Source organism: Algoriphagus vanfongensis DSM 17529 (genome assembly GCF_000429465.1).
Taxonomy (GTDB): Bacteria; Bacteroidota; Bacteroidia; order Cytophagales; family Cyclobacteriaceae; genus Algoriphagus; species Algoriphagus vanfongensis.
Genome location: NZ_AUBX01000009.1, coordinates 749,241 through 806,911 on the forward strand (window position 1 = coordinate 749,241; position 57,671 = coordinate 806,911).

Consider the following 57,671-nt stretch of genomic DNA (forward strand, 5'->3'; position numbering starts at 1 on the left):
CGTGCAAGCAGACTCGGTCCAGGAAGTATTCATGGGAAATGTAATTTCCGCAAACTTGGGTCAAGCTCCTGCAAGACAAGCAGCTATCGGAGCTGGAGTTGGCTATCAGGTTCCTTGCACTACAATCAATAAAGTATGTGCTTCTGGAATGAAAGCGGTCATGTTTGGGGCCCAATCCATCATGCTGGGGATCAATGACGTAGTGGTAGCAGGAGGAATGGAAAGTATGTCCAATGTCCCCTTTTATGTCCCCAAAGCTAGGTTTGGATACAAATACGGCAATGCAGAATTCGTAGACGGCCTCGTCAAAGACGGTCTTTTTGAAGTCTATTATAAGTTCCCAATGGGAAACTGTGCAGACAATACGGCTAAGGAAATGAAGATTTCTAGGGAAGATCAAGATGCCTACGCTATCCAGTCTTACCAACGCGCTGCTGATGCCTGGGCCAAGGGAAATTTCAAAGAAGAAGTGATTCCTGTAGAAATGAAAGGTCGCAAAGGAGAAACGATTGTGATCGACGAGGATGAAGAATATAAGAATGTAATGTTTGAAAAAATCCCTTCACTTCGTCCTGTTTTTGATAAGGAAGGTACCGTGACAGCAGCCAATGCATCTACTATGAATGACGGAGCATCCGCTTTGGTGTTGGTCAGTAAAGAAAAAATGGAAGAGTTGGGATTAAAACCCTTAGCCAAAATTAGAGGTTTTGCAGATGCTGCGACCGATCCACTTTGGTTTACCACCGCTCCTGCCCTAGCTATTCCCAAAGCCATCAAACATGCAGGAATTAGCGCCTCTGATGTTGATTTTTACGAGATTAATGAAGCCTTCTCTGCCGTAGCATTGGCCAATCAGAAAGAACTGAATCTAGATCCGCAAAAGCTGAATGTCTATGGAGGAGCTGTCTCTCTAGGCCATCCACTCGGAGCTTCTGGAGCCAGAATTATCGCCACACTCAATTCCGTGCTCCATCAGGAAGCCGGTTCCATAGGGGTAGCAGGCATCTGTAATGGAGGTGGCGGCGCCTCAGCTATAGTTTTGGAGAAAATGTAATTTCAAAATCTCGTTCGTTAGCAATTTGCTTCCTAATTCTTCTATGACAAAAACTCTTCTTTTAGCTTTTTCTCTCCTAGTCTGCCTAGAGTCCTATGCGCAAGATACAATCAGGACCTACTATGATGAGGACGAAACCATGCTCAAGGAAACCTACGTCCGGATCAATGGTCTGGCTCAAGGAACTGTCAAACGATTCGATGAAGAAGGCAATCTAGTTCAAGTCGGCACTTTGAAAGATGATCAAAGGGAAGGCTTTTTCTATGACCTTTCTCCTATCAATGGCGACACGTTGAAGTTCACCCAATTTGTCAACAATAAAAGAACTGGTCCAAGCAAAAGCTTTTTTGAAAACGGGCAAGTTCAGCAAGAGCTGACCTATGAAAATGATCAGATCCAAGGGGAAGTCATAAGCTACAATCCCGATGGCTCAGTGATGGACAGGACGATGTTCAAAGACAACAAGCCAGATGGAATGAGCGAACGTTTTTTCCCGAACGGCCAGTTGATGCTAAAAGCTTCCTATTCGCAAGGGGTTTTGGATGGATCTCGTGCCGAATACTTCGATAATGGAAATCCACGCAGAATTAGCCAATACAAGAATGGAGAGTTGGATGGAAGAGAAACAGTCTATTTCGAAAATGGGCAGATAGAAGCTGAGATGGATTACAAAAAGGGAGAACTCCACGGAGTCTACCATCTCAACTATCCCAATGGAGCCAAACATCGAAGAAGTACCTATAAAAATGGCCTATTGGAAGGAGAAATTTTGCTTTACTATCAGGGTGGAGCACTTCGCGAAAAAGGCCTTTTCAAAAAAGGAATAGCGCAGGTCCCATACGAAATCTATTATGAATCCGGTAAGATAAAAACCAAGACAATAATAGGTCCGGCTTCTTTGCCTCTGCAAGAAAGCCACTATTATGAAAATGGACAGCTTCAATCTAAGATCCCTTATCACAACGGACAGAAAGAAGGAGAAGTCAGGACATACCGAGAAGATGGGACTCTAGCAGAGATAAGTCAATTTACCGCGGGTAAACTAGACGGAAAAAGAGAGTATTACGATGAGTCCGGACAACTGACCCAAACAGAATATTACTCCAAAGGGAAGTTAATCGACAAATAATCCACTTTTGGAAAGCAATAAGGAAAAGCTTTTTCTATTTTTGCCAAAAATCAAGAGCATGAGTCAAGCGATCAAAGAAACACACTTTCAGTTCCCCGAGCAGCAGGGATTCTACAAAGGAAAGGTTCGAGATGTATATATTTTTGAAAAAGAGCTGGTAGTAGTCGCGTCCGACAGAATATCCGCTTTTGATGTCGTCCTCCCTCGGGCGATTCCTTTCAAAGGACAAGTACTGAATCAGATCGCCGCCAAATTTCTAAAGGCTACTTCAGACATCGTTCCCAACTGGGTCAGCGCCACTCCCGATCCCAATGTAACGATCGGAAAAAGGTGTGAACCATTCAAAGTAGAAATGGTGATTCGAGGCTATATGTCAGGACATGCCGCCCGTGAATACAAAGCCGGAAAGAGATTGCTTTGTGGAGTAGAAATGCCGGAAGGAATGAAAGAAAATGATGCTTTCCCTACGCCGATCATCACTCCGACCACTAAGGCAATGGACGGTGCACACGATGAGGACATTTCTAAGGAAGATATATTGGCCAAAGGAATCGTGAGTCCTGAAGACTATGCAGTGCTAGAAAAATATACACGAGCGCTATTCCAGAGAGGTCAGGAAATGGCGCAAGAAATGGGATTGATTCTGGTGGACACCAAGTATGAATTTGGTAAATTTGGGGACGAAATCTATCTGATAGACGAGATCCATACACCAGACTCATCAAGGTATTTCTACGCAGAAGGATATGAAGAAAATCAAGCCCAAGAATTGCCGCAAAAACAACTCTCTAAGGAATTTGTAAGGCAGTGGTTGATCTCCAACGGTTTTCAGGGAAAAGAAGGACAGGTAGTGCCTGAAATGACAGATGAAATTGTAGAAAGTATCTCAGATCGCTATATTGAGCTCTTCGAAAAAATCACCGGAGAAAAATTCCAAAAAGCAGCAACAGACCAATTGGAAAATAGAATCGAACAGGCTGTTCTTTCTTACCTTTCCAAAAATTAATACAGACTATGAAATACAGTATCGATAAAAAAGAACAATACGTCATATTTACTCCAATGGAGGATAAACTGGACTCACTTTTGGCTCCAGTATTGAAATCAGAACTTTTGACTGTTCACGCTGAAGGCTACGAAAACCTTGTTTTGGATATGAGTCAGGTGAAATACGTTGACTCTTCAGGCTTGAGCGCCCTATTGGTAGGTGATCGAGAATTCGGCAAAAATGGCGGGATCTTTTTGATCTCAGGCGTGCAGGACCACGTGATGAAACTCTTGAAAATCTCCATGCTGGACAAGAAACTCAACTTGGTCAGTTCTCTGGAGGAAGCTTCTGAAGCTATCTTCATCCATGCCATCGAAAACGGAGCTGAAGAAGAGGAAGAAGATTGATCAGAGATTTTGAAGTAACCATACTCGGCAACACCTCTTCCATCCCAGCGCATGGAAGGAATCATACTTCACAGGTGATCCGACTAGGTCAGAATTTGATACTTCTCGACTGTGGAGAAGGAACGCAGATCCAACTGCGCAGATTCAAGGTCAAAACTTCAAAAATCTCCCACATTTTCATATCACATTTACACGGGGACCATTACCTGGGACTGGTAGGATTGCTTTCAAGCTACAATCTGTCCCGGCGTAAAAGTCCCCTTTTTCTATTTGGGCCTCCGGGATTGGATGACATTATCACGACCCACTTCAGACATAGTCATACAGAACTCACCTATCCTATTCATTTTCAAGCCACTGCCCCCAATGGAATGAATCAATTGGTGGATCATGCTCACTTTAAAGTATTCAGTTTTCCATTGAGACATCGGCTTCCGACGACAGGCTTTTTGATTCGTGAAAAACCTGGGTATAGAAACCTGATTAAAGAAAAACTTCAACGACAAAAAGTACCCTTGGAAGCCATTCACTCACTGAGAAATGGAGTGGACTATGTCGGGGCTGATGGATCGTTTTATTCCGTTCGGGAGTATTGTCACCCTGCTTCGCATTTGAGGTCTTATGCGTATTGCTCGGATACTATCTATCATCCTGAGATAATCGATTACTTCAAGCGAGTTGATTTACTATACCATGAATCTACTTTTTTGGAAGCAGACAGTGCTCGGGCTGAAGTCACTTTTCACAGTACAGCCAAGCAAGCAGCGGAAATAGCCAAACTGGCTGGAGCCAAAAAGTTACTCTTGGGGCATTTTTCCTCCCGATATGGGAATTTGGGCCCCCTCTTGGAAGAGGCTCAAACCGTTTTCCCGGACAGCATTATCAGTGTGGAAGGCGAAACCTACCCCATTTAAAAGACTCATTCAGTAAGTCTTACATTCAGTAAGGATTGATTTCTTATTTCTTCACTAGGCCTAACCAAAATCGTATCTCCTGCTGCAATCTTTCCAAATATTTCTATTTGATCCAGACTTTTCTTTCCTAGAGAAATGTCAACCCAATCTGCTTTTCCTCCGGAATTTTTAATCACATAGGTACCTGTGGTAGAATATAATACCGAAGCTGCTGGAATCACCAAAGACTTTTCACCCGACTGAATAGGCAAAGTCACTTCGGCGACCATTCCTGGTAAAAACTCCCCATCGGGATTGGCTACGTCCATTTCAATGTATTCAGATCGAAGCCTTTCATCCAAAGCACCTGCTTTTCTGGATATCTTGGCTGCATATTCTTTTCCCGGAAGGGATTGAACTGTGAAAGAAACCAAGTCGTCATTTTTCAGATTGGCAGCGTAGAGTTCAGGAACTTTCACTACCAATCGAAGCAAACCCAATTCTTTTAAAGTGAAAATCGGAAACTCAGATCCTTTTCCGCTGGGACCGACATAGGCACCCAAGCTTACATTTCTTTCGGTAATCACTCCAGAAAAAGGGGCTCTGATCTCCAAATATCCTTTGGTATCCATGATTTCTTTGAATGCGGCCTTAGCAGATTCCCAGTTTGCCAAATCCGATTCTTGCTTGGCAAAAGCCATCTCCAGATCATTCTCGCTGACAGTCCCTGGGGTTTCACTGGTTCTTTTCAATCGATCATAGCTCGCCTTACTTGCCAAGTATATCGCTTCAAAGGACTTGAGCCGGGATTCAGCACCAGCTAATCGACTACTGATTTCAGGAGCCTCAAGAGTCGCCAACAATTCCCCTTTCTTAACTTGAGAACCCACATCCACCCGGAGATTCTCAACAAAGCTACTCACCTTTGCATAGAGGTCTACTTCCTGATACGCAATCAGCTCTCCCGGAATCCGAAAATCTGAAGCCAAAGATTCATTTCCGATAATCATCCCATCCAATGCAATCTCTTGGGATGTCGTTGCTTCCGAATGAACCTCCTCTGACTTGGATTCACATCCCCAGATCAAAGCTGCCAAGATGCTAGACATCCATAGTTTACTGGGAATGAACACCTTATTTTTTGAAATAATGGAAGTATAAATGGAAAACATAGCTTTCTGAAGTTTAAGAGTTAGCATGGGAATGAGGTACATAATGGATACTTTCTTCGTCCTCTGGGTCCAAGGACACACTCTGCGTGGTTGTTTTTTCCTGAGCCCATGAAAATGTCAAAGGAAGTATGAAAAGCGCTGCAATCGTGGAAGCTGCCAGTCCACCTACGACTGCCCTACCCAATGGGGAGGTTTGATCACCTGCCTCACCAAAACCGATCGCCATCGGAATCATGCCCACAATCATCGCCAAGGCGGTCATCACGATCGGTCTCATTCGCAAAGAAGCCGCCTCCTTGGCAGAAAGCAGGGCATTGCCATTTCTTATCCTGAGCTCTTCGGCATTGGTAATCAACAAGACCGCATTGGAAATCGACACCCCGACAGACATGATGATTCCCATGTAAGATTGGAGATTTAGCGTGGAGCCTACCGAAACCAAAAGCAAAAGAGATCCGAGCAAAACAGCCGGAACTGTCACCAGAACTACTCCTGATACCTTGAATGATTGAAAATTGGCAGCCAACATCAAGAAAATCACGATGATCGCTACCAATAGTCCACTTTCAAGACTTGCTAAGGTTTCGATCAAGGTAGAGCTCATCCCGATCAGATCCACACTCAAGCCTCTCGGCAACTCACCTAAATCAGCAATGGCCTTATCCACTTCTTTCGCAGCTGTCGCCAGATCGACACCATGGAGGTTGGCTGTGACCGTCAACATGGGCATAGTTCCCAAATTATTGATCTCACCCTCCGTAGTCCCTTCTTCAAACGTAGCGATATCGCTAAGAATCGGCCGGGCTTGATTTCTGACGAGCGGAATTTCTCCCAGCTCATGCAAATTATTCATTGTTCCCTCTGGCACCTGAATCTGTACACTGTAGGTATTCCCGATATTCTGATCAATCCAGACATTTTTTTCTACCAGTCTCGAGGATGAAATCGATGCGATCAAGGATCGGGAAATATTCTGAACGTCAATTCCCAAACGAGCCGCCTTTTGTCGATCAATTTTAATGTTGATGGTTGGGTAGTTCACCGATTGCCCCAATTGTACATCGCGGAGGATAGCTAATTCTTTCAGCCGGTCTATTAGTTTCTGGGCATATTCCCGATTGTTTTGTTTGTTTCTTCCTGATAGCCTCACCTCTATCGGAGTCGGCGAGCCCTGGCTCAAAATCTTATCCGTCAATTCAATCGGTTCGAAAGAAAGACGCATTTGCGGATTGATTTCCTTGGCTTTGTCACGAATTTGATCTTTGAGCGCATCCAAATCAAAATCCACCTCTCCTTCCATGGCCACCATCATGGCCGCTTCATGCGGGCCTTGCATCCAAAGAAATACCGGATTGATAGAATACGTCTGGGGATGCAAACCGATGTAAGTGGAAGAAATCACCTTCACATCCTCTCCCACCAATTCTTGGATGCCATCCAATAATTTGATGGTTTCCAGTTCTGTTTTTTCCATTCGGGTCCCATCTGGCAGCCTCATTCTCAACTGGAATTGACTCCCGTCTACTTTGGGCAAAACATCCCTTCCGATGCCCGCTACCAAAAGTCCTACCAAGAGAATACTTACAATCAAATAGATGCTGACGATCGGTTTTTTGTAGGGCATCATTTTGTCCAATGAAGACAAATAGCGTCGTCTTAAGCGTTCAAACAGATCAATTTTTCCATCCTGGTTGATATCATCACGAGTTGCCATTTCTTCTTTCTGATGCCAGGTTTCCTCTTCTTCCTCTTCCAAAGTCAACGCATCAGAAGAAATGCTTTTCTTCTTCTCCTCAGGATGAGAATGGGTTTTCATGATCCAGTTTGCCAATACCGGAACAAACGTCTGGGAAAGAAAATAAGAAGCTACCATACTAAATCCAATGGCTAATGCCAATGGCAAAAACAAGGATCCCGGAATCCCTCCCATGCTAAATGCAGGAGCAAAAACGGCCAAAATACAGAGTAGGATCAATAATTTGGGAAAGGCAATCTCTTTACAGGCATGCCAGATCGCTAGAGCTTTTGGCTTGCCCATATCAAAATGCTGATGGATATTTTCGATCGTCACCGTACTCTCATCCACCAAAATTCCAATCGCCAGTGCCAAACCACTTAATGTCATAATATTGATGGTCTGACCAAATAGATTGAGAAAAAGTATGGAAATAATAATGGAGGTAGGAATGGTCAAAATCACAATCAACGCTCCCCTTACATCCCCCAAGAATAGAAAAACCATCAATCCGGTAAGGATGGCGCCAATGATTCCTTCATGAACCAAACTTTCCACCGAATTCACCACGTATTGAGATTGATCAAATTCCAAAGTCAGTTTGACATCCTCGGGCAATTGTTCCTGGATTCCAGGAATATTTTTCTTCAGGTTTTGTACTACATCCCAAGTAGATGCATCTGCACTTTTTGCGATGTTCAGATAAGCCGACCTCCTGCCATTTACCAATGCATAGCCAGTGACGATATCTGCCCCATCCTCGATTTTGGCCACATCTTTCATATAGAGATTGTGTACATCTCCATCTTTGAAAAGTGGGATATTTTCAAAGTCTTCCACCTTTTCCAGAATAGTATTGGAGGGAGTAATGTAGTTTTTGTCTCCGATTCTGATGTTGCCAGACGGTGTCGTGATATTATTCACGCGCATAGCTTCTACCAGCTGATCAGGAGAAAGATTGTACTCCCGCAGCTTTTTGGGATCGACACTGATGACCACTGTCCGGCTACTTCCTCCATTGGGTGGAGAGGAAACCAAACCAGGAATAGAGGTAAAAGTCGATCGCACATAGATATTGGCGATATCCAGCAGCTCATTGTTTGTCCTTCGATCACTGCTCAAGACCAATTGAGCTACCGGTAAGGTCGAAGCATCAAACCTGATAATAAAAGGCGGGTTGGATCCCGGAGGAAAAGCCACCTGAATACGATTGGAAAATGCAGAGACCTCTGCTGCAGCTTGGGCCATATCTGTCCCCGGATAAAACTCAATTTTCATCAGCATCAGCCCCTGAATATTCTTTGTGCTGATTTGTTTGACTCCGTTGACAAACAGGAAAATATTCACATAAGGCTTGGCATAAAAAGCCTCCATCTGCTCCGGCATATAGCCACCATGAGGATGGGAAACATACAGAACAGGTAGATCTAATTGAGGGAAAATGTCAATTTTAATAGAATTGACAGCCTTAATCCCAAAGAACAGCAACCCCAAGACTATCACTAGTATGGTAATGGGCTTCCGTAATGCAAATCGTATTAATTCCATGAAAGGAGGTTAAAGTTCGTTTTCGAAAATTTCAAAATCACCAACAGCGGCTGATTGGTACAGCAGTGCCTGCCATACATTGTTTTGGGCTATCGCCTGATCGGTTTCCGCTCTGATCAATAAGTACAAGGCTTGGGTGACATTGACCAGATCAGACAGGCCGTTTTCATACATGACTAGTTGACGCTGATAAGCTTCAGTAGCAGCTTTCACCTGAATCGGCGCTTCCAGTGCGTTGGAAATAGCATTCTCCATTTTGGTTTTCGCCAGATTGGCATTTTGATTCAGTTCCAAAAAGGCCTGATCATATTCTTTTTGAAGCCCTAAAACCACCTCTTTTTGTGCAGCAGTTTGCTTGGATATCCGTAGCAAATCCGTCAGATTCCAGGTCAGCCCAAAGCCAAATAAATAATTGGAACGGGTGGGTTTGACACCCTGCAAGTAATCATGGGAATAATCCGTCGGGTCTTGGTTGAAATTGCTACCAAAACCTGAAGCTCTGGATTGAAAAACTCCCACTAGCGTCAAAGCCGGATATTTCAAAGTGCTGATATAGGCTCTTTGTTGCTCTCCTGTAGCGATTCTTTGCTGTCTCCAAGCCAAAGTAGGATGAGTAGCCAGCGTCTGTATAGGGTCAGCTGTCTTGGGGAAACCCGCAACAAATGTCGTGTCAGGAACAATAGCATTGAGAGAAGTCCCAGTAAGAATGGTCAACACATTTTGTGCTTCTTGCTCTCTATTTAATGAATTGGTCCAGGCAATTTTGGCATTGGATAGCTCTGCATCCGCCTGAGAGGAATCCGCTCCAGGGATCAGCCCATTTCTAGCCCTAGTCTTGACTATTTGTTGGAAAGTCTCAGCGCGTTCCAGATTTTTCTCAAATGAATCAGTCAACTGATGAGCCGCCAACAAATTCAAATAGGCACTGGCCACTTTCACTTTGTGTTGAAAAATCTCCTGCTGCAAATCCCCTTCACTTTCGATAGCTCGTGCATTTGCTACAGCTATATTTCGTCGACTTCGACCAAAAGCGAATACATCCCAATTGATATTGGCTAGATAAAGTGCCCCAAAAGCCGCCTCCCAAGTCTGGGTATCCCGTGGCAAACCGGAAGAAGCCGCATTCAACCCAAATCCATACATGGGACCGAGCTGCCCATTGACTGTACCATAAGTCTGCTGCGCTCCCAAATTGAAATTGGGCAGATAGTCCCTTCTAGCCTGATCTGAGAGTAATTGGAAGGATTTGGAGTAATGTTGCTTGGAGGTAATGGATCCATAGTTGGAAACCGCCAGACTTAAAGCCTCTTGCAAGGTCAAGGTCTCCTGAGCCTGGAGACTGTTGCTCAGCGAGCCAATGGCCATAAGCACTAAAAGAAGTTTTCGCATAAACCTAAACTGTAATTCAATTCATTTTTTTCGCCCGAACTTCCTCTTCAGAGAAATATTCAGCTAGAAAAAAGGCCAGTTTGGGTTGTGGGTAAGTTGTTAGAATGAACTATCACGATACTCTAGAGATACGCTACATTCTATTGCATAATACCGCTTTCCACGGATCCTTTTCTATGTATATACATAATAGTCGTATTCCTGTTATCAATGGAAAATGACTTACAGGAAAGAAAAAGTCACCATTGAGCTTGACCCTCTACCCGAAAAATCAGAAAACTTTGGCCCAATAACAGTGATTATAATTGCAAAAAATTGAGAAACCGAGAGCATTTCAGCTTTTATCGTCTATTTTCGAACTTATGAACCAAAGCCAGCAAGCCAAAAAAACCAACCTTTTTCTTGTATTAGGATCCATCTTTTTGACGAATGCCATCTTGGCAGAAATCATCGGGGTGAAAATCTTTTCTGCTGAAAAAACCTTGGGATTCGAACCAGCCAATATCAATATTCTGGGTGACTATGTTTTGGATTTCAACTTGACAGCGGGCGCAGTGATCTGGCCGATTGTGTTTATCACCACGGATATCATCAACGAATACTTTGGAAAAAAAGGAGTCCGAAAAATCAGTTTTATCACAGCTGGTCTAATCGCTTATGTGTTTCTAGTGATCGGAATCGTTACCGTTTTGACACCAGCCGATTTTTGGTTGGATGTCAATTCCCAAGGTCCTGATGGAGGTCCCTTTGATATCAGTTTTGCTTTTAATACCATCTTCAGACAAGGGTTGGGCATTATTATCGGTTCATTGACTGCCTTCCTTTTGGGGCAGCTGATCGACGTTTTTGTTTTTCAAAAGCTGAGATCCATCACAGGAGCCAAAATGATCTGGTTAAGAGCTACTGGTTCCACATTAGTTTCTCAGTTTATTGATTCATTTGTAGTCTTGGGAATCGCTTTTTATGTTTTTGGCAATTGGGATTTAAGCCAAATCATTGCAGTGGGTATTATTAATTACATCTACAAGTTTGCAGTCGCCATCTTGCTGACCCCTCTCTTATATGTAGGTCACAGTATCATTGATAACTATTTGGGAAAAGACCTGGCCGAGGAAATGATGAATGAAGCTTCGGAAAATGGAGCTTTTCAATGATTTTGAAAAGAGAGAATATAGATTAAAGAAAAAAAGTAAAGACAGGAAAATAGCAGATTCGTGATTTGGAGATGAGAGCTTATATCCCGGACTTGCTTCATCAAATCGGAGATATTACTGTCAAAACCTCGATTGTTCGACTTCAACCAAATATTTTTTTATCAAATAGCGGATTATTTAAAGATTATTCTAAAAACTTTTGAAGAGTATTTGGTTTCCAAATAAATTACTTCTACTTTTGCACCGTCAATAAGACGCAGAACATTTTTCTGAGCCGTGAAATCCTTTACTGTCGCTTGTCGTGGGATAACACTGGGGAGTACATGGCAAGAAAAGTAAGGAAACATCATGGAAAACAACATTAAATTCTCAGACCTGGGGATTTCTACAGAAATCTTGCAGGCCGTGGAAGAGATGGGCTTTACCCAACCTTCCCCAATCCAAGCTCAAGCTATTCCTTTCGTACTAGAAGGTAGAGATGTCATCGGACAAGCTCAGACCGGTACTGGAAAAACCGCAGCTTTTGCTATTCCGATCATCGAGCTAGTAGATCCTGACTTCAACAGACCTCAAGCGATCATCCTTTGCCCTACTCGTGAACTTGCCGTTCAGGTAGAAGGTGAAATCCAGAAATTAGCCAGATTCCACAAAAAGATCAATTCTGTAGCTATCTACGGTGGTGAGTCTATCGATAAGCAGATTCGCGTATTGAGAAAAGGCGTTCAGATTGTAGTGGGTACTCCAGGTCGTGTGCAAGATCACATCAACAGAGGTACATTGAAGCTGGAAGATGCTGGAATCATCGTATTGGATGAGGCGGACGAAATGCTAGACATGGGCTTTAGAGACGATATCGAAGCCATCTTGCAGGAAATGCCTGAAGAAAGACAAACTGTATTCTTCTCAGCGACTATGGCCAAGCCTATCATGGACTTGACCAGAAAATACCAAAATGATCCTCATATCATCAAGGTTGCTAAGAAAGAATTGACTGTAGATCGTATCGAGCAGGTATTCTACGAAGTGAAGCCTTCCTTGAAAATGGAATTGATGGCTCGCTTGATGACTGTCAATAATTACGCTCTTTCAGTTGTCTTCTGTAACACGAAGAGAATGACAGATGAGGCGACTGAAGCCTTGGGTTCTAGAGGAATCGTAGCTGAAGCACTTCACGGAGATCTATCTCAGGCTCAGAGAGATAAAGTAATGAACAAATTCCGTAAGGGACTTTGTACAGTATTGGTTGCTACTGACGTGGCAGCTAGAGGAATTGACGTAGACAACGTAGAGGCAGTATTCAATTTTGACCTTCCTCTAGATGAAGAATACTACGTTCACAGAATCGGTAGAACAGGTCGTGCGGGTAAGTCCGGAACTGCGATCAACTTTGTGACTGGTAGAAGAGATTTCATGAAAATCAGAGATCTTGAAAAGTACACCAAAGCTACCATCACCAAAATGGCTCCTCCTTCAGTTTCTGAACTGATCGATTTGAAAAAAGCACAATTGGTGAAAGATGTGAACAGACAATTGAGCAAAGAAGATGACAATCAGATCTTCGAAGAGACTGTAGGCCAAATGTTGGCTGAAGGTTTGACGATCGAGCAGGTTGCATTGGGACTACTCAAAATGACAATGGGTGAGGCTGTAAAAGAAATGAGAGATCAGGACTTTGGCTTGCCATCATTCAACGAAAGAAGAAGAGAAAGAGACGGAGGTCGTGGAGAGAGAGGCGGAAGATTCGAGAGAGGTGGAAGATCCGAAAGAGGTGGAAGATTTGAGAGAGGAGACAGACGTGAAGGTGGTAGAGGCGACAGAGATGGTGGAAGAAGACCTGAAAGAGGTCGTGACGCCAACATGGCTCGACTTTTCTTGAACTTGGGTAAGAAAGACAGAATCCGTCCAAATGATATCGTAGGAGCCATCGCAGGTGAAGCCGGAATCCCAGGCCGAAATATCGGTGGAATCGATATCTACGACAACTTCTCCTTTGTAGACGTGCCTAAAGGTGATGCCGATCACGTGATCAAAACCATGAAGCACAACACGATCAAAGGAAAGCCAGTCAATATGGAACTTTCAAAAGGTTAAGTTTTAGTTTATAGGTTAATTTGGTTATTAAAGGCACATTTCTTTCGGGAAATGTGCTTTTTTTGTGTATTCATATCTATGCAGCTCTTTTTTCAACAACATATTAGCCCTCCAACGATCACTTTGGAACCAGAGGAATCCAAGCATTTGACTCGAGTACTTCGAAAGCGTGAGGGTGACACGATTCACATCACAGATGGGGAAGGCAATCTATATGAATGTAAATTGACAGACGCCAATCCCAAGAAGTCCATTCTTCAAGTGGTCTCAAGTGAGCAAGTACCAACAGATGATTTCTTTATTCACTTGGCCATCGCTCCTACCAAAAGCCCGGATCGAATGGAATGGATGATTGAAAAAATCACAGAAATAGGGTTCCATGAGCTTACTTTGCTTTCGACCATGAATTCGGAAAGGAGCTATCTTAAGACCGAAAGACTTCAGAAAAAGATGATTTCGGCTTGCAAGCAAAGCTTAAAGTATCACACTCCAAAAATCAATGAAACAATTGATTTTGAGAAACTTATTTCAAGTTCAGAATTCTCTGATTTTCAAAAATTCATCGCCTACGTGGATGAAAACCATGATCACCATCTGATCGATCTGGCCAAACTCAAGGGCAAATATCTGATCTTGATAGGGCCAGAAGGAGACTTTGATCCAAAAGAGATTGAGATGTCCTTTGAAAAAGACTTTGCTCCAGTTTCCTTGGGAAAAAGCAGATTGAGGACCGAAACAGCAGGATTGGCAGCTGTGCAGATGCTTCAGATACTGAATCGATAATTTTTCCGTTTTTAATCCATACTGCTCAAGCTTTACTTTAGGAGAAAGCTATATTTTCATTAATTTAGAGTATTAACCGAATATCAAGTGCCGTACAAAGAGCGAGAAATAGAAAAGAAATACCACTCTATTGGGGAAGTTGCCCAGATGTTTAAAGTAGCGCCTTCTCTGATCAGATATTGGGAAGGAGAGTTTGACATCATCCGTCCCAAAAAGGACAAAAAAGGAAATCGACGGTACACGAAAGATGATATTCAAAAGATCAAGTATATTTTTCACCTGGTCAAAGAAAAAGGCTATACACTGGAAGGAGCCCGTGAAGTCATTGCTCAAGGCAAAGACAAAGGTTTTGACAAAGTAGAAGCTGTGCAGAAGCTCCAGGAAATCAAGGAATTTTTATTGAACCTGAGAGATGAATTCAAATCCAAATCCCAACCATGAGTCTTACCGCTATTATTTAGCCTTAGCATTGGCTCCCAAAGTGGGGCCTAGTATTTTTAAAGCTATCGTAGCCTATGCAGGTTCGCCTGAAGCTTTTTTTCAAATCAGTCAGGGAAAAGCTTCTAAAATCCCACGAATAGGCCCTCGCCTACTCGAAATCAGAAACTCGAGAGAATCACTTCTACGAGAAGCGGACAAACTACTGGATGCTGCTGACAAAAAAGAGTTTAAAATCCTTTCACTGCTCGATCCTGATTTTCCCCACAAACTCAAATCTCTGGAAGATGGCCCCATCCTGCTTTTCAAAAAAGGGAATGCTTCACTCAACCCATCCAGAAGTGTAGGTATCGTTGGTACCAGAAGCGCGACTAACTATGGAAAATCAGCTACCAAAAAACTGATATCGGACATTTCGTATTTTCAGCCAACTGTCATATCAGGCCTAGCATATGGTATTGACATCGAAGCACACCGGGCCAGTCTAGCAGAAAACCTACCCACAATCGGTGTCTTGGGTTCACCTATCGACTACATTTATCCTGCCACACATCGCAAGACAGCCGAGCAGATGATGGAATATGGGGCGATAGTTAGCGAGTATGCACCTGGATCAAAGATGGTTCCTGGTAATTTCCCTGCTCGAAATCGAATCATCGCAGGGCTATCGGATGCATTGGTAGTGGTCGAAGCTGCTGCCAAAGGAGGTGCATTGATCACTGCCGAGATAGCCTATAGCTACGACAGGGAAGTTTTTGCTGTACCAGGAAACCTCCAGTCTCCCTACAGTGAAGGGTGCAATCATCTTATCAGAAAGATGAAAGCAAATATCTATACAGGACCGGAAGACATCGCTGAGGCTCTTTATTGGGAAAAAGAGGGTGAAAAATCCCACCCAAAACCTCAACTGGACCTGTCCCTAAGAGATGAGGAAGAGAAACTGATACTAAATCTGCTTCTTGAAAAAAAGGAAATGGAAATCGATCAGATTTCTTATCAGACTGAAATTCCACTGGGTCTACTTTCTTCGAAACTTCTAGCGATGGAATTTGAAGGTATCATCAAGTCCTTGCCGGGAAAAAAGTATCGACTGTTGGTTTGAAAAAATTTTCAACTCTTCTTCAACTTCCGAATCAACTTAGGGTAATACCAAAGGTAAAAACCACTGAAGGCCAAGAAAAGTAATCCCAAAGCCGTCAGAGTGGAATAAGTCAACTTAGCTCCCTCCTCTCCTGTCCAATAAAAATCAATGATACTGCCATCGTGAACCTTCTCGATCCAGTCAGAATGTCGTGTGGAAACTGAAAGCACCTCCCCAGAATATCCATCGACCTGCACCTCGGTAAAATGCGTTTTAAAAGTCACTTTGGCAATGCCCTTATCAGGTCGGATATCCAAACGATCCACTTCCGGGTCTTCTCCGATTTTTCGCATTTCCTCCTCACCGATTCGGACCATTTCTGAAGGCAAAATCCAAGCCCCATTTTCAACCTTGGTTTTCAGAGTCGGAGGCAAAAGCTCAACTTTCTTTTTCCAAGCCAACAAAATGGAGGTGATCCCAATTACCAAAAAGAAAATAATCAATGGAACACCTATCCATTTATGGAAGCTTCTGTACAATCGCAAAGCCTTGACTTTTGGCTGAACTGTATGCTTCATAGCGGAGACTGAAATACGTAATCTGCCAACTTCACCGCTTCATACAGTTCCGCCTTATTCAACGCCAAATCACACCCCTCTGATTCCAAAGTGGCAATCATTACCTCGGTATCCATATTTCCTACCAATTCATCCTTGGCCATCGGGCATCCACCAAATCCCTTCAACGCTCCATCAAATCTCTTGCATCCTCCTTCCATAGCTGCCTTTACTTTTGCAGAAATACTCTCAGGTCTACTATGCAGATGTGCTCCAAATTCTATCTCAGGAAAAGCTTCTACTTGTACTGCAAACAAATCTTTAATCAACTTATTATCAGCTATTCCAATCGTATCACTTAAAGAAATTATTTTAATTTCTAAGTCATCCAATTTTTGAACAAACTCAGCAACCAACTCTGAAGAATAAGGATCGCCATAGGGATTGCCAAATCCCATACTCAGATAAACTACCAATTCTTTGCCTTTAGTTTGGCATAAGTTCTGAATCGCCTCAACTGTTTCCAACGCCTGAGAGATGCTGGCATTGGTATTTCGCTTCTGAAAAGTCTCTGAGATGGAGAGCGGAAAACCCAAATAATCAATCTCAGGAAAATGAAAAGCATCTTCGGCACCTCTTACATTTGCTACGATCGCTAAGAGTTTAGATTTGGATTTATGAAGATCCAGCAGACTCAATACTTCCGCCGTATCGCGCATCTGAGGGATGGCCTTGGGACTGACGAAACTTCCAAAGTCTACCGTATCAAAGCCCACTTCCAATAGCTGGTTGATGTAGGCCGCTTTGATGGCAGTATCTACAAAATCCGGGAGTCCCTGCATGGCATCTCGAGGACATTCGATCAATTTAATCATAGCCGAAGGTAGCGAGATCTCTGGTAAAAGCGGAACCGCTAGGATAATTTGAAGCGGATCGGTAATCTATAAAACGACTCTACAATTTCTCCATCTTCCATTGCAGGGACAAATCGATCAGGATATTTCTCCACCAATCGTAAGGCTTCTTGTTCTATGGAGGGGTGACACTCTCCTTTGTTCAGTATTTCCGGATACAAAAGATTACCTTCCACATCGACTGTACATATCACAATGACTGTACCTTCAGCTTTCGAATACCTAGCCGCTTGTGGATAGCTAAGATTTCTGATCATATATTGATTCCAAGCCTCCATTTCTCCTGGGCTGGCATCTCTACTTTCTGGTTTGACTATACTTTGCCCCTCTTTATCAAAATAGACCTCATTCACCAAATGCCCTTCACGATAAAATGTCTGACTTTTCACGACTCCATTCTCATAGTATCGAATCTGCTCCACCTCATCCTTAACTTTGTCTTCTTTGTTGGTACTTTTTACATTACCGGAAAGAAAATATTCTTTTTTTCGCCATCCCTCAACATTTCCCAAACTATCAAAAAGTGTGGTAGCATCTGAAACTTTCACAGAATCTCTGGTGAATCGCTCAATTTTAACGGTCGATCCAAACTCTCGGATCAACTCAAAATAAGTGTAAGAAAACTCCGTAGTATCTTTTACTTCCCTATCATATCGATCGACAAAACGAACGTATTGTGCTTGAGATACCTGGTAAGTGAGCAAAAAAACCAGAAAAATAAACCCTCTTTTCATCCTATTCGAAATATAAATTTCAACTAAGATATAATTTTTCAAAAAATAAGGCTCAATTCTATTTGTAGAATTGAGCCTTATTTTGAGGTTTTGGACCTTTAAAAGACTTCTTTGGCTATGGCATAAGTAGCACTAGCTTTACTCATCGTATAAAAATGAAGGGAAGGCACTTTTACTTTGACCAGCTCTTTGCATTGCTGGATAGCCCACTCTATCCCCACTTCTTTTACCTCAGCATTGGTTTTACATTTTTCAAGCTCATCCATCAATGGATCCGGAAGATCCAAGAAGAAAGTTCGAGGCAGCATGGTGATCTGATTGACTGTCGTGATCGGCTTGATTCCCGGAATAATCGGTACATTGATTCCGGCTTCTCTCACCTTTTCCACAAACTCGAAATACTTCTGATTGTCAAAAAACATCTGAGTCACAATATACTCAGCACCTTTATCGACTTTCTCTTTGAGATATTTCAAGTCAAACTTCATGCTCGGCGCCTCAAAATGCTTCTCTGGATAACCCGCTACGCCCACGCAAAAATCTGTATGAAAACTATTCTCTGTCTCTTCGTGAAGATATTTGCCATTATTCATCCCCACGATCTGCTCCACCAATTCACAGGCATAATGATGCCCATCCTGCTCCGGAATAAATTTCCCTTCAGTCTTGGGAGCGTCTCCTCGTAAAGCCAAAACATTGTCTACCCCAATGAAATTGAGATCAATCAGTGCATTTTCTGTTTCCTCCTTATTAAATCCTCCGCAAAGCAAATGAGGGACTGCATCAATATGAAACTTGTTCATGATCGCTGCACAAATCCCGACAGTACCCGGGCGTTTTTTGGTAGAGATTTTCTCCAAAAGCCCATTCGGATGCTTCTTATAAATAAATTCCTCCCGGTGATATGTCACATCCACAAAAGGAGGGTTGAATTCCATCAAAGGCTCTATCCCTTCCAAAAGGTCTTTCAAACTTTGTCCTTTCAAAGGAGGAAGGATTTCAAACGAAAACAGAGTTTTGTCTGTATTGGATAGATGTTCGGTTATTTTCATGAGTTTTCTACTTCTTTCGATTTATTAGGTTGATAGGCAAGATTGGGAGAAAGCAAACGCTCGGCTTTCTCTAAAGTAATTCCTTTTCTCTCTGCGTAGCTGGCTACTTGGTCTTCGGCGATTTTGCCCAAACCAAAATATTTGGATTCTGGATGCGCAAAGAAAAAGCCGGATACTGAACTGGTAGGAATCATGGCATAACTGGAGGTCAATTGGATCCCCGCAGTGTTTTCCATATCCAAAAGCTCAGAAATCATCTCCTTCTCCGAGTGTTCGGGACATGCTGGATAGCCTGGCGCAGGACGTATCCCCAAATACTCTTCACGGATCAAAGAATCATTCTCCAAACTTTCATTTTTCGCATAGCCCCAGTCTTCCTTCCTCACTTTTTCATGCAGATATTCCGCAGCCGCTTCTGCCAATCGATCTGCCAAAGCTTTGAAAAGGATATCATTGTAATCATCTCCAATTTTCTGGAATTCTGCCAACTTAGCCTCCATGTTCAATCCTGCCGTCACCGCAAAACATCCCATGTAGTCCGTTTTATCCGGATGTAGGTAATCAGCCAATGACCTGTTCGGTACTCCTTTCCCTTTTTTACCTTGCTGGCGCAAAAAGTGGAACTTACCAAGTTCTACATTCGCATTGTTTGGCTCAAAAACAACCGCATCATCCTCGATTCTTTGGACAGGATAAAGTCCAAAAACAGCCTTTGCTTCCAACCATTTTTCGGAAATGATTCGATCCAGCATGGTATTGGCATCGGCGAAAAGCTTTTTGGCTTCATTTCCAACCACCTTGTCTTCCAGTATTTTAGGGTATTTTCCGCTAAGCATCCATGTTTGGAAAAATGGAGTCCAGTCAATGTATTTTCTCAACACATTCAGATCCAAATCCAACACCTGTCTTCCCAAAACTTCAGGAACCACCGGCTCATAGCCATCCCATTCTATCTCAACTGGATTTCCTTTTGCTTCCAAATAAGAAACCATCTGCTTCACTGCCTGCTTGGACTCGTGATCTTCCCGAAGGTTTTGGTAAGTCTCCTTGATTTGCAAATGATAGCTTGCTTTGGTTTCTTCCGATATCGCCTCTCCGGCAATAGGAACAGACTTACTCGCATCAGTCACATGAACGACTGTTCCGGAATAAACCGGATCAATTTTCACCGCAGTATGGATTCTTGAAGTAGTGGCACCTCCGATCAACAAAGGAATTTTCAGCCCCTGTCGCTCCATTTCAGAAGCCACATTGACCATTTCATCCAAGGATGGCGTGATCAAGCCACTCAAGCCGATAATGTCTACTTTATTTTTGATGGCCTCATCGATGATCACCTGAGCATCCACCATCACTCCCAAATCAATGATTTGGTAAGAATTACATGCCAAAACCACTCCCACGATATTCTTTCCGATATCATGGACATCTCCCTTGACCGTAGCCAACAAGATTTTCTTCAGATTGGAACCTTCCTGACCTTCTTCTGGAAGTGGCATAAACGGTTCCAAATAAGCCACCGCCTTCTTCATCACTCGGGCAGATTTCACCACCTGAGGGAGGAACATTTTTCCCTCGCCAAATAGATCTCCCACCACGTTCATCCCATCCATCAAAGGTCCTTCAATCACTTTCAACGGGTTCTCCAACTCTAATCTAGCTTCCTCAGTATCCTCGACAATGAAGTCAAGCACACCTTTAACAAGTGCATGTTCTATTCTTTTGGAAACAGGTTCGCTTCTCCATGCCTCACTTACAGCTTCTTTTTTTCCTGAGCTTTTGACTGTTTCAGCGAAGTCTAACAATCTTTCAGTCGCATCTTCTCTTTTATCAAAAAGCACATCTTCCACGCGCTCCAAAAGGTCTTTTGGGATATCATCGTAGACTTCCAACATGGTCGGATTGACAATTCCCATATCCATCCCATGATGGATCGCATGATAGAGGAATGCAGCATGCATGGCTTCTCTCACAGGATTATTTCCACGGAAAGAGAAGGACACATTACTTACACCACCACTGACTTTGGCACCTGGAAGGTTTTCTTTGATCCATTTTGTACCCAAAAAAAAGTCCAGCGCATTTCTTCTATGTTCTTCCATTCCGGTAGCCACCGGGAAGATATTTGGGTCAAAAATGATATCCTGAGGGTTGAACTTGACCTGATCCACCATGATTCGGTAGCTTCTCTCACAGATTTCCACCCGACGGTCATAGGTATCCGCTTGGCCTTTTTCATCAAAAGCCATGACCACCACTGCCGCACCAAACTTCTTGATTGTTTTGGCTTGGGAAATGAATTCCTCTTCTCCATTCTTCAAGGAAATAGAATTCACAATTCCTTTTCCCTGAATACATTTCAGTCCAGCCAAGATGATGTTCCATTTGGAGCTGTCAATCATGATCGGAATACGGCTGATTTCTGGTTCAGAAGCTATCAAATTCAAAAAACGAACCATCGCAGCCTCACCATCCAGCATCCCTTCATCCATGCAGACATCCAGTACTTGGGCTCCTCCTCTTACTTGATCCAAGGCTACTTCCAAAGCCTCATCGTAATTCCCATTGAGGATCAATCGGGCAAATTTTTTCGATCCGGTGATATTGGTTCGCTCCCCGATATTGACAAAATTCAAATTGGGTGTGAACACCAAAGGCTCAAGGCCTGATAATTTCAAATAGTCCATGATTTCTCCTTCCTCAGTCTTCAGTTTCGATTACTTCTGTATTTTTGGTGGCTCTGGGCTGATACTCTGCAGCCATTCGTGCCAAAGCTTTGATGTGATCCGGCGTAGTACCACAGCAGCCTCCCACAATATTGAGCATTCCCTCTTTCATAAAGTCTCTCACCTGATCTGCCATTTCATTGGCTCCTTGATCATAAGCGCCAAATTCATTGGGAAGACCCGCATTGGGATAAGCAGAGACGAAAAATGGAGCTTTAGTAGCCAAAACTTTTAGATATGGTCTCAGTTCTTTGGCTCCCAAGGCACAGTTTAATCCCACAGAAAGCAATGGGACATGAGAAACTGAAATCAAAAATGCCTCAGTAGTTTGACCTGACAGCGTCCTTCCAGAAGCATCGGTAATTGTTCCAGAAATCATAATGGGGATTCCACCATCTTTCGGATCCAATGGCAACCCTCTTTCTTCAAAAACATCTTGGATAGCATACAAAGCTGCCTTTGCATTCAAGGTATCAAAGATGGTTTCTACCAAAATAATATCCACTCCACCATCCAGCAAACCGCGAACTTGCTCGGCATAGGCAGTAGCCAATTCATCAAAAGTCACAGCTCGATAGCCTGGATCATTGACATCTGGAGAGATAGAGGCAGTTCTGTTGGTTGGTCCCATCGCTCCAGCTACAAAGCGTGGTTTTTCTGGATTCTTAGCTGTAAACTCATCAGCCACTTCACGTGCCAGTTGCGCAGATACCAGATTGATATCATAGGCCAGACGCTCGAGTGCATAATCCGCTTGAGCTATCGTGGTTCCGGAGAAGGTATTAGTCTCTACAATATCTGCTCCTGCTTCAAAATATTCGGCATGAATTGCCCTGATGATATCAGGTCTACTGAGTGAAAGCAGGTCATTATTCCCCTTGAGAGCTTTGGGATGGTCTTTTAATTCCGGAGTTCTAAAATCTTCTTCGGTCAGGGTATAACGCTGAATCATGGTCCCCATGGCACCATCCAAAATTAAAATGCGATCCTGAAGTAGTCTAAGAAGTGTTTCCGTTCTGTTTTGCATATTCTTTGGGTATCAAAAAGCTTAGCGAGCAAAACCACGGATGAAGTACTAGGTACAATTTTCCGCTCATCTATTTCCGGCATTCCCGGAATGGGAGTTAGCACCTTGATTACAGGTTGCTAAGACGTCTTAGGGCCCTTCCCTCGGTCTTTCTCGATAAGCCTGTCAAAGGTAATAGCAATTTGTCAATAAAATAGAGTTGAATTGGAAATTTTCAAGACTGTTTATCCTTTCCAGTTCAAAAAATCAAGGCCTCACACCGATTCCAAACATCAAATAAGGAGCACTCATGTAATCAGCCATATCAAACTCCCCAAGTCTATAATTGCCCAAGGCTAATTCATAACCTGCTGAAGCTGTAAAAACTAAATCGAATAACTTCCTGTTCGTCATTGGCAATCCATATTCGACAAATACTTCAGGCTTGCCCATCAAACCAGAGTTTTTCAAATAGCCGTCAAAATTTCTTTGCTCGAACAATTCCGGAAAATCAGGTTTATCAGTTTGAGTCAGAGTATATCTCAGGTTGCCATATCCCAACCCCGCTTTGCCTCCAAATCCGAAATTTTTGTACTGGATCACCTTATAACCCAGATTTGCATAGATCCGGAGACTATTCAGAGAGTGCTTTTGAGTCGCCGAAGCAGTACCTTTCAGTGCCACATTATAGACCTCAGCACCATAAAGTAATCCTTCACTTTCTCCAAAGATTTTTAAGCCAAGATTGGAGGGAAGCCCATCAAATGGTTCGTAGCCATTTTGCTCCAAAACTTGATTAAAGCGCTTGGGACTGGTGAAATGAAACCCTGTGACCAATTGCAGACCAATCGCTGCGTCTTTGTAGAAAAAATTGCGATCAGGCAGCGTAATACCAGCACCAATTCTAAAAAACGCTCCAGCTTGTGTATTATCAAAAGCCATCCCGTTCATCTCCCATTTTCCTTCGAAAGGACTGAATGAATAGCCCATTTTGGCAATGACTGAGACAGCCTCTTTCCTTCCAGGAATATCAAAATCATAACCTAGTTGAAATCCGATTTCTGTCAGAAAATTACCATAATTACTGCTTCCCTTCTGGATATCATTTTCTCGTAGTATAAAACCCTGCTCGGGATTGGCTAAGAAATCTTCCAAATTTCCCTCCGGACTAGTTGGAAGCATTTGAAAATTCAAATACCCCACTCCCAAAGACATGTAGTGGATCAGCTGGAATTTAGATTCTTCTGTCAAGGCATACCCAATATTCACCAAAGCCCGGGAGTTTCTAAATCCCATTTTGTAGCCATCAAAATCACTGTAGGAACCTCTATTATGCAACAGTTCCATTCCCAAAATAAAATCATTGATTCTTGCCTGGTAGCCCAATCCCATTGTCCGATATTGATTTCTCAAAGGAGACAGACCACGATCTTCCAGCATTTGGTTAAACTGATTCAGCTTGGCTCCACTTGTCCCCAGGTAGGTATAAAGTGTAGATCTTTTGGAGACCATCTTCTGGGAGAAAGCAGGGCTGCCGGTACTCAGAAATAGGAAGAGAATGCTAAGCTTTAAAAAATACTTTTGACTCATGGTTTGATAAAGGCAATTGGCTGTAGATGCCTCTTAGGCAAAATTAGTGCTAAACATGAAATCCTTCTTTGCTTTCCACCTAAGAAATTTCTTAAACTCGAATTAATTTCCAGTTTTGTCTATCACAAAAGAATTCCCTCTTGGCAGCAACCAAAACGGGAGGCTTTCGTGATAAAGAATACATTTAACCTAAATCTACACCTATGATCATTACTACCACCAACAATTTGGAAGGCCACAAAATCGAAGAATACCTAGGGATCGTCTCTGGAGAAACCATCATCGGAGCCAACGTATTCAAGGATTTCTTCGCAAGCATCACAGATATTGTAGGCGGCCGATCCGGAGCCTATGAGCGAGTACTGCGAGAAGCAAAAGCTACCGCTATGACTGAAATGGAAATGCAGGCCAGATCCTTTGGCGCCAATGCGGTAATCGGTATCGACTTGGACTATGAGACGATCCGAGACGGAATGCTGATGGTGACGGCGAGTGGTACAGCTGTTCGTACTAGCAAATTGTAACCTTTAGCTCTGGATTTCCAGAGCTTTTTTTATGGCTGACTCCACCTTAGTGGCGTCAGCTTTTTTTATGAATTGAGAATCTACGATAGCCATGGGACAAGATTTGCACATGTCCATACACTTAGTGGCGATCAGTTTGCATTTACCTTTGAAAGGCTCATTTTTCACCTCTTTTTCAAGCTCTTTCAGCAGTTTCTTTCCTCCAGCCTTTTTGCAATCCGACCCGGTGCATACAAAGACCAACTCACGCGAATGTTTCATTATCCTCCAGAAATACCCTGCATCATCAACCCACACAAATACGCTCCGTAAGTACCTGCTGCATATCCCAGCACTGCCAATAAAACCCCTACCGGAGCCAATGAAGCATCAAAAGCCGAAGCTACAATCGGCGCTGAAGCTGCACCTCCTACATTGGCCTGAGAACCCACAGCCACGTAGAAAAACGGCGCTTTGATGATCCACGCCACCACCAGCATGATGAGAATGTGAAATACCATCCAAACTATCCCAATGACGAAAAGAATAGGATTGTCCAAAACTGCTCCCAAATCCATCTGCATACCAATAGTCGCTACCAAGACATACAAGAAAACAGACCCAAATCTAGAAGCGCCCGCACCTTCGAGATTTCTCGCCTTGGTAAAGGAAAGCATCAAGCCGGCCGTAGTAGCGATCACCACGATCCAAAAGAATGTGGAGTCCAATGAATACTGCTTTAGAGCAGGAAAATTCTCAGCAATATAAGGTGCAATACCGTCTGCCATCCAATGAGCTATACCCGTGATTCCAAAGCCTATTCCCATGATCACCATACTATCTGACAATGTGGGAATCCTCATAATTTTAGACCGGAAATCAGCTATTTTGTCTCTCAACTCATAAATGGCCGAGGTATCAGCTTTGAAAAAGCGATCAATCTTCTCGGGTTTGGCAGCCCAATAGAGTAAAAATGCCATCCACAAATTCGCCACCAAGACATCAACCGCTATCATCTGAGCAAATAAATCCGAACTTGCTCCAAACACTTCCAGCATTGCAGTCTGATTGGCACCCCCGCCGATCCAAGACCCGGCGATAGTAGCCAGTCCTCTCCAGATTTCCTCAGGACCATTACCTCCCAACAAGTCTGGCTGAATAAACCCAACCGTCATCAAGGCCAATGGACCTCCCAGCATGATCCCAAGCGTGCCCGCAAAAAACATCGTAATAGCTTTGGGGCCTAGTTTCATAATGCCTTTGATATCAATACTGATCGTGAATAGCACCAAAGAGGCAGGAAGCAAATACCTGGAAGCGACAAAATAAAGGTTGGAGTCCTCTCCTGAGATAATCCCCAATGAATTGAAAACTGCTGGAATAAAATAGCAGAGCAATACTGTCGGCACCACACCATAAAACTTCTTGAAAAATGGACTTTTAGACGCAGCAGTGGAAAAAATCAAGGCCAGTGTAGCCATCAAAATTCCGAAAACTACAGCATCATTGGTAATCAAAGGGGTATGTTCTTCCATAATTCTATCAACTTGCCTGCAACAATACCAACAATTGGCATAAAGCCCAAAAATGAATTTCTATTCTGGCTGGATCATACAGAGCAATTCACTCAAAATCATCGCTGTAGCTCCCCAAACCATTTCATTCTCTATTTCGAAATAAGGTGTATCTAGCTGAATTTGATTTCCCATGTCCAAGAGCGTCTGCTTCTGAGTAGCCGGAGACATGAGTTGGGCTACTTTCATCTGGATGATTCGTTGCACTTCTCGCTCTTCTGGATAAAAATCAGGAATTTCACGACTGACTCCAACCACAGGGCTTACCAAAAAATTACTTGCAGGAATGAATAAATCTGTCAGACTCCCCAATACTTCGACCTGATTTGGTTTGACAGCTACTTCTTCCTCCGCTTCTCTCAAAGCCGTAAAAATCAAATCAGGGTCCGTTGCGTCCATTTTGCCTCCAGGCAAAGCTATTTGACCACTATGCACGCCGGGATATTCCGGCCTTTTGATGAGTGGAAGATATGCTTCTCCAGCCTGGGGATAGATCAGGATCAAAACTGCACCTTTTCGATGCCCAATCGGTAAATTGCTTCCAAATCTTTTCTGGTTGATAGGCCGCGGAGAAAATCGCATTTGGGCAGTTTGACCGGGTAGTGGTCCGGCCAGAGAGCTTTTTAATGTACTGACTACCTGCTCAAAATCCATTGCTACTTCAAATCCAAAGGTCTTATTTTCTGATCTATGAATGACATGGGCTCATATTCAGGAAAGGTCTGCGTCATCCGATACTGCCAGATCAAGTGTTGACTCACATCAATCAACCAAACCATCGGTCTAAAACCCTCCTCTTCCTGCAGATACCCCAATATCAGGAGTTCATTTTCATTCAACCACATCCCATCCTCAAACATTCCCGAAGGACCCATGAAAAGCAATCTTTCTTTCATTCCGTCTGCTTTGTACCAAGTCACCTCAGAGTCCGGGTTCAAATAAGGATTACCGAATTCATCTTGGGCTTCTACCTTGTAAGAATAAATATCCACCGCTCCATTCCCCGCAGGATGCTGTAGCTGATACGGAAATAAAGGGTCTGACTCAAGAATTGGATTTTTCTCGGGCATCTCAAATCCATCTAATGAGTCTTTGAAGACAAGTTCAAAAGCTGACGCGTCAAACTTGCCGGCCTGCTCAGTCCAGTGAGCATACCAGTCTTTCTTTTGTGCCAAAGCCAAATCCAACCTAGTAGCAAAATCTTCTGATGCAGTCTTGGGATTTGTCTGCTTGGATTCTTCCTCAGAGTCGGACGAAGTACCACATGCCAGCATCAAACTGGAAAGACAGAAAATCAAAATGAGGGAAAGAGGATTTCTCATGGAAAATTGCTTGAACTCCTGAAGCTAAATCAGGGGCAGTAAAAAAACAAAAAAGGTCGGAATATGACTCCGACCTTTTCCTGCTCTCAAACCTATTAAACCTATTGTAGATATTCAATTCATGAATACGCCCGAAAAGTAGAAAATGTTTTTATATACACCAAACAATCGATTGCGAAACTTTTTCAAAATTTTCTTTTACACCCAAACTAAAACTTAATTATCTCATTATCAGTATCATGAGAACTGATAAAAATTGCAGCTTTCATTCAAATATTTTTTCCGAGAAAAATCTACTGGGAGCACTTTTCAGCCTTGGTAAATAATTGGCGAATCTGAGCTCAAGGATTTCATTAGGCTAGCCTTATTCCATCCGGATGATTTTAGTAATTTTCAGCATGGCTATTGATTCGCATTTTCTATCTGCTCAGTTATACAAAGGATTTTTGAGCTACATCCTGTCGTTTAAAACATACACGCGCCTGGCTCCCCGCTATTTCAAAGAAAGAAACTGGACTGCAACCCAACTCAACCACCGTCAAAGACTTCGGCTATACAAAGACTTATTGTTTCCGCTGGTAGCGGAAATCAAGGAAAACTTAAAAGATGAATGTGGCAACAGGCAAGTTTGGAAAGAAATAAGGGAGAACTACCATCAATTGATCAGCGAAAGGCCAGATGTGGAATTGGCTGAGACATTTTTTAATTCTGTAATCCGAAAAGTATTCCCGGGAATGGCCGCGGATGAGGAACTGATGTTTCTGATGGAAGGACATGCAGTCTGCGAAGTAAGGCCACTTGAAGAGCTTATTTTCACATACCCTTCTTCTATGGGTTTGGATGCGATACTGAGAAAGATTTTAGATGATTTCGATTTTGGAGCTGAGTTTATGGATCTGGAACAAGACATCCAACTGCTCATCAGTAGCGTCAAAAAAGTGATTTTGACTCGGTATAGGCCAAGTCCAGACACCACCACTCAAATTCTTAAATCAGTATTTTACAGAAATAAAGCCGCATATCTGATCGGCCGGACCTACGTCGGTCAAAAGTGGATGCCTTTTATCATTCCGATCTTGCATGGACCGAGGGGGATTTTCGTGGACACGCTGATTTTTGACCCGAATATCATGAGCAGTATGTTCAGCTTTACCAGGTCTTACTTTATGGTAGAGGCAGATATTCCTTCCCAAGTAGTCGCTTTTTTGAGTTCGGTGATCCCCCACAAAAAAACGCACGAACTTTACAATGCCATTGGCTTCAACAAGCATGGGAAAACGCTGTTTTACAGAGATTACCTGCTGCATCTCGAGCAGAGCAAAGATCAGTTTATCGTAGCACCCGGAGTCAAAGGCATGGTCATGACTGTATTTACACTTCCATCCTTCAATGTAGTTTTCAAGTTGATCAAGGATCACTTTGAGCCTCCCAAAAGCATGACTCGCCAGGAAGTCAGAGAAAAGTATAAATTGGTTTCCCTTCATGACCGGGTTGGTCGAATGGCCGATACACATGAGTTTGAGTTTTTCAAAATTCCACTGGAAAAAGTAAGTCCAGAACTTCTGCAAGAGCTACGAAACACGGCAAATTCACTTTTGAAAATAGATGATAAATACCTTATCATCAAACATCTATACACAGAGAGAAAAATGGAACCTCTTAATCTTTATCTTGATGCATGCAGCACAGAAGAGGGTAATCAAGTCGTGGAAGATTATGGTAGAGCGATTCTGCAATTGGCCCAAGCCAATATATTCCCGGGCGATATGATGACCAAAAACTTTGGCTTGACCAGACAAAAGCGAGTGATTTTTTACGACTATGATGAAATCGAATTCCTGACAGACATGAATTTTCGTATAAAGCCAAAAGCCGAGACTTACGAGCAAATCTATGCTTCTGAGCCTTGGTATGATATTGCCAGAAATGATGTGTTTCCTGAAGATTTCAGAAGATGGATGATAGGACGAGCTGATTTGAAGGAGCATTTTCTAGCTTATAATAAGAATCTTTTTGACCCTAGCTACTGGCAAAAGATTCAGGAGAAAATCTTGAAAGGTGAGATGATTCATGCCTTCCCCTACCCAAATGAAATTAGATTTAGACCTCAGGAAAAGGTCTAATAGAAATAAAATCAGTGAATGTCTACGAGCTTTTCGGTGCCTATCCGTGGGAATACAAATTGGGAATAGGTTTGATCAGAACTTCTCCTCCACACCTAGCCCAAAAAGTGCAAAATCATACTTGACAGGATCCGCCGGATCAAACTCACTCAATCTCCCAGTCAGCTCCACAGCGGTCAGCCAGTCTGTCTGCTTCCTGTCTATCAACCCTAATTTTCTGGCTACTCGGTCCACGTGCACGTCGCAGGGACAGATCAGTTGTGCAGGTGAGATCTTGTCCCAAATACCGAAATCAACCCCATTCTCATCCTTTCGGACCATCCAGCGCAAAAACATATTGATCCGCTTACAGGCAGCTTTCCTTGCTGGCGTAGCGATATGCTTTTTGGTACGGTGAGGAGCATCTGGCAGAGAAAAGAAAAACTCATGGAAACTGATCAGCAGCTTTTCCATGGTTGCATTGCCAGACTTTCTATCTATTAAAAATGCCTCTTCCAGAGAATCATGATTTCTATAAAACCAAGAAAGAAAATGAATGAAATAAAGCGTATCGATGTCATTGAATGTTCGATGCTTGAATGTCAAAAAGTGCTTTAAATCCGCCTCCTGATGATGTATCAAAAACTCATGGGGAGCATTATCCATCATTTGCATCAATTCCAGACATTTATTGATGATAGTTTTGCGTTGACCCCAAGCCAAAATCGCAGCAAAAAATCCTGAAACCTCAATGTCTTGCTTTTTGGAAAATCGATGGGGAATAGACACAGGATCATTGGGAATGAAACCCGGCTGATTGTATTGCTCTACTTTTTGATCTAAAAAATCCTTGAGTCCCTCCATCAAAGTGCCACCTTCACTTCTCCTCCTTGGGTCCCATCAAACCATTTGAACGAAAGCTCATTTTCGACTTTTTCCGAGACATGCCAGTCAAAACACTTGATATTTGTGAGAGATCGGAGGGAATCTTCGTCTGGATCATAAAGACAGATATCAAAATCCGGCAACTCTTTGGACTCAGTGCTATTCCACTTTTCTAGTATGAAACCCTCTTCGATTACTCGTATTTTGTTTCCAAAAACAAAATCTGACAGCACCGATGGTACTCCATCTATTCTTCTCAATCGAAACCCAGATGGACCAAACATAATCTGTTTGACCAGTTTGGCTTCCAACAGGCCATTGGAATATGGAAGTTCTTCCCAGTCTGCTTCTTTGATTTCTACTTTGCTACCTTCGGGACGCAGTCTTGTCAGAAGACTCGAAAGTTGGGAAAACAACCAGGTCAAGCCAATAAAAATCAACCCAAAACTCGCCAAAATCGGATAGGATATGACGAAAATGGCATTCCAGATAAAGCGAAAGATGTGGTGGAAAATGAGTTGAACCTTGTTCATAGTTGGGGACTTCGATGCAAAGTTACCCTCCAATCAGTAGAATGACAAACTCAAGTTTTTGAGCATTGATACTTTTCCAAATCGCCATTTAGAGTGGTACATAAATAGATACTCCATTTGCTGACAAGCTAATTTGTTGGACGATTTTGGGCAAATCTTGGGCATGGGTATGATGAAAGGCATACATAATCCCATCGAAAACCATCAAAAATGCACCTTGCAAAAGGATTGATTGACCAAATCCAATCAAGCGCACATTGTCTTTTCGAAGTCCTCTTTCTTTGAGATACATCCCTGCTCCCATATAAGCCAGATCGAGAGCTGCATTGACCAACAGTATTTTTTCAATCCCACTTTGAGCATCCATAGTCTGCCAAAAATCAGAACTGGGAGTTTCTTTGCTAGCCTGCCAGTACCCCAATCCGGCAATGACCAGATTCACGGAATTCCAATAGAGGTTCATTTGATGAAAAGCTTTGGTCTGACCTGAAGTTTGACTAGCTGCAATTCCTCCCCAGATCATATTCCCGACTGCCCAAGTCCCCAGGATCAACATTCCCTTTTGATTATAATCCAGTCTGGTTTGATTGAAAGACTCTAATTCAGGAAATTGCTGACTAATACTTTCAAAGCAAATAAAGAAGAAAGCCAAAAATACGAGTGTGCGAATTGGGGAGATCGTTTTCATATCAGACTAACTAAGTGAAAAGCGGATAGTTATGCTACAAACAAAAAAAGCTCCGGAAAACCGGAGCTTTAATTTTTGAGCTAACTCAATCAATACATCAACTCAACTGGAAATCTTCCATTCATAGCTTTGAGTTGGTCAAAAGCAGCTTGAGATAGTTTGATCACCAATTTGGAATTGTCTCCGGTCTCCGGAAGCGTCCCAACTACTCTGGCAAATATAGTTACGTCATTTTCTTCATTTTTGACTCTCATGATCGTGCCAACGGGAGCAGTTCTGTGGAGCACAAGGTATTTCTTGTGACCACCAGTTCCTTCTATCAATTCGGCCTGACCAGATTCGCGAATGTTTTTAAATCCTCCCGAACTAGCGCCATCTGGGACCACATGCATTTCTTCTGCGCTGGCAGCGACTCTTGGTTCACCTACTATAGGCACTTCAGAAGGCCCCGCTTCGGCACGGCCGACTTTAAGCACTTGTCCGCTTCGAAGGTTATTTGAGGTCAACCCATTCCAATTGATCAAATCTTCCACCTTGGCATTGTACTGCCCTGCGATAGAGAAAAGAGTCTGTCCAGGCTTGACTTCATGCGAGATCCAATCTCCAGGCACGATCGGCTGACCAGTTGGCTTTGGCTCTTCTGCCATCTTCGGTTCCGGCTTAGAGGCTACTTTTTCTTCTTTTACCTCAGGTTTTGGCTGTGCTTTGGGAGTTTCTGTTTTTACTTCTTTTGTAGTGGTGGTTGACGCAGCCACAGGCGTCGGTGTAGCAACTGGCGTGGAACTAGCAACAGCCGCAGGTTTAGGTTCTGGAGTAGCAGACTGGATAATCAAGGCCTGCCCCACACTGAGATCATTACCTTTCAAACCGTTCCAAGTCATGATATCAGAAACAGCTACATTGTATTTCTTAGAAATGGCAAATAGTGTCTCTCCCGCTGCCACTTTGTGAAGCGTAGATCCAGATGGCACTTCCGCTTTAGTGATGTATGGCACTCGGATTTCCTGTCCAATTTTCAATCCCGATTTGAGAGCATCATTGGCTTGGACAATATCTCCCACTGGAGTCTGATATCTTCTGGAAATACCAAAAAGTGTCTCTTTGGCTTCCACTTCATGAATTACAAAAGTTTTGTCACCAACTCTCTCTGTCCTTACAGAATCCATCTCGGTGATGGCAAAAGCGGAACAGGAAATCAAAAACGCTGGAACAAAATAGAACGTTCTTTTATTGAAAATCATAGTTTTAGCTGAATTAGGGGCTTAGAAGAATCTATTCTCCCTGCTTAGAATCAATAATTATGCTAAAGAACTCGGGAGGAGAAATAAGATTTGGGATGAACCAATTTGCGGCTTCAATTCGACAAAAAACACGCTAAATTTTCCCGAAAACAAGGTCTGCCTCATTTTAGTGTGTAACTTGAAATCTATACCCAAAACTCTATGAAACGATTTTTTCCATTAGTCATCTTCATGCTCGTCTCGCTTCACCTTTTTGGTCAGGGGCAGCAGCTAGACATCCATCGAATCTTCACTTTCAAGATTGACCGTGACATAGATCCTGCAATGAACAGAAGGGTGAAATTGGCTTTGGAAGACGCAAAGGAGCAAAAGGCAGATCTGATCATCATCGAGATGGATACCTATGGAGGAGCGGTCAATGACGCCGATGATATACGTACCATGATTTTGGAATCAGAAATCCCCGTTTACACTTTTATAAACAAAGACGCTGCCTCCGCAGGAGCCCTAATATCAATCGCCAGTGACAGCATCTACATGGCTCCCGGTGCGAGCATCGGAGCTGCGACAGTGGTCAATGGCACTGACGGTATGGCTGCGCCTGACAAGTATCAATCCTACATGAGATCCATGATGCGAAGCACTGCTGAAGCAAAAGGCCGTGATCCCAAAATTGCCGAAGCAATGGTCGATGAAAGTTTGGTAATCGAAGGAATCACAGAAGAAGGATCGGTTTTGACCTTTTCGGTTTCTGAGGCCATCAAAAACGGCTTTTGCGAAGGACAATATGATTCTATTGACGAAATCCTAGAAGCCAAAGGCATCCAAGACGCGACGATATCTGCTTATGAAGTATCCCATACCGAGACGATCATTTCATTTTTTCTCAACCCAGCGATCAGCGGAGTACTGATCTTGATCATCATCGGGGGCATTTATTTTGAGATTCAGACTCCGGGTGTTGGTTTCCCACTCCTAGCTTCCATCGTTGCGACCATTCTGTATTTCATTCCTTACTATCTCAATGGGTTGGCTGAAAACTGGGAAATGATCGTATTCGTCATCGGCATCGTTCTCCTCGCTCTTGAGCTATTTGTCATCCCCGGCTTTGGCATTTTTGGGGTCTTGGGGATCACCTGCATCTTGACCGGACTGGTACTGGGCATGCTTCCCAATCAGAATTTCAACTTTGATTTTGTACCGGCATCTCAGTTGTTTACGGCTCTTCTGACTGTTATTCTGTCGGCGATTGTATCCGTGGCACTGATCTTTTGGCTCACACCGAAAGTCAACGAATGGGGCGCATTTAAATCCATCACCTTGGCCGAAACCCAGCAAAGAACTGAGGGTTATACTTCCAGTTTCTATCAAAGTGAGCTACTCGGCAAAACAGGAACAGTACACTCCCGCCTTCGGCCTAGTGGCAGAGTAGAAATCGAAGGAGACATCTATGATGCTTACTCCAGAGGAGAGTTTATCGATCAGGGAGAAAAAATAGAAGTCATTTCTACAGAAGGCACCTCTCTCAAGGTCAAAAAGCACAGCTCCTAAAGAAAGCATTTGTTAAGTTTGGGCCATGAATCCATTTCAAAGTATTTATGAATTGGTCGGAGAAAATACTATCCGACAATTGGCTACATACTTTTATGAGGAAGTTGCGATGAATGCAGAATTGAGAAAGCGCTACCCAGAAGAAGACTTAAAGCCGGCTGAGAGAAGACTTTACCTCTTTTTATTGCAGGTTTTTGGAGGTCCTCAAACCTACTCTGAAGAGCGCGGGCATCCACGACTGCGAATGCGTCACCTCAATTGGAAAATCGACGGCACCATGCGAAATCACTGGCTCAATGCAATGCTAGCCGCAATGGACCGCCTTTCTTTGGAGCCTGAGGCACGGGAATTAATGCTCGGCTATTTTGTCAAAGTCGCCAATCACATGATCAACCATGAATAAGATTTTTTTACGGATCTATTCCATTTATGCCGGATTGGTCTTTTTACTCAGTTTCATTCTGATTTTTCCATTTTTCCTAGTCTGTATTTGGGTTTCTTCTTGGAAAAGATTTGGGCGTAAAATCAATCGCTACTGGGCAAGAATCTACTTTAGCTTGATATTTCTTCCCGTGAAAAGAGAAATCCGTGGAAAAATAGAAAAAGGGAAGCCTTACCTTTTCCTGGCCAATCATTTCTCCTATTTAGATATTCCGATGATGGGTTTTATCCCGGGAGATGTACAGTTTGTAGGCAAGGCATCTATCCGAAAAGTGCCCCTTTTCGGATATTATTTCAAGGGACTCCATATCGCAGTGGATCGCTCTAGACTACGAAGCCGAGCGGAGACCATGCGAAGAGCTGGAGAAGCCCTGGACCAAGGGAGCAGCATTGTATTGTTTCCCGAAGGAGGCATTTATTCCCAATCTCCACCGGAAATGATAGCTTTCAAAAATGGGGCATTCCGCTTGGCTCTGGAAAAACAAATCCCTATCATCCCTGTCACTTTATCCTATAATCATCTAATTTTGCCAGACGACGGTAAACTGCTTCTACACCCCAAACCTGCAAAAATGGTTTTGCATGAAGCACTAATACCTCAGGAGAATGAAACAGAAAAAAGCCTGAAAGATCGCTGCTTTAGTATCATTCAGCAGCAGTTGGAGCAGGACAATTCGACTAGATAAAGAATGAAAATCGATCAAGAAACCATCAAAAAAATAGCCCATCTTGCCAGATTGGAATTTGACGAAAACTCGGCTGAAAAACTGTCCAAGGACATGAGTCAAATCCTCGATTGGGTCGAAAAACTTAACGAGCTGGACACGGACTCTGTAGCTCCCCTGACCACCATGTCCTCTGAGGTCAATGACATGAGAGAAGATAAAGTCGGGACGCACCTGGATCATGAAGCAGGGCTCAAAAATGCCCCCAAACGAGACGCAGACTATTTTAGAGTTCCAAAGGTTTTAGAATAATGAATCCAAGCAAAGCTGGAAAATTGACAATCCCGGCCCTCCTATTCATCATTACAGGAGGGCTTTTTGCATATTATTACCTCCTGATCCAACCCCAACCCTACCGATCTATAGAGGCTGGATATTTTTTGGACTCACTAGCCATTCCCTTTGATTGGACGCAGTTTGGGCCGATTTCATTCCCGATTCTGGTCGATAATTTTCTGATTTTTCAGGAATTCAAATCTCTTCCACCCCATACATTTATCAGCGAGAGTTTGGCTTTTGGAGTGATCAGCTGGCTAGCGATTTCGGCCCTGCTTGCGCTTGTCAGTGACTTCAAAAAAATCTATTTCATTGGATTTGGCATAGCTTGGATCATTTTGATCACTTTGTCCAATTTTAATGGGCTCGATATCGGTGGACTCAGTAGCAATGTTTCTTTGATAAGTATCCTAGTCGGTACTTTGGGAGTACCCGTTTTCCTGCATATCAGTGGCAAAAAGATTCGGTTCGAACTCCGCTTTCTCCTGAATCTGCTCGCAACAGGGATTACATTTTTTTCATTGATCCAATTGAGCCCAATCGAGCAACCGCAGATTTTCATAGCAGAACATCTTACCATTCCCGCCTTAATACTGGCAATAGCTTGGATACTTTGGAATGGTCATGGGGTCGTCTCTGGACTTTACATTCTACTTGCAAAAGCAGGAAGAAATCTTTCTTTGAAAATTTCAATACAATTCACGCTGCTGACTTTGATCTACATCCTTCTGATGTTCAACAGCATGCTAGTCATCACTGGGTCTACACTGCGCTTGCTTCCGGCATTTGACCCCATACTTTTGGTGATTCCTCTAGGCGTCTTGGGTTGGTTTACTATTCGAGTCAAAACAGAATCTGATTTGGATTTGGCAGCTCCTCCCTATGTTATTCGTGGACTTTATTTGCTTGGATTTGGGATTTGTCTTTGGGTGATATGGAAACTCAAGCTTTCTGGAAATCAGCCAGCATTGGAATTTTTCAAGCATATCTTCACCTATAGCCAGTTAGGATTTAGCTTGTTCTTTTTGATCTATGTGTTGTCCAACTTCCTCAACGTCATGAATTCCGGAAAGGCAATAGAACAGGTACTTTTCAAGCCTTACTCCCTGCCCTACTATCACCTGAGAATAGGAGGAGTCATTGCCATGCTGGTCGCAATGGCCTATGCAGACGGAATCGTCGGGGTGCAAGTCAACTCACTGAGCAATCATGTTTTGGGCGAATACTACTACAATACCGGTCAAAAACTGGAGGCAAGTATAATCTATGAAAACACATGGTTTCGCTTCCGCAACAACCCTAAAGCCAAAAATGCAACTGCTCAATTGCTTTTTGAGCTCAATCAACCCACCTTGGCGAAGCGGCATTTGGAGGAAAGTTTTGCTGAGGCGCCTCAAGTAGATAATATTTTGCTCCTTGCCGAACGACTACATCGGGAAAACAAAATCCTGGAATCCATCTATTATCTCGAGACAGCTATAGATCGCTTTCCAGAAAATCCCTACCTGGTCAATAACCTCGCACTATTTTACATCAAAGCTAATCGCCAACAGGACGCTCTGGCTCTATATGAAAACTCTAACCTGAAAGAACCCGAGAATCTAACTCCGATTCAGCTCAAGTTGGGAATCTACGATGCCCCAAGCCCTGCTCCGAAAACTATTTCAGGAATGATCAACGAGCTGGCTAAGCAGAATGCTTTGGGAAATTTTCCGGAAGAGGAACTGGTAGACCAACTGAAACAAATGCTTTTGACAGAGCCAACTCCACTTTTGGCACAGGCTGGTTGGAGAAATTTATTTTCTATCAAAAACATTCAAAATCCTTCCGAAGAACTTCACTTATTGGACAGTCTTTGGAACCAAGCCCAGTTTTCTCAGCACATCATGGCGCTGCAGGAGACAGGAGTGATCCGTAGTCTGGGAGCTGGACGCGTCACTGAGGCGGTCAAAAATCTCAACGGGTTGGCTTTTCGAAACCCTGGAGATGCAGGCTATTTCCTTCAGCTTTCTTCCTCGATTATGGCGCAACAGATGGATTTCAAAAAGGCTTCCAAAGAACTGATCGCTGCGGAAGAAAAGGGATTTCAAGCTTTTCAACCTTATCATTGGAGCATTTTGACCTTGGGAGGGTTTTATGAAAAAGCTGAACAGATCCGCCTCGAGTATCAACTAACTATTCCAGACTATCTCTCTGAAGCGGATGCCAACACTTTGACATATCTCAATCTGATCGAAAATCTAAATGAAAGCATGGCTCGTCCGCTTTTTCAGCAATGGAAAGAATTGGAAAATGCAGAACTTAAAACTGACTTAGCCATCCGTATTCTAGCGTATAAAGGACATGGCTTGGATGAGGCAGACTTAAAAACTTTGGGGCAGTTCATCACAAATCACCGAGGAGAAAATGAAGCACTGTCTCGTTTCCTCGAAAATCCAGATTTCAAGGATGAAAAATCCCTTCAAGCATTTCAAAACTGGCTTGGTTTGAGCGACGAATTGACTGCAAATCCTTATCTAAATCCCCTGGTCTGGGCCGCAGTAGAAAGTTGCGAGGATGATCTGGAAGCTTATGAAGTCTTGAATACAGCTACTGAATTCAGCAAAGATCCTATCCTCTGGATCAAAAAAGCCAGTACTGCAAGAAAAATTGGTTTGGCAAATTATGCCACCGATGCGTTGGTCAAAATGCAGGAATGGGTTTCACCAGAAGAATTAGAAAAACTTCAATTGGCCAACTATTGATCCCAATTGTCGTTTTCTCGGATAAAAACTCTATTTTTAAACGGAAACTAAGACCACTAACCCAAAAAGGATGAACAGAGTAATAGAAACCAGCGAAATCAACAGAACCTATAAAATGGGTTCCGAGATCATACAAGCTCTCAAATCTGTGTCGATCACAGTGGACAGAGGTGAGTACGTCGCTTTTATGGGCCCCTCTGGATCTGGCAAGTCTACGCTTATGAATATCATCGGATGCTTGGACACCCCTACTTCCGGTACTTATATTCTGAACAACAAGGATGTCAGTGACATGACAGAAAACGAACTGGCTGATATCAGAAACAAAGAAATTGGATTTGTATTTCAGACATTTAACTTACTTCCGAGAGCCAGCTGTCTGGAAAATGTGGCTCTTCCTCTAGTATATTCGGGTTATAGCAAGTCCGAAAGAGAAGAAATGGCATTTCAGGCTTTGTCAAATGTAGGGTTGGGTGAGCGTACTAAACACAGACCGAATGAACTTTCTGGTGGTCAAAGACAACGTGTCGCTATCGCAAGAGCACTGGTCAACAATCCGAGTATCATCCTTGCCGATGAACCTACCGGAAACTTGGACACTAAGACTTCCTATGACATCATGGAGCTCTTTCATGAGCTTCACTCCAAAGGCAACACCATCATCATGGTGACGCACGAAGATGACATAGCCCACTACGCCCATCGTATCGTGAGGCTGAGAGATGGACTAGTCGAAACAGACACCATCAATCCCAACCCGACAAGAGGAGTAGCCGTACCGGTCTAATTCTTCTAAAAGAATCAAATAGATTCTTATTTTTGTCGGAGAATTAGGATTAAATCAATGAAAATCTATACCAAAACAGGAGACCAGGGAAAAACTTCACTTCTCGGAGGAGAAAGAGTCCCCAAATCTCATCTCAGGATAGATGCTTATGGCACTGTTGATGAACTTAATTCCTATGTGGGCCTACTTCGGGATCAAGAAGTCAATCAATCCAGAAGTAAGCTTCTAAAAGACATCCAAGATCGACTCTTCACCATCGGAGCTGATTTGGCTACTCCTTCGGGAAAAACCAAAGTCAAAAAACCAGACCTCCATCAGGAAGACATCGAGGTATTGGAGCATGAAATGGATCAAATGGAAATAGAATTACCTCCCTTGAGAGCGTTTATTCTACCTGGAGGCCATCTATCCGTGTCTTTTGCACATTTGGCTCGAACCGTCTGCCGCAGGGCAGAAAGAAGAGCTGTAGAACTGAACGAGACCGAGGCCGTCAATGAACTACTGATCCAGTATCTCAATCGTCTTTCGGATTACTTCTTTGTCTTGGGTCGCAAAATGGCCCAAGAACTCCAAGTAGAAGAGGTCACTTGGACTCCAAGAGTACAATAATAACAGGAAAGGCCCCTGTAGCTTTTCCAACAAGTATACTTATCAATTTGATTTCGACTTAATCAGCTTTGGCATGAAAACATCCCTAGCAATCCCGGTAACAAAGACACAATCGTCTAGACTTTCACAAACCGATTTTTCCAATCTGGTCTTCGGAAAGACAATTTCCGATCACATGTTCGTGGCTGATTTCAAAAATGGAGAATGGAGCGACTTGAGAATAGAACCATATGCTCCTTTGCATTTGAACCCATCCAATGCAGCCTTGCATTATGGTCAGTCTATCTTCGAAGGGCTCAAGGCTTATAAAAACGAAAATGGTGAAATCATCATTTTCCGAGCTGATGCCAATTGGAGCAGAATGAATGAATCTGCAGAAAGAATGTGCATGCCTTCTCTTCCGGAAGAAGTCTTCATGGAAGGACTTTTGCAACTCCTGGAACTGGACAAAGCATGGGTCCCTTCTGCTAAAGGAGCTTCACTTTACATCCGTCCTTTTATGTTTGCGACAGATGATTACATTGGAGTGAAACCTTCAGACACCTACAAGTTCATCATTTTCACCTGTCCGGTAGGCAACTACTACTCCAAGCCAGTCAGCGTCAAAGTGGAGACTAAATTCACCCGAGCTACTGAAGGTGGTACAGGAGCTGCCAAAACTGCCGGAAATTACGCTGCCTCTCTTTTCCCAGCTCTCCAAGCCCAAAAGGCCGGTTACGATCAGCTGCTTTGGACAGATGGAAAAAGCCACAGCAACATTGAGGAAAGTGGTACGATGAACGTGATGTTCAAAATCAATGGCAAAATCATCACTGCCCCTACCAACACTGGTACCATTCTGAAAGGAATCACCAGAAATTCTGTCATTCAACTTGCCAAAGATTGGGACGAATCCTTAGAGGAAAGATTTCTAAGTGTCAGTGAATTGAAAAGTGCATTGGAGGCGGGACAAGTTGACGAAGCATTTGGCACGGGTACGGCAGCCACCATCGCTCATATTTACAAAATACACCTGGATGGAAAAGATTACATCCTTCCGGAGAAACCAGCCGATGCATTTTCTCATCGGGTACTGGCCGCTCTGGACGGTATCAAATATGGGACAGTTGCCGATCCACATGATTGGATCATCAAAATCTAAAAATTAAGTCCTGAATTCATTTTCAGGACTTTTTTTTTCTGAATCAAACAAGGATACCCTTTCAGCCAAATACTAGCATATAGACCCAATAATCATGAAAGCCAAGCTGATTTTTATAAGTTTATTTATTTCCCTGAGTCTACAGGCGCAGGAAATCATCCCTCCCACTTACATCAACCCACTGGATATAGACTATACTTATATGGTCTATAATTCGTCCCGTAATATTTCCTATCGGTCTGGCGCTGATCCTGCTGTCATCGAATTTCGGGACGAATATTACATGTTTGTCACACGTTCCTTTGGATACTGGCATTCTACTGATTTAGTCCATTGGACATTCATCAAACCTCAGCAATGGTTTTTTGAAGGAAGCAATGCCCCAACTGCTTTCAATTACAAAGATTCCTTAGTCTATTTTGCAGGTGATCCAGCAGGATATGGGAGCATTCTCTACACAGACGATCCTAAAAGTGGCAAATGGACTCCTACTGCCTCCATCACTAATAATATCCAAGACTCTGACTTGTTCATCGATGATGATGGTCAGACCTATCTCTACTGGGGTTCATCCAATGTCCACCCTATTCAAGTCAAAATGCTCAACAAGGATCAGCGAATGCTGGAGACTGGCGTCAAAAAAGAGTTGATCAATTTGGATGAAGAACTTCACGGTTGGGAACGATTTGGCGAAAACAATTTCCATCCAACACTGAAAGAAGGCTATATGGAAGGTGCGTCCATGATCAAGCATAATGGAAAATACTACCTCCAATACGCAGCTCCAGGCACTCAATTCAATGTCTATGGAGATGGAGCTTATGTAGGCGATTCTCCCTTAGGTCCTTTTACTTATATGATAAATAATCCCATATCCTTCAAGCCTGGAGGGTTTAGCAATGGCGCAGGACATGGAATGACTTTGCGGGCAAGCGATGGCAATTACTGGCATTTTGCGACGATGGCCCTAGCTTCCAATTCCCAGTGGGAACGAAGGCTATGCATGTATCCGACCTATTTTGATGAGGATGGGCTTATGCATTCTGATACACACTATGGTGACTACCCGAGATTTGCCCCATCCCACCCGACTAAAGCTGGACAACATACCGGATGGATGCTGCTTTCTTATCGAGGAAAAACCACCGTCTCCACCTCCCAGATGCAGATCCGAAAAAGCACCACCAACGATGATGAGGTTGAAGTTTTTGAAATACCAGTTGAAAAGGATGGAAATGGAGAGATCCTATCAGAAGTGTTGACAGATGAAAATCCTAAATCCTACTGGGTAGCAGAAGCTAATGATAGAGATCAATGGGTCAAAATAGAAATGCAACACCCTGGAAAAATCTACGCGATTCAACTGAATTTCCATGATCATGAATCCGGTATCTATACCCGAGTCGAAGGGTTGAGGCATCGCTTCCTAGTAGAGTCTTCTCAGGATGGATCTACATGGCAAACGGTCATCGATCGAAGTGAAAGCTATAAGGATTCTCCCAATGCTTATGAAGTTCTCAAGCAGCCTATCGAAGCCAAATTCGTAAGATACAGAAATGTAAATGTGCCAGGACCCAATTTGGCACTTTCTGAAATCCGAGTTTTCGGATTGGGCTTAGGTAAAAAACCTGCAGCAGTGAAAAACTTCAAACTCGAAAGACAGAGTGATCGAAGAGATGCAGCGCTCACATGGGACAAAGTAGCAGGTGCACAAGGTTACAATATCCGTTGGGGAATAGCTCCTGACAAGCTTTACCATTCCTGGTTGGTCTATGAGGCCAATTCACTTTTCATGCGAAACCTCGACCGAGATACCGAGTACTATTTCAGCATTGAGTCATTCAATGAAAATGGAATCTCTGTTCCAAGCAAGATTATTAAGGTAGAATAGTCACTCTTCTACCAAATTCATCTTACTCCACATGCTCCTATCTCTTGACTCCCCGTTCTAGGCTCTTGGTTCTGATGACTTGTTTCTAGCTTCCAAATACTTGATACTATTTATCTAGATACTAGATACCAACTACTCTCAGACTCTGGCTCTGCTCAATGGCATCGTCATGCATCTAGGGCCTCCAAGACCTCTTGATAGCTCAGAAGAAGGTATTTCTAGCACTTCTACTCCCATATTTCTCAAGGCGCGATTGGTATGAATATTCCGATTGTAAGAAATCACCCTTCTCGGTCCTATCGCAAAGACATTGGCTCCATCAAACCACTGCTCACGCATGGAATAATCTGGATTGCCATCTGCTGTCGCCAACACTTCCAAATGAGGAATCTCCCGTTCTAAGACTTTCAATAAAGATTCATTCAATACTTCCCTTCGGATATGAACTTTGTCATCCTTGATCTCTTTAAGGGTGTAAAGGGAGGTTTGAAATACCGCATTCATCGCATCCGGATAGGTGAGCACTAGATTTTCATCCAGCACTGTAAAAACTGTATCCAAATGCATGTATTGGCGCTTTTTAGGCAAATGAACTTCATAGACTCTTTGCACTGTTCCTTCCGCCAAAAGAGCCTTTGCAGCATGGTAAATGGCTTTTTCATCAGTTCGCTCAGAATTCCCGATCGCAACGGCCTCATGTGAAAGCACGATAACATCTCCTCCCTCTATGCTCGGTGGAGTATCATGACCAGCTATTGGATAAAGCTTTTTCACGTTATCTCTGAATTCGGGATGATTTTCAAAAACTGTCCTAAGCAAATCTGCTTCCCGCTGCCTGCCTTCCATCTTCATCGAGGAAAAAATCACTCCGCCTGGGGTCAGGGCCATGGGATCCCTCTGAAAATACAAATTGGGACAAGGCGAAATAGCGAATGCATGATCCATGATTTCCCCGGCATCCAGCGTGGGGATTTTCCGCTTCAGTTCGTGGATTTTTAATCCGGCAGTCAGAATAGAGGCACATTCCGCAGTCGAATATCTCTCAAGAATATCCTCCGCCAAATAGGTCAAACCCGATCTCTTCAAAGCATCTCGAATTAAACTTAAGAGCATCTCCTCGTCATACAAGACACGGATCAGCAACTCCCTCAATTGATATACCTGAGCACCTGTCGCATCTTTGATCAAATTGGAAAACATGTCATGCTCTCGCTGCAAAGCGTCCAGATAGGGCACATCTTCAAAAAGCAGAAACTCCTTGTTATAAGGAGTCAATCTATCGATTTCTTTTCCAGGTCTATGCATGAGCACCGCCTTGAGGGTGCCAAATTCTGAATTAAGCCGTAGGTTCATGTTTATTTTCACATTTACACCTATGTTAAGTATTTATTGATGAAAGAGCAATTGATAGGGCCGAATTTTAGGATATCTCTAAAAACAGGATCTACATACAGTCCTTGGGCTTTGCCCGGATGAGCTTAATTGAAAAATTAGTCCACAAAATATTTAAATCATCACTTCGTAATTCATACTTCGCCCTTCCAAAATCAGGTATCATATTTGCCCTCCTCCTACTATATCAAAAACAAGCTTTATGAATTTCAAAAAATATTTCTGGATTCCATTTTTAACTCTATTTCTCGTAAGCTGCAATACAGTAAATCAGCTGGCCGGCCAAATGGGACTCGGCACTCCTACCGATGCGGAAATCAATTCAGGACTCAAGCAAGCTTTGGAACTGGGAACAGGATACGCTTCTGAAAGACTTGCTCAAAAGGATGGATATCTAGGAAATCAATTGATCAAAATCACTTTCCCAGAAGAAGCAAAAAAAATCGAAAATACCCTTCGAAGCATCGGTCTGGGTAGTCTCTGCGACCAGGTAATTACTTCGGTCAATCGAGCTGCCGAGGATGCTGCCATCGAAGCCAAACCGATTTTCGTCGCTGCGATCAAGGAAATGAGCATTCAGGATGTCAAAAACATTTTGCTCGGCCAAAATGATGCGGCCACCGTTTATTTTCAGCAAAAAACCACATCCGAACTTGAGAAAAAATTCGAGCCTATCATCGGTCAAAGTCTCGACAAAGTCGGTGCTACCAAATATTGGGGAGATGTAATCAACCGCTACAACCAAGTGCCTCTCGTGACCAAAGTAAATCCAGATCTTTCAGCTTATGTGACTGAAAAAGCGATTGATGGACTTTTTTATGAAATCGCTAAAGAAGAACTAAAAATCAGAGAAAGTGTAGCCGCCAGAAGCACTCTCTTGCTTCAAAAGGTATTTGGCTATGCAGATTCTGCGAAAAGCGAATAAGAAATTTAAGCTTTTAAGTTCCTATTGAGGTATCTTATTAGGAACTATTTGACATTCATTATGTCAATACCTTTTTTTAATGAATTAAGTGCTATTTTAAAGGTAATCAGCGTTTTAAAATTACTTCTTGAAAGATACCTTCACGTAAATTTATAGCACAATGAAAGCCTCATCAAGCTTTAGAGTTTATGTATTGTTTTATTTTCTGATTTTTGGAATTGCAAATTCAAGCTATGCTCAACTCTCGGTCAGTGAGAACCATCGCTATTTAGTGGATGAAAAAGGCAAAGCATATTTTTGGTTAGGAGATACGGGCTGGGGTTTATTTCAAAAGTTGACTAGAAAGGAAGTTGATTTTTACCTAAAAACAAGAGCCAAGCAAGGATTTACTACAATTCATGCCGCCGCTGTGCACAAAAATCCTTTTATCACTCCAGAGTTAGAAAACATATATGGAGACAAGGCTTTTGAAGATGAGGTGAAAATGATTCCTGCTATTACACCAGGAAATGACCCTTCTGATCCAATTGCTTATGATTACTGGGATCATGTAGATTTCATCATAGACCGAGCCGAAAAATATGGGTTGCAGATTGTATTTCTTCCACTCTTTAATATGAAAGAGGGCGATGGGTATAATTTAATCAATGAATCAAATGCCTTGAATTTTGGGAAGTTTTTGGGGGAAAGATACGGTAGCAAAACCAATATCATCTGGTGTATGGGAGGAGATGTATTGGCAGATAACGACACCAAAAAGTCCATTTGGAATGAACTAGCCAAAGGGGTCAATTTAGGAGTAGCAGGAGATAAAGATTACTCCAATACCTTGATGACGTTTCATACAAGAGGTGGTCATACTTCCTCTGAATACTTTAAGAATGCTCCCTGGATAGATTTTCACATGTTGCAAACTTGGGATTTATATACCTCCATTTATGAGACAGTTTCGAGAGATTACAATAAAAATCCTATAGCACCAATCCTACATGGAGAAGGGGCCTATGAGGATGGCCCCGAATATCCTACCAAACCGATCACTGCCCACAAAATCAGAAAACAGGCATATTGGGCGGCCTTTGCGGGAGGCATGCATACCTATGGCAACACCAACGTCTGGAACTTTGGAAGTAATCCAAAATATGTTACAGAAGATTGGAAAGTCGCTGTTTCCTCAGAAGGTGCAAGAAATATGAAGGTGTTTTCCAAATTGATGCAAGACATAGAATGGTGGAAATTCGAACCTAACCAATCCTTGATTTTGGAAGGACAAAATGAAAAAGACTCATTGAATGTCGCTATGCTATCTTCTGATTCGAAAGAGATAGTAATTTATTTCTCAGAAAAAGATGAAATCAAAGTGGATATCTCTCTACTGCAAAATGAAAATTTAAAAGCTGTTTGGTTTGATCCAAAAACGGGTAAAAAGCAGAATGAAAAAATCAATCAAGCTCAGGAATCTATGATTTTCAAAAGTCCAGAGGCTTGGGAAGATGCTCTTTTATGGATTAAAAGCTATTGAATTGAAAGCGCATTCTTGGAAAATCCAGGATTGATTTTCCTCCTAAATAATCCGTAATTTATTCCACATTCATCAAATCAATCACTATGGAAAGTTCAGAATGGAGTCAGTTTACAGTCAAAATCCCCGTCAATGCCTCGATAGAGGCTATTTCTAAAGCTTGGACGTCCCAGGAAGGCTTGGAAAACTGGTTTTTAAGATTGGCTGAATTCAGTTCTCCTGAGGGGATTGTTCGGGAAAGAAATGAAAAATTCCAAGTGGGAGATCTCTACCAATGGATGTGGCATGGTTGGTCTGATGAAATCATAGAAAAAGGTGAAATCCTCCCTTCTGAAGAAGATGAGATTATCCGTTTCACTTTTGGAAAAGCTGGAATAGTTAGTGTCAAAACCTATCAAGAAGGGAGTGAAACCATCCTGCAACTCACCCAATCACAAATCCCGCTCGAGGAAGATGCCAAATTGAACTTCCATGTAGGATGCAAAACCGGTTGGACCTTTTACCTCCTCAATTTGAAATCCATTCTTTTGGGAGGATTGGATTTGAGAAATAAGAATAATGAGTTGAATATGGATTGAGTGACTATTCCCACTAAAAGCAAAAAACCGGACTTCTCAGCCCGGTTTTTTGTTTAAGTGCTAGATAGTCATCCGACTCCCCACTTTTTACTCCACAACAGAAACCATCAAGGTCTCCCCTTCTTTAGAGACTTTCAAAGCTCCTTTTTTGGTCAGGCCTTTGATTGCCACATCCCATTTTTTATTGCTTAAGCCAGCCTGATCTTTGATCACCAATAGTTCGGCAGGATTGCTTTTTACCACCAATTCAAATACCATTTTCTCCTCTTCAGTCATTTCCACCTGCTTTTTCTCAGGTCTCATCTGCGGGAAGAACAATACTTCCTGGATCGTTGTTTTATTCGTCATCAACATGGTCAATCGGTCGATTCCAATACCCAATCCCGATGTTGGAGGCATACCATATTCCAAAGCTCTCAAGAAATCTTCATCCATTGCCATCGCCTCATCATCTCCTCTAGCAGCCAATTTCAACTGATCTTCGAATCGCTCCCGCTGATCAATCGGGTCGTTCAATTCGGTATAAGCATTGGCGATCTCTTTTCCATTGACAAACAGCTCAAATCGCTCAACCAAGCCTTCTTCAGTTCTGTGCTTTTTGGCCAAAGGAGTCATCTCGATCGGATAATCAGTGATATAAGTCGGTTGAATCAGATTCGCTTCCACTTTTTCACCAAAGATCTCATCAATCAGCTTGCCTTTACCCATCGTCTCATCGGTTTCGATACCCATGTCTTTACAAACTTGGCGAAGTTCCGCCTCATCCATTTTGCTGACATCGATTCCTGCATATTCCTTGATGGAATCGTACATGGTCAATCGTCTGTATGGACCGGCGAAGTCAATTTCATTTTCCCCTACCTTCACCTTGGTATCCTCATGGATGGCCAAAGTCACCTGCTCAAGCAAATCTTCCACCATCTCCATCATCCAGATGTAATCCTTGTAGGCCACATAGATTTCCATCGAAGTAAACTCCGGATTGTGAGTACGGTCCATTCCTTCATTTCGGAACATTTTCCCAAACTCATAAACCCCATCAAAACCACCTACGATCAGTCTTTTCAGGTAAAGCTCATTCGCAATTCTCAAGAAAAGCGGCATATCCAAGGTATTGTGATGCGTTTCAAAAGGCCTTGCCGCAGCTCCACCGTGAACAGCCTGAAGAATTGGTGTCTCTACCTCTAGCCAGTTGTGATCATCAAAATACCTTCTCATGGTAGAAATGATCTTTGATCGGGTAAAGAAGGTCTGCTTCACTTCAGGATTTACCGTCAGATCCACGTAGCGTTGTCTGTATCTCAATTCCGGATCTGTGAATCCATCAAATACATTTCCTTCCTCATCTCTTTTCACCACAGGAAGCGGTTTGACAGCTTTGGAAAGAACTTTCAATTCAGTCACATGTAGTGAAATCTCTCCCGTTTGAGTAGTAAAAATATAGCCTTTTACCCCGATGAAATCACCGATTCCCAAAAGCTTCTTGAATACTGAATTGTATAAGGTTTTATCATCTTCAGGGCAGATATCGTCCCTTCTGACATAAATCTGCAAACGACCAGTGGAATCCTGAATTTCTGCAAAAGAAGCAGACCCCATGATCCTTCTGGACATCAATCTACCAGCAATAGAAATCCCTTTGTAATCGTTCTTTCGGTTTTCATAGTTTCTATGAATGTCCTCGGCCGTTACATTGATAGGAAAAGCTTCTGCAGGGTAAGGGTTCACACCCAAACTCATCAGTTCTTCCCGATCTTTTCTTCTTTCTATTTCCTGTTCGCTCAAAAGTTGCATTGTATTGATTTGAGAATTTTAAATTTTCTGTTTTATGTCTGGTGTTCGATGCCCGATGTCCACAAACTAACTCGCACCAAGCATCCAGAAATCACTTACTATTTTTTATCCTTACTCTGAAAACTGATCACTGATTACTACCAGCTGCTTTCCTTCTTTTCATTTCCCGTTTGATCAGCTCAAACTCCCTCGAACTCTGGCCTGCAATGCTCGAGTTTTCAGCAGCTCTTCGAATCAGGTAAGGCATCACTTTTTCTACAGGTCCATAGGGTACATACTTCAATACTCTATAGCCCGCATCTGCGAGGTTGAATGAAATCGTATCACTCATTCCATAGAGCTGCGCAAAGAATACCCGATCCGACTGGGGATCTATTCCATACTGATCGATCAACTTGACCACCCAATGATTGCTTGCCTCATTATGCGATCCACTAACCAAATAGACACCATTTGCCACACAAAACTCCACTCCCAGATCATAATCCCGATCCGTCGCAGCTTTGTTGGGCTGAATGGGGCTTTTGTAGCCCAATTCTTCGGCTCGCTCGGCTTCTTTTTCCATATAAGCACCGCGCACCAGCTTTGCACCCAAGAAATAGCCAGTTCGGTCAGCTTCTGACTTGGCATCTTTTAGCCTTGCCAGCATGTCGGCACGATACATCTGAAATGTATTATAGACCACACACCTTTCCGTATTGTATTTGGCCATGGCTTCATAGGTCAGCTTGTCCACTGTATCCTGAAACCAAGATTCCTCGGCATCAATCAAGATTTTTAAACCAAGCTCATGCGCTGTCTGACACAGCAAATCCAATCTAAGCCTGCATCGCTCAAACGCTTCCTCCTCATCTTGATTCAGCTTCAAACCAGATTGGAGCTTCGTCATGATCTCATAGTCACCCAAACCTGTCACTTTGACCACCCCAAAGGGCATAAAATCAGTTTTGGCCGACTCCACCATCGATAGGCGAATCTCCTCCGTTGTCTTTGCAAAGCTCTCCTCATCACCCTTTCCTTCTACAGAATAGTCCAGAATGGACTCCACTCCATACTTAGCTAGGATTTGACAGTCTTCGATACTCTCTGCAATCGTCTCGCCTCCGCAGAAATGCCCAAACATCGTCTGCTTCATGATACCTTTTATCGGAAGCTTAAGTGCAAATCCGATTTTAGTCAGGGCTATCCCCAAGTCAGAGACCAATTTATTATTCAGCATGGCAAAGACCAGATAGGTCTTTTTCAGTTCCGAATCGGATTTGGAAGCGAAAGCTACTTTCAGATTATGGAAAGATATTTGGGTTTTTACGGGCATTGTACTCAAATAAAGCTGCAAAGATATCAATAAAAAGCTTTTTACTTAGGTTTTGTTAGGGATTTTGCTTGATCAAATTTTTCCAAAAATCATCCTTCAAAAGTGCTGAATTGACCTGTAATTCCACCCTTTTATCCATTGACAAAACGGTGATTTGATTGGGAAAAATAAAATAGCACTACAGTCTCACCCATCCATATTTCATTTGCTTTATTCTAAGCATACAGATGAAAAATTTTAGGTTTGGAATTCCAAATAATATTCTGAATTGAAATAAAAAGGAGACTTCAATTAGCGAATTGATGATGATTCAATCTATTTTTTAAAATAAACATAAATCAACCCAACCTCAATTATGTATTCAATAATTAAAATTTGAAAAAAATGTTTTGCTATTAAAATTTACCAGCTTACATTTACGGCATGTTAATCACAGCGGCGATTTATTTTACTTTCTTTTACTTTTACTTTCGAAGCCAAAATCGAATCGGAGCTGTGTATTGTCTAGCCAAAAACTAAAAGAACATAAACAACTAAAAGCCCGATTCGAAAGAGTCGGGCTTTTTTCATTTAAAAACGCTCAGCCGTATGAAAACTCACAAACAAATTAAAGACTGGGGTCTAGGACTCACCACCCCACTGATCATCGCAGGACCATGCTCCGCAGAGACACCTGAGCAGATCGAACAGATCTGTAAGGAAATGAAAGAAGAAAACATGGTTCCTCAGCTTTTCAGAGCTGGAATCTGGAAACCAAGAACCAGACCTGGATCTTTCGAAGGAATCGGTGAAGATGGACTAAAATGGATGGAAATCGTCAGACATCATCTGAATATTCCTATCACAGTAGAAGTCGGAAATGCCGCTCATGCCGAATTGGCTTTGAAACATAAAGTGGATGTAATCTGGGTAGGTGCTAGAACCACCGTGAATCCTTTCGCAGTACAAGAAATTGCTGATGCACTGAAAGGTTCTGATGTCCCAGTGATGGTCAAAAACCCGATGAACCCTGATTTGGATCTTTGGGTGGGAGCTTTAGAAAGATTCCATGCAGTAGGTTTGGACAAATTGGCGGCAATCCACAGAGGTTTCTCCGATGCTTACGACAAGCGATTCAGAAACAAGCCAAACTGGTCCATGCCAATCCACTTGAAGAGAGTTTGGAAAGGAATGGAAGTGATCAACGATCCTTCTCACATCGTCGGAAGAAGAGACGGAATTCTTGAAGTGTCCCAAAGAGCAATGAACTTCGGTCTGGATGGATTGATGATCGAAACTCACCATGATCCGGACAAAGCATGGTCTGATGCAAAGCAGCAAGTGACTCCAAAAGCTTTGAAACAAATCATCTCTGCGATCGACTTCAAAGAACCCTTGGAACAAATGGCTCCAGACGAAAAACTTCAGGATCTAAGAAGAGCTGTCGATCACTTGGATGATCAGTTGCTGGATATTTTGCAGGAGAGATTCGCTGTGATCGATCAGATCGGTGCACACAAAAGAGAGCATCACCTCACTGTTTTCCAATCTGACAGATGGAAAGAAGTAATGGAAAGCCGCACGAAAAAGGGTGTAGATAAGCATCTAAGCGAGAAGTTTATGAAGGAGTTGCTTTATTGTATTCACGAAGAGTCTGTGAAGAGACAAGAAAAACAACTCCGTGAAGCGGAAGCTTTGAAAAAATAATACAATTGGCTGAGTAAAATTAGAAAGGGAGACATCTTCTCCCTTTCTTTATCACTCCGATTATTAAACCTACTGTGAATCCTGTTTATATAAGTACCTCACCTATTCTGAAGCTTTCCGAATTGCTGGAGGGTTTAAATTTTTCTTCTCTCTTTGTATTGACAGATGAGAACACCCTGCAACATTGCTACCCACTGATTCAGAAGGCTCTACCTGATGAACATCACCTTTTCACTTTCCCTGCCGGGGAATCGCACAAAAATCTGGAAACCTGTGCTTCCATTTGGTCAAAAATGACCGAGGCAGGACTGGATCGGAAGGCACTTTGCCTCAACATCGGAGGTGGAGTATTGGGTGATATGGGAGGTTTTTGTGCCAGTATTTACAAAAGAGGAATCCGTTTCATCAATATGCCCACTACCCTTCTTTCCCAGGTTGATGCCAGCGTGGGAGGAAAGTTGGGGATTGATTTCGAAGGATTAAAAAACCATTTGGGAGTTTTCAACGAACCGGAATTTGTTTTGATCAGTCCAGATTTTCTAAAAACCCTTCCTGAAAATGAATTAAGGTCCGGTTTTGCAGAAATCATCAAGCATGGATTGATTCAAGATAAATCTTACTTCGAAAAACTCAATTTTGATGACTGGAAAACCAATAATTGGGAATACCTGATCGATCATTCAGTAGCCATCAAAAAAGCAGTGGTTCAAGAAGATCCCAAAGAAGCGGGACTTCGTAAAATCCTGAATTTTGGTCATACCATCGGCCATGCATTGGAAACTCATTTTCTGGATGGTCCCAACCATCTCCTACATGGGGAAGCGATCGCTGCAGGCATGATCTGTGAAGCTTGGCTTTCTGTTCAAAAAAAAGGCTTACACCAAGAAGATTTAAATCAGATTCAGGAAAATCTTTTAAAAGTCTATGGCAAAATCCAGCTATCCAAAGATGACTTTGGAGCAGCCTTAGATCTCTGTCTTCAAGACAAAAAGAATGAAGGAAAGGAAATCCTCTTTTCCCTCCTTGAGAACATCGGGACCTGTACCTACAACATCCCAGTCAGCAGAAAAGAAATAGAAGCTGCACTCACCTATTATTGTACTATTTAATTTTCAACCTTGTCTACAGAAACCATGGAGATTTTAGAACTGAGCCAAAAATCAGCTTTCGCTCCTACCACCATCCCCCTTCCTTCCTCTAAAAGCGAATCCAACCGGGTTCTGATCATTGATGCCCTGACAGAAGGCAAAAATGAAATCTCCAACCTCGCGGAGGCCCGGGACACCCAGACCATGATTCGGTTGCTAGGAAAGAATCCTCCAGTTTATGATGTCTTGGATGCAGGAACGACCATGCGCTTTTTGACAGCTTACGCAGCCATCACCAATCAAAACAAGGTCATGACTGGCACGGCCAGAATGTGCCAGAGACCCATTGGCATATTGGTAGATGCATTAAGAGAAATTGGAGCTGAAATTCACTACATGAATGTAGAAGGTTATCCTCCTTTGGCGATTCATGGATTGGCAGAACAAACCTCAGATAAAGTAAAGATCCGAGGAGATGTTTCTAGCCAATACATTTCTGCGATGCTGATGATCGCGCCAATTCTTCCAAAAGGACTGGAAATCGAACTAGAAGGTAAAGTTGGAAGTAGAACTTACATTGAAATGACTCTGGAATTGATGGCCAAATTTGGCATTACCTATTCCTGGAAAGAAAATATGATTAAAGTAGCCCACCAAAGCTATCAGCCTACCGAATTCATGGTGGAAAGCGACTGGTCAGGTGCAAGTTACTGGTTTAGCTTATTGGCCTGTGCTGATTCAGGAGAGCTATTCTTAAAAGGACTAAAAGAAGATAGTTTACAAGGCGATTCCAAAATCGTGGAAATCATGTCCCATTTGGGAATCAAAAGCACCTTTAATAAGGAAGGCGTGCTTTTGGAAAAAATCCCGGTAACGGGTTTAAAAGAATTTGATTTCACCCACTGCCCGGACCTTGCTCAAACTGTTGCTGTGACCTGTGCTATTTTGGGACAGGATGCCAAATTCACTGGTTTGGAGAGCTTGAGAATCAAGGAAACAGATCGAATTTATGCCTTACAGCAGGAGTTGGCCAAATTCAATGCTGAATTCAACGAAGTAGAACCTGAAGTCTTTCAGGTGATCCCATCTGTGACCATGCCTCATGAAGTGCAAATCCATACCTATGATGATCATAGAATGGGAATGGCTTTCATGCCTCTTTTGACCAAAACTAAAGTCTTGATGGAAGATCCTGAAGTGGTGAACAAATCTTATCCGAGTTTCTGGAAACATTGTCAATTGGCTGGAATCAGCTGCACCAACCATGAGTCATAAAATCGCCATACAGGGAGTCCCTGGCTCCTTTCACCATCAGGTCAGCTTGAATCTTTTCGGTGAAGACACTACGGTATTGCCTTTCAATACCTTCGAGGGAGTTGCAAAATCGGTTGCCAGTGGAGAGGCTGACTACGGCGTAATGGCCATAGAAAATTCCATCGCAGGAGCTATTCTTCCCAATTATGAAATTATTGACCGAAACGGTCTTTTCGTTCGTGGAGAGTATTACTTGCCCATTGCCCACCAATTGATGGCATTGCCAGGACAGAAAATTGAAGACATTCAGGAGGTTCGTTCACATCCAATGGCCATCTTGCAGTGCAAACCCTTTTTGGCTCAAAATCCTCATTTGGAAGCCAAAGATGATGTAGATACTGCTGCTGTCGCACAACGTATTGCTGAAAATCAGCTGAAAGGTATTGCTGGAATTGCTTCGAAAATTGCAGCTGAAATCTATGGATTGGAAATTATCGCAGCGGATATCCAAACGGTAAAAAACAATTTCACGCGATTCATCATTTTAGAAAAAGAATCAAACGAAAAGTCAAAAGAGGTCAATAAGGTTTCTTTCAAAGTGACTATCCAAAATGAAAAAGGAGGATTGGCCCAATTGCTTACCATGCTGGCTGAAAAAGGACTAGATTTAAGTAAAATCCAATCTATTCCAGTTATTCAGAAACCGTGGGAATATGCTTTTTTCATTGATGCTGTTTTTAGCAATTACGATTCCTATCAAGATGCAATGAAGCTTGTCCAGGAGAATTTTGGAGAGTTGAAAATTTTCGGAGAATACAAAAGCCAGAAATAATGAAAGGTTATGCAAAACGCATTGAAACCGTCCAAGAATACTACTTTTCGGCCAAATTAAGAGAAGTTGCCCAGCTGGTTGCAGCAGGAAAACCAGTCATCAATTTAGGAATTGGTAGCCCAGACCTTCCTCCCGCTCCTGAAGTAGTTCAGGCTTTGAAGAGTACCGCTGAGAATTCTCAGTCTCATGGATATCAATCTTACCAAGGAATTCCTGAATTGAGAATTTCCATGGCTGATTTTTATCAGAGAGAATACGGGGTTGAGCTAAACCCACAGAAAGAAATTCTTCCGCTTATGGGTTCCAAAGAAGGTATTTTGCATATCAGCATGACTTTTTTAAATCCAGGGGATCAGGTTTTGATACCCAACCCGGGCTATCCGACCTACAGTTCTGTTACCAGTTTGGTGGAAGCAGAACCTGTTTACTATTCCCTGAAGGAATCCGGGGAGCCGGATTGGGAAGAATTGGCTGGACTGGATTTATCCCGCGTCAAGCTCATGTGGATCAATTATCCCCACATGCCGACCGGTGCTTTGGGAAGCAAGGCATTGTTACAAAAGCTGGTCAATTTCGCCAATAACAAGGATTTGGTTCTCATCAATGATAATCCTTACAGCCATATTCTAAACCCAGAACCTTTGAGCATTTTGGGAATAGAGGGTGCTAAAGATGTCGCTTTAGAATTGAATTCACTGAGCAAATCTTTCAATATGCCAGGCTGGAGAGTGGGCATGCTTTCCGGTCGGGAAGATTGGATCGCTGCAGTTCTGAAAGTCAAATCCAATATGGACTCGGGCATGTTTTTGGGAATCCAAAAAGGAGCCATTGCAGCCCTGAAACTATCAAAGAGCTGGTTCCAGGACATGAATGAGCACTACGAAAACCGTAGAAAACTCATCTGGAAGCTTGCTGATCTTTTGAGTTTAACCTATCAAAAGAGCTCGGGTGGGCTTTTTGTATGGTGCAAAGTACCAGAAGGGCAATCCGCTGAGGAATTGGTAGACTTCCTTCTTTACGAAAAAAATATTTTTATCACACCAGGAAAAATCTTTGGATCGGTTGGGAATCAATATGTAAGATTCTCCCTTTGCATGCCTGAATTCAAAATCCTGGAAGCAATCAACAGAATCAAATAATAAGTATCATGAAAAAAATTCATATCGTAGGTCTGGGCCTATTGGGAGGTTCATTTGGCCTTGGAGCATTGAGAAAATTCCCGGAGCTTCAGGTAACCGGAACCGATATTTCAGAGCAAAACTTAAAAGATGCCTTGACGTTGGGAATCATCACTGAGGCAAAGGAAAAACCTGATTCTGATACAGATTTGGTGATTTTGGCCACTCCTGCCGATACCTTGGGAGATTTATTAAAAGAAACCTTGGATCAAATTGGTGAAAATACACTAGTTATTGATTTAGGATCCACTAAGGCAAAACTTTGCCGTGAAATTGCGGATCATCCCAAAAGGAAACAATACCTTGCCGGCCATCCCATCGCAGGAACTGAATACTCTGGGCCTAAAGCTGCTTTTGCAGATCTTTTGGACAGAAAGGTGATGATCATCTGTGATCTAGAAAAAACTGACCTAACTCTAAAAGAGAAGGCATACGAACTTTTTGATGCCTTGAATTTGAAGTTAAGGTTTATGGATCCGGAAGAGCATGACAGGCATTTGGCATTTGTTTCCCATTTATCACATATCACTTCCTTTATGTTGGGAAAAACGGTTCTTCAAAAAATGGAGGATGAGAAAAACATTTTCGATATGGCGGGTTCTGGTTTTGCCTCCACTGTTCGATTGGCCAAGTCCTCCCCTGCTATGTGGGCT

The 57,671-nt window shown here is 42.7% G+C and carries 51 protein-coding genes and 1 riboswitch (2 of these 52 cut by a window edge); of the genes, 30 read left to right on the forward strand and 21 right to left on the reverse strand.

The genetic code is table 11. The features are described from left to right. The 5 genes in view from G460_RS0104645 to G460_RS0104665 are tightly spaced (at most 58 nt apart) and all read left to right on the forward strand, a layout consistent with a single transcriptional unit that may run on beyond the window. Nucleotides 1-1,054, forward strand: the 3' portion of a protein-coding gene (locus G460_RS0104645; RefSeq protein ID WP_026954269.1) for an acetyl-CoA C-acyltransferase. 128 nt of this gene lie to the left of the window's left edge; 1,054 of the gene's 1,182 nt are visible here — the last part of the coding sequence; the start codon falls outside the window, past its left edge; its stop codon occupies nt 1,052-1,054. Nucleotides 1,055-1,097: 43 nt separating this feature from the next. Then, nucleotides 1,098-2,183, forward strand: a complete 1,086-nt coding sequence (locus G460_RS0104650; RefSeq protein WP_026954270.1) for a toxin-antitoxin system YwqK family antitoxin — start codon at nt 1,098-1,100, stop codon at nt 2,181-2,183. A 58-nt stretch (nt 2,184-2,241) separates the two neighbouring features. Beyond that, nucleotides 2,242-3,189 (forward strand): phosphoribosylaminoimidazolesuccinocarboxamide synthase, encoded by a 948-nt coding sequence (locus tag G460_RS0104655; protein ID WP_026954271.1) that lies wholly within the window; start codon nt 2,242-2,244, stop codon nt 3,187-3,189. An 8-nt stretch (nt 3,190-3,197) separates the two neighbouring features. Continuing rightward, nucleotides 3,198-3,578 (forward strand): STAS domain-containing protein, encoded by a 381-nt coding sequence (locus G460_RS0104660; RefSeq protein WP_026954272.1) that lies wholly within the window; start codon nt 3,198-3,200, stop codon nt 3,576-3,578. Beyond that, nucleotides 3,575-4,492, forward strand: a complete 918-nt coding sequence (locus G460_RS0104665) for a ribonuclease Z (RefSeq protein WP_026954273.1) — start codon at nt 3,575-3,577, stop codon at nt 4,490-4,492. Before G460_RS0104660 ends, G460_RS0104665 begins: the two co-directional genes overlap by 4 nt. 5 nt (nt 4,493-4,497) lie before the next feature. On the opposite strand, the gene G460_RS0104670 is transcribed toward G460_RS0104665, so the two are convergent. Genes G460_RS0104670 through G460_RS0104680 form a run of 3 tightly spaced genes read right to left on the reverse strand, consistent with a single transcriptional unit; the run spans nt 4,498 to nt 10,315 of the window. Next, nucleotides 4,498-5,643: an efflux RND transporter periplasmic adaptor subunit gene (locus G460_RS0104670; protein WP_035463846.1), complete on the reverse strand. Its 1,146-nt coding sequence runs from the start codon at nt 5,641-5,643 to the stop codon at nt 4,498-4,500. Nucleotides 5,644-5,656: 13 nt separating this feature from the next. Further along, on the reverse strand, nt 5,657-8,926 hold the full coding sequence (locus tag G460_RS0104675; RefSeq protein WP_026954275.1) for an efflux RND transporter permease subunit: 3,270 nt from the start codon (nt 8,924-8,926) through the stop codon (nt 5,657-5,659). Between the two features lie 9 nt (nt 8,927-8,935). Beyond that, nucleotides 8,936-10,315, reverse strand: a complete 1,380-nt coding sequence (locus tag G460_RS0104680) for a TolC family protein (protein WP_026954276.1) — start codon at nt 10,313-10,315, stop codon at nt 8,936-8,938. A gap of 362 nt (nt 10,316-10,677) precedes the next feature. Here G460_RS0104680 and G460_RS0104685 point away from each other — a divergent pair, with 362 nt between their 5' ends. The 5 genes from G460_RS0104685 to dprA all read left to right on the forward strand — a co-directional run bounded on the left by G460_RS0104685 (nt 10,678) and on the right by dprA (nt 15,883). Next, a complete protein-coding gene (locus G460_RS0104685) occupies nt 10,678-11,469 on the forward strand; it encodes a queuosine precursor transporter (protein ID WP_035463848.1) in 792 nt (263 codons plus the stop codon). A gap of 348 nt (nt 11,470-11,817) precedes the next feature. After that, nucleotides 11,818-13,560, forward strand: a complete 1,743-nt coding sequence (locus tag G460_RS0104695) for a DEAD/DEAH box helicase (protein WP_026954278.1) — start codon at nt 11,818-11,820, stop codon at nt 13,558-13,560. 78 nt (nt 13,561-13,638) lie between these two features. Further along, a complete protein-coding gene (locus G460_RS0104700; RefSeq protein ID WP_026954279.1) occupies nt 13,639-14,343 on the forward strand; it encodes a 16S rRNA (uracil(1498)-N(3))-methyltransferase in 705 nt (234 codons plus the stop codon). An 87-nt stretch (nt 14,344-14,430) separates the two neighbouring features. Beyond that, the gene (locus G460_RS0104705; protein ID WP_026954280.1) at nt 14,431-14,784 is read left to right on the forward strand and encodes a MerR family transcriptional regulator; all 354 of its coding nucleotides are present in this window, start codon (nt 14,431-14,433) and stop codon (nt 14,782-14,784) included. Further along, nucleotides 14,756-15,883: a DNA-processing protein DprA gene (gene dprA, locus G460_RS0104710; RefSeq protein ID WP_026954281.1), complete on the forward strand. Its 1,128-nt coding sequence runs from the start codon at nt 14,756-14,758 to the stop codon at nt 15,881-15,883. Before G460_RS0104705 ends, dprA begins: the two co-directional genes overlap by 29 nt. A gap of 8 nt (nt 15,884-15,891) precedes the next feature. On the opposite strand, the gene G460_RS0104715 is transcribed toward dprA, so the two are convergent. The 7 genes from G460_RS0104715 to G460_RS0104745 form a co-directional block, all read right to left on the reverse strand. Further along, the gene (locus G460_RS0104715) at nt 15,892-16,440 is read right to left on the reverse strand and encodes a PepSY-associated TM helix domain-containing protein (RefSeq protein ID WP_026954282.1); all 549 of its coding nucleotides are present in this window, start codon (nt 16,438-16,440) and stop codon (nt 15,892-15,894) included. Further along, nucleotides 16,437-17,294 (reverse strand): hydroxymethylglutaryl-CoA lyase, encoded by an 858-nt coding sequence (locus G460_RS0104720; protein WP_035463850.1) that lies wholly within the window; start codon nt 17,292-17,294, stop codon nt 16,437-16,439. The genes G460_RS0104715 and G460_RS0104720 overlap by 4 nt, the downstream gene beginning before the upstream one ends. A 38-nt stretch (nt 17,295-17,332) precedes the next feature. After that, nucleotides 17,333-18,067: an energy transducer TonB gene (locus tag G460_RS22565; RefSeq protein WP_051315912.1), complete on the reverse strand. Its 735-nt coding sequence runs from the start codon at nt 18,065-18,067 to the stop codon at nt 17,333-17,335. Between the two features lie 98 nt (nt 18,068-18,165). Further along, nucleotides 18,166-19,119, reverse strand: coding sequence for a methylenetetrahydrofolate reductase [NAD(P)H] (metF, locus tag G460_RS0104730; protein WP_026954284.1), 954 nt, complete (start codon nt 19,117-19,119; stop codon nt 18,166-18,168). Continuing rightward, nucleotides 19,116-21,806: a methionine synthase gene (gene metH / locus G460_RS0104735; protein WP_026954285.1), complete on the reverse strand. Its 2,691-nt coding sequence runs from the start codon at nt 21,804-21,806 to the stop codon at nt 19,116-19,118. The genes metF and metH overlap by 4 nt, the downstream gene beginning before the upstream one ends. A gap of 13 nt (nt 21,807-21,819) precedes the next feature. Next, nucleotides 21,820-22,872 (reverse strand): homocysteine S-methyltransferase family protein, encoded by a 1,053-nt coding sequence (locus G460_RS0104740; RefSeq protein WP_026954286.1) that lies wholly within the window; start codon nt 22,870-22,872, stop codon nt 21,820-21,822. Between the two features lie 63 nt (nt 22,873-22,935). Further along, nucleotides 22,936-23,035: riboswitch (SAM riboswitch) on the reverse strand. A gap of 83 nt (nt 23,036-23,118) precedes the next feature. Next, nucleotides 23,119-24,441: a hypothetical protein gene (locus G460_RS0104745; RefSeq protein ID WP_026954287.1), complete on the reverse strand. Its 1,323-nt coding sequence runs from the start codon at nt 24,439-24,441 to the stop codon at nt 23,119-23,121. Between the two features lie 203 nt (nt 24,442-24,644). On the opposite strand from G460_RS0104745, the gene G460_RS0104750 reads away from it, so the two are divergent. Next, complete coding sequence (locus tag G460_RS0104750; RefSeq protein ID WP_026954288.1) at nt 24,645-24,965, forward strand: YbjQ family protein; 321 nt, start codon at nt 24,645-24,647, stop codon at nt 24,963-24,965. Between the two features lie 3 nt (nt 24,966-24,968). Here the strand turns inward: G460_RS0104750 and G460_RS0104755 are convergent, their stop codons facing one another. From G460_RS0104755 to G460_RS21425, 4 genes are read right to left on the reverse strand one after another with little or no spacing between them, the layout of a single operon-like run. After that, nucleotides 24,969-25,226: a (2Fe-2S) ferredoxin domain-containing protein gene (locus G460_RS0104755; protein WP_026954289.1), complete on the reverse strand. Its 258-nt coding sequence runs from the start codon at nt 25,224-25,226 to the stop codon at nt 24,969-24,971. Continuing rightward, nucleotides 25,226-26,479: a DUF819 family protein gene (locus G460_RS0104760; RefSeq protein ID WP_026954290.1), complete on the reverse strand. Its 1,254-nt coding sequence runs from the start codon at nt 26,477-26,479 to the stop codon at nt 25,226-25,228. Before G460_RS0104760 ends, G460_RS0104755 begins: the two co-directional genes overlap by 1 nt. Before the next feature lie 60 nt (nt 26,480-26,539). Then, nucleotides 26,540-27,172, reverse strand: a complete 633-nt coding sequence (locus G460_RS0104765; protein ID WP_026954291.1) for an NUDIX hydrolase — start codon at nt 27,170-27,172, stop codon at nt 26,540-26,542. A 2-nt stretch (nt 27,173-27,174) separates the two neighbouring features. Further along, nucleotides 27,175-27,840, reverse strand: coding sequence for a hypothetical protein (locus G460_RS21425; RefSeq protein ID WP_051315913.1), 666 nt, complete (start codon nt 27,838-27,840; stop codon nt 27,175-27,177). 377 nt (nt 27,841-28,217) lie between these two features. Here G460_RS21425 and aceK point away from each other — a divergent pair, with 377 nt between their 5' ends. Further along, nucleotides 28,218-29,963 (forward strand): bifunctional isocitrate dehydrogenase kinase/phosphatase, encoded by a 1,746-nt coding sequence (aceK, locus tag G460_RS0104775; RefSeq protein ID WP_245578698.1) that lies wholly within the window; start codon nt 28,218-28,220, stop codon nt 29,961-29,963. 75 nt (nt 29,964-30,038) lie between these two features. Here the strand turns inward: aceK and G460_RS0104780 are convergent, their stop codons facing one another. From G460_RS0104780 to G460_RS0104795, 4 genes are all read right to left on the reverse strand, one after another. After that, nucleotides 30,039-30,806, reverse strand: coding sequence for a TIGR02757 family protein (locus G460_RS0104780; protein WP_026954293.1), 768 nt, complete (start codon nt 30,804-30,806; stop codon nt 30,039-30,041). Beyond that, nucleotides 30,806-31,360 (reverse strand): hypothetical protein, encoded by a 555-nt coding sequence (locus G460_RS0104785; RefSeq protein ID WP_026954294.1) that lies wholly within the window; start codon nt 31,358-31,360, stop codon nt 30,806-30,808. The genes G460_RS0104780 and G460_RS0104785 overlap by 1 nt, the downstream gene beginning before the upstream one ends. 88 nt (nt 31,361-31,448) lie before the next feature. Then, complete coding sequence (locus tag G460_RS0104790; protein ID WP_026954295.1) at nt 31,449-32,048, reverse strand: DUF6992 family protein; 600 nt, start codon at nt 32,046-32,048, stop codon at nt 31,449-31,451. Between the two features lie 89 nt (nt 32,049-32,137). Next, nucleotides 32,138-33,289: a LysM peptidoglycan-binding domain-containing protein gene (locus G460_RS0104795; protein ID WP_026954296.1), complete on the reverse strand. Its 1,152-nt coding sequence runs from the start codon at nt 33,287-33,289 to the stop codon at nt 32,138-32,140. Nucleotides 33,290-33,490: 201 nt separating this feature from the next. Here G460_RS0104795 and G460_RS0104800 point away from each other — a divergent pair, with 201 nt between their 5' ends. The 9 genes from G460_RS0104800 to G460_RS0104840 all read left to right on the forward strand — a co-directional run bounded on the left by G460_RS0104800 (nt 33,491) and on the right by G460_RS0104840 (nt 43,454). Continuing rightward, nucleotides 33,491-34,840: an NfeD family protein gene (locus G460_RS0104800; protein ID WP_026954297.1), complete on the forward strand. Its 1,350-nt coding sequence runs from the start codon at nt 33,491-33,493 to the stop codon at nt 34,838-34,840. Between the two features lie 25 nt (nt 34,841-34,865). Further along, complete coding sequence (locus G460_RS0104805; RefSeq protein WP_026954298.1) at nt 34,866-35,243, forward strand: globin domain-containing protein; 378 nt, start codon at nt 34,866-34,868, stop codon at nt 35,241-35,243. After that, nucleotides 35,236-35,967: a lysophospholipid acyltransferase family protein gene (locus tag G460_RS0104810; protein WP_026954299.1), complete on the forward strand. Its 732-nt coding sequence runs from the start codon at nt 35,236-35,238 to the stop codon at nt 35,965-35,967. Before G460_RS0104805 ends, G460_RS0104810 begins: the two co-directional genes overlap by 8 nt. Nucleotides 35,968-35,970: 3 nt before the next feature. After that, nucleotides 35,971-36,258 carry an Asp-tRNA(Asn)/Glu-tRNA(Gln) amidotransferase subunit GatC gene (gene gatC, locus G460_RS0104815; protein ID WP_026954300.1) on the forward strand — a complete coding sequence of 96 codons (288 nt, stop codon included), beginning with the start codon at nt 35,971-35,973 and terminating at the stop codon, nt 36,256-36,258. Beyond that, a complete protein-coding gene (locus G460_RS0104820) occupies nt 36,258-39,026 on the forward strand; it encodes a tetratricopeptide repeat protein (RefSeq protein ID WP_026954301.1) in 2,769 nt (922 codons plus the stop codon). The genes gatC and G460_RS0104820 overlap by 1 nt, the downstream gene beginning before the upstream one ends. A 70-nt stretch (nt 39,027-39,096) precedes the next feature. Further along, a complete protein-coding gene (locus G460_RS0104825) occupies nt 39,097-39,813 on the forward strand; it encodes an ABC transporter ATP-binding protein (RefSeq protein WP_026954302.1) in 717 nt (238 codons plus the stop codon). 57 nt (nt 39,814-39,870) lie between these two features. Further along, nucleotides 39,871-40,422: a cob(I)yrinic acid a,c-diamide adenosyltransferase gene (locus tag G460_RS0104830; RefSeq protein ID WP_026954303.1), complete on the forward strand. Its 552-nt coding sequence runs from the start codon at nt 39,871-39,873 to the stop codon at nt 40,420-40,422. Between the two features lie 73 nt (nt 40,423-40,495). After that, entirely contained in the window at nt 40,496-41,563 is a 1,068-nt protein-coding gene (locus G460_RS0104835; RefSeq protein ID WP_026954304.1) for a branched-chain amino acid aminotransferase, read from the forward strand. A 94-nt stretch (nt 41,564-41,657) separates the two neighbouring features. Further along, on the forward strand, nt 41,658-43,454 hold the full coding sequence (locus tag G460_RS0104840; RefSeq protein ID WP_084421147.1) for a family 43 glycosylhydrolase: 1,797 nt from the start codon (nt 41,658-41,660) through the stop codon (nt 43,452-43,454). Nucleotides 43,455-43,592: 138 nt separating this feature from the next. Here the strand turns inward: G460_RS0104840 and G460_RS0104845 are convergent, their stop codons facing one another. Next, nucleotides 43,593-44,807, reverse strand: coding sequence for an arginine deiminase (locus tag G460_RS0104845; RefSeq protein ID WP_026954306.1), 1,215 nt, complete (start codon nt 44,805-44,807; stop codon nt 43,593-43,595). Nucleotides 44,808-45,048: 241 nt separating this feature from the next. Here G460_RS0104845 and G460_RS0104850 point away from each other — a divergent pair, with 241 nt between their 5' ends. The 3 genes from G460_RS0104850 (at nt 45,049) to G460_RS0104860 (ending at nt 47,871) form a co-directional block, all read left to right on the forward strand. Further along, entirely contained in the window at nt 45,049-45,771 is a 723-nt protein-coding gene (locus tag G460_RS0104850) for a DUF4197 domain-containing protein (RefSeq protein WP_035463853.1), read from the forward strand. A 160-nt stretch (nt 45,772-45,931) separates the two neighbouring features. Then, a complete protein-coding gene (locus G460_RS0104855) occupies nt 45,932-47,293 on the forward strand; it encodes a glycoside hydrolase family 140 protein (protein ID WP_026954308.1) in 1,362 nt (453 codons plus the stop codon). Between the two features lie 86 nt (nt 47,294-47,379). Then, on the forward strand, nt 47,380-47,871 hold the full coding sequence (locus G460_RS0104860; RefSeq protein ID WP_026954309.1) for an SRPBCC family protein: 492 nt from the start codon (nt 47,380-47,382) through the stop codon (nt 47,869-47,871). An 87-nt stretch (nt 47,872-47,958) separates the two neighbouring features. Here the strand turns inward: G460_RS0104860 and lysS are convergent, their stop codons facing one another. Next, nucleotides 47,959-49,665: a lysine--tRNA ligase gene (gene lysS, locus G460_RS0104865; protein WP_026954310.1), complete on the reverse strand. Its 1,707-nt coding sequence runs from the start codon at nt 49,663-49,665 to the stop codon at nt 47,959-47,961. A 127-nt stretch (nt 49,666-49,792) separates the two neighbouring features. Next, complete coding sequence (locus G460_RS0104870) at nt 49,793-50,980, reverse strand: proline dehydrogenase family protein (RefSeq protein WP_026954311.1); 1,188 nt, start codon at nt 50,978-50,980, stop codon at nt 49,793-49,795. A gap of 588 nt (nt 50,981-51,568) precedes the next feature. On the opposite strand from G460_RS0104870, the gene G460_RS0104880 reads away from it, so the two are divergent. From G460_RS0104880 to G460_RS0104905, 6 genes are all read left to right on the forward strand, one after another. After that, a complete protein-coding gene (locus G460_RS0104880) occupies nt 51,569-52,666 on the forward strand; it encodes a chorismate mutase (protein ID WP_026954312.1) in 1,098 nt (365 codons plus the stop codon). Nucleotides 52,667-52,740: 74 nt separating this feature from the next. Further along, nucleotides 52,741-53,775 carry a 3-dehydroquinate synthase gene (aroB, locus tag G460_RS0104885; RefSeq protein ID WP_051315914.1) on the forward strand — a complete coding sequence of 345 codons (1,035 nt, stop codon included), beginning with the start codon at nt 52,741-52,743 and terminating at the stop codon, nt 53,773-53,775. A 24-nt stretch (nt 53,776-53,799) separates the two neighbouring features. Further along, the gene (locus tag G460_RS0104890; protein WP_051315915.1) at nt 53,800-55,029 is read left to right on the forward strand and encodes a 3-phosphoshikimate 1-carboxyvinyltransferase; all 1,230 of its coding nucleotides are present in this window, start codon (nt 53,800-53,802) and stop codon (nt 55,027-55,029) included. Further along, the gene (locus G460_RS0104895; RefSeq protein ID WP_026954315.1) at nt 55,019-55,840 is read left to right on the forward strand and encodes a prephenate dehydratase; all 822 of its coding nucleotides are present in this window, start codon (nt 55,019-55,021) and stop codon (nt 55,838-55,840) included. The genes G460_RS0104890 and G460_RS0104895 overlap by 11 nt, the downstream gene beginning before the upstream one ends. Next, nucleotides 55,840-56,979, forward strand: a complete 1,140-nt coding sequence (locus G460_RS0104900) for a pyridoxal phosphate-dependent aminotransferase (RefSeq protein WP_026954316.1) — start codon at nt 55,840-55,842, stop codon at nt 56,977-56,979. The genes G460_RS0104895 and G460_RS0104900 overlap by 1 nt, the downstream gene beginning before the upstream one ends. A gap of 8 nt (nt 56,980-56,987) precedes the next feature. Then, nucleotides 56,988-57,671 carry the 5' portion of a prephenate dehydrogenase gene (locus G460_RS0104905; protein WP_026954317.1) on the forward strand. 165 nt of this gene lie beyond the right edge of the window, so 684 of the gene's 849 nt are visible here — the first part of the coding sequence; it begins with the start codon at nt 56,988-56,990; the stop codon falls past the right edge of the window.

Bases quoted from the DNA above. Each gene is read 5' to 3' on its own strand.
- G460_RS0104895 (WP_026954315.1), top strand. From the start codon at position 55,019: ATGAGTCATAAAATCGCCATACAGGGAGTCCCTGGCTCCTTTCACCAT.
- G460_RS0104745 (WP_026954287.1), bottom strand. From the start codon at position 24,441: ATGAGTCAAAAGTATTTTTTAAAGCTTAGCATTCTCTTCCTATTTCTG.
- G460_RS0104675 (WP_026954275.1), bottom strand. From the start codon at position 8,926: ATGGAATTAATACGATTTGCATTACGGAAGCCCATTACCATACTAGTG.
- G460_RS0104800 (WP_026954297.1), top strand. From the start codon at position 33,491: ATGAAACGATTTTTTCCATTAGTCATCTTCATGCTCGTCTCGCTTCAC.
- G460_RS0104670 (WP_035463846.1), bottom strand. From the start codon at position 5,643: ATGTTTTCCATTTATACTTCCATTATTTCAAAAAATAAGGTGTTCATT.
- gatC (WP_026954300.1), top strand. From the start codon at position 35,971: ATGAAAATCGATCAAGAAACCATCAAAAAAATAGCCCATCTTGCCAGA.
- G460_RS0104860 (WP_026954309.1), top strand. From the start codon at position 47,380: ATGGAAAGTTCAGAATGGAGTCAGTTTACAGTCAAAATCCCCGTCAAT.
- G460_RS0104740 (WP_026954286.1), bottom strand. From the start codon at position 22,872: ATGCAAAACAGAACGGAAACACTTCTTAGACTACTTCAGGATCGCATT.
- G460_RS0104805 (WP_026954298.1), top strand. From the start codon at position 34,866: ATGAATCCATTTCAAAGTATTTATGAATTGGTCGGAGAAAATACTATC.
- G460_RS0104780 (WP_026954293.1), bottom strand. From the start codon at position 30,806: ATGGAGGGACTCAAGGATTTTTTAGATCAAAAAGTAGAGCAATACAAT.
- G460_RS0104900 (WP_026954316.1), top strand. From the start codon at position 55,840: ATGAAAGGTTATGCAAAACGCATTGAAACCGTCCAAGAATACTACTTT.
- aceK (WP_245578698.1), top strand. From the start codon at position 28,218: ATGATTTTAGTAATTTTCAGCATGGCTATTGATTCGCATTTTCTATCT.
- G460_RS0104785 (WP_026954294.1), bottom strand. From the start codon at position 31,360: ATGAACAAGGTTCAACTCATTTTCCACCACATCTTTCGCTTTATCTGG.
- G460_RS0104870 (WP_026954311.1), bottom strand. From the start codon at position 50,980: ATGCCCGTAAAAACCCAAATATCTTTCCATAATCTGAAAGTAGCTTTC.
- G460_RS0104845 (WP_026954306.1), bottom strand. From the start codon at position 44,807: ATGAACCTACGGCTTAATTCAGAATTTGGCACCCTCAAGGCGGTGCTC.
- G460_RS0104720 (WP_035463850.1), bottom strand. From the start codon at position 17,294: ATGATTAAATTGATCGAATGTCCTCGAGATGCCATGCAGGGACTCCCG.
- metH (WP_026954285.1), bottom strand. From the start codon at position 21,806: ATGGACTATTTGAAATTATCAGGCCTTGAGCCTTTGGTGTTCACACCC.
- G460_RS0104655 (WP_026954271.1), top strand. From the start codon at position 2,242: ATGAGTCAAGCGATCAAAGAAACACACTTTCAGTTCCCCGAGCAGCAG.
- G460_RS0104760 (WP_026954290.1), bottom strand. From the start codon at position 26,479: ATGGAAGAACATACCCCTTTGATTACCAATGATGCTGTAGTTTTCGGA.
- G460_RS21425 (WP_051315913.1), bottom strand. From the start codon at position 27,840: ATGAGAAATCCTCTTTCCCTCATTTTGATTTTCTGTCTTTCCAGTTTG.
- G460_RS0104680 (WP_026954276.1), bottom strand. From the start codon at position 10,315: ATGCGAAAACTTCTTTTAGTGCTTATGGCCATTGGCTCGCTGAGCAAC.
- G460_RS0104850 (WP_035463853.1), top strand. From the start codon at position 45,049: ATGAATTTCAAAAAATATTTCTGGATTCCATTTTTAACTCTATTTCTC.
- lysS (WP_026954310.1), bottom strand. From the start codon at position 49,665: ATGCAACTTTTGAGCGAACAGGAAATAGAAAGAAGAAAAGATCGGGAA.
- G460_RS0104750 (WP_026954288.1), top strand. From the start codon at position 24,645: ATGATCATTACTACCACCAACAATTTGGAAGGCCACAAAATCGAAGAA.
- G460_RS0104695 (WP_026954278.1), top strand. From the start codon at position 11,818: ATGGAAAACAACATTAAATTCTCAGACCTGGGGATTTCTACAGAAATC.
- G460_RS22565 (WP_051315912.1), bottom strand. From the start codon at position 18,067: ATGAAAAGAGGGTTTATTTTTCTGGTTTTTTTGCTCACTTACCAGGTA.
- G460_RS0104835 (WP_026954304.1), top strand. From the start codon at position 40,496: ATGAAAACATCCCTAGCAATCCCGGTAACAAAGACACAATCGTCTAGA.
- G460_RS0104660 (WP_026954272.1), top strand. From the start codon at position 3,198: ATGAAATACAGTATCGATAAAAAAGAACAATACGTCATATTTACTCCA.
- G460_RS0104810 (WP_026954299.1), top strand. From the start codon at position 35,236: ATGAATAAGATTTTTTTACGGATCTATTCCATTTATGCCGGATTGGTC.
- G460_RS0104890 (WP_051315915.1), top strand. From the start codon at position 53,800: ATGGAGATTTTAGAACTGAGCCAAAAATCAGCTTTCGCTCCTACCACC.
- G460_RS0104715 (WP_026954282.1), bottom strand. From the start codon at position 16,440: ATGAAGCATACAGTTCAGCCAAAAGTCAAGGCTTTGCGATTGTACAGA.
- G460_RS0104820 (WP_026954301.1), top strand. From the start codon at position 36,258: ATGAATCCAAGCAAAGCTGGAAAATTGACAATCCCGGCCCTCCTATTC.
- G460_RS0104825 (WP_026954302.1), top strand. From the start codon at position 39,097: ATGAACAGAGTAATAGAAACCAGCGAAATCAACAGAACCTATAAAATG.
- G460_RS0104880 (WP_026954312.1), top strand. From the start codon at position 51,569: ATGAAAACTCACAAACAAATTAAAGACTGGGGTCTAGGACTCACCACC.
- G460_RS0104795 (WP_026954296.1), bottom strand. From the start codon at position 33,289: ATGATTTTCAATAAAAGAACGTTCTATTTTGTTCCAGCGTTTTTGATT.
- G460_RS0104790 (WP_026954295.1), bottom strand. From the start codon at position 32,048: ATGAAAACGATCTCCCCAATTCGCACACTCGTATTTTTGGCTTTCTTC.
- G460_RS0104765 (WP_026954291.1), bottom strand. From the start codon at position 27,172: ATGGATTTTGAGCAGGTAGTCAGTACATTAAAAAGCTCTCTGGCCGGA.
- G460_RS0104700 (WP_026954279.1), top strand. From the start codon at position 13,639: ATGCAGCTCTTTTTTCAACAACATATTAGCCCTCCAACGATCACTTTG.
- metF (WP_026954284.1), bottom strand. From the start codon at position 19,119: ATGAAAATAACCGAACATCTATCCAATACAGACAAAACTCTGTTTTCG.
- dprA (WP_026954281.1), top strand. From the start codon at position 14,756: ATGAATTCAAATCCAAATCCCAACCATGAGTCTTACCGCTATTATTTA.
- G460_RS0104755 (WP_026954289.1), bottom strand. From the start codon at position 25,226: ATGAAACATTCGCGTGAGTTGGTCTTTGTATGCACCGGGTCGGATTGC.
- G460_RS0104650 (WP_026954270.1), top strand. From the start codon at position 1,098: ATGACAAAAACTCTTCTTTTAGCTTTTTCTCTCCTAGTCTGCCTAGAG.
- G460_RS0104830 (WP_026954303.1), top strand. From the start codon at position 39,871: ATGAAAATCTATACCAAAACAGGAGACCAGGGAAAAACTTCACTTCTC.
- G460_RS0104855 (WP_026954308.1), top strand. From the start codon at position 45,932: ATGAAAGCCTCATCAAGCTTTAGAGTTTATGTATTGTTTTATTTTCTG.
- G460_RS0104685 (WP_035463848.1), top strand. From the start codon at position 10,678: ATGAACCAAAGCCAGCAAGCCAAAAAAACCAACCTTTTTCTTGTATTA.
- G460_RS0104840 (WP_084421147.1), top strand. From the start codon at position 41,658: ATGAAAGCCAAGCTGATTTTTATAAGTTTATTTATTTCCCTGAGTCTA.